Here is a 57,345-nt window from a genome sequence, read left to right on the forward strand (position 1 = left end):
CCGGATCGACGGCGGTCAGCGCGGTCTCGATCTTGTTGACCAGCTCCTGACCCTGCGCGCCCTGACCCTGCGCGCCTTGGCCCTGCGCTCCTTGGGCGGTCTCCTGCATCTGGATGCGGATCATCGCCACATGCTGATCGGCCCGGAAGCTTGGGTCGCGCACTTCGGAAATGATCACATCGCCCAGATCCAGCGGCTCAAGCGCGGACCGATACTCGCCCACGTCGATCGCGGTCGCGGACTCGGTGCGGATCGTCGTGCCACCCTTGAAGTCGATGCCGAAGTTCAGCCCGATGATGAACGGCAGCACCACCGAGGCGATCATCAGAGCGACAGCCGCGCCAAAGGTGGCGAACTGCCAGTGGAAGAAGTCGATATTGGTCTTTTCAGGAACCAGTTTCAGACGGAAAGCCATGGGTTCCTCCTCAGATGACAATGGACTTGGGACGACGCCAGCCATACCAGACGACGATCATCAGCCGCACCACCCAGATCGCCGTGAAGATCGAGGCGGTAATGCCGATCAGCGTGGTCACGGCAAAGCCGCGGACCGGTCCCGCACCCAGAACGAACAGGATCGCCGAGGACAGGAAAGAGGTCACGTTCGCGTCGATGATCGCCGACATTGCCTTGTCGAACCCAAGCTCGATCGCGCGCACGGGCGACTTGCCCGCGCGAATTTCCTCGCGCATGCGCTCGTAGATCAGCACGTTGGCATCGACCGAGGTGCCGATGGTCAGCACGATCCCGGCGATGCCGGGCAGTGTCATGGTGCCGCCAATCGCGCCCATCACCGCGAAGATGAAGGCGATGTTGATGAACAGTGCCACCGCCGAGAAGAAGCCGAACAGCCCGTAGGAGGCGATCATGTAGATCACCACGGCGGCGAAGCCGACAATCGAAGCGATCATCCCGGCCTTGACGCTGTCGGCGCCCAGTTCCGGCCCGATCGTGCGTTCCTCAAGGAAGGTCATGCCCGCGGGCAGAGCCCCCGCGCGCAAGAGCAGCGCCAGATCGGTCGCCTCCTGCACCGAGAACCGGCCGGTGATGATGCCCGAGCCGCCCGCGATATGCGCGCGGATCGAGGGCGCCGAGATCACCTTGCCATCCAGCACGATGGCGAAGGGCTCCCCGATGTGGTCGGCGGTGTAATCGCCAAAGGCCCGCGCACCGCTCACATTGAAGCGGAACGACACAGCCGGAGCGCCATTGTCATCCGTCGCCGGACGCGCATCGGTCAGATCGTCGCCGGTGACGACGGGAACCTCGTCAAGAACATAGTAAAGCCCCTTGCGCTCGGCATCGGGCAGCAGTTCGTTGCCCGAGGCGACCGGCGTATTGGGGTTCGAACTGGTGCCGACGACCGGGTTGAAGGTCAGCTTGGCAGTGGTGCCGATCAGATCCTTCAGCTCCTGCGCCGAGCCGATGCCGGGCACTTCGATCAGGATCCGGTCGGTGCCCTGCCGCATGATCGTCGGCTCGCGCGTACCCGCCGCATCGACGCGACGGCGCACGATTTCGAGCGACTGCTGCATGGTGCGGTCATCCGTTGCGGTCTTTTCCGCTTCGGACAGCCGGAACACCAGCGTGTCCCCCTCGCCCGTCACCTCGTAGTCGGACTGCCCGACGCCGGTCAGGCTGACGACCGGACGGGTCAGGGTCCGCGCGACCTCGACCGCTTTCGCGATCTGGTCCTTTTGACCGATCTGGATGCGCAGCTCGCCTTCGGGCGAGGGCACACGCCGAATAGAGCCTATGGTGGCGCGTTCCGCCGCCAGAACCTTGCGCGCCTCGGGCCAAAGCGAATCCATCCGGGCCTTGTAGACCTCGTTCAGATGCACCTCGGCCAGAAGATGCGCACCACCGCGCAGATCAAGCCCGAGATTGACCAGCGCCGACGGCGCCCAATCGGGCCAGGCGGCTTTCGCCGCCTCCTGCGCTTCGGTCAGGGCCCCGTTTTTCTCGAAGGCCGTGACGGCGTCATTGTGCCCTTCGACGCGGGCATAGAAAAGGTTGGGCGCCGCCGTGACCAATGCCGCAAGGCACAGACCCAGAATGACGAGACGCTTCCAAAGCGAAATCTGCAGCATGGCGGCGCGGCCCCGATGTCAGGTCAGTTGTTCGCGGCCGGTTCGGTCTTCGACAGAACCTGAACCACGGCGCTGCGGATCATCCGCACCTTGATATCCTTGGCGATCTCGACTTCGACTTCACCATCTTCGCGCAGATGCACGATCTTGCCGATGATGCCAGCCTGCGTCAGCACCATGTCACCGCGGCGCAGCGCATCGACCATCGACTTGTGTTCCTTGGCCTTCTTCTGCTGCGGACGGATCAACAGGAAATACATGATCACGAAGATCAGGATCAGCGGCACGAACTGGCCGAAGGCGGCCATGCCACCAGCGGCGGCAGAGGCATCCTGAGCATAGGCGGGAGTGACGAACATGGCATGGTCCTTTCGTTAGGGCCGTGAGGGCAAAGCCCCGGTTTTCGGCGCGCACCCTAGCCGCGCCCCCCCGCAATGGCAAGCGGGCGGGCGCTCACGTGGGTGTCAGAGAGGGCAAGCTGCCCCGGCTTCAACGGGCCGGAAGCGCGCGCTCGACCAATCGGGCGAAGAAGCTGGCCCCGATCGGCGCCGCCTCATCGTTGAAATCGAAGGCGGGATGGTGCAGCCCTGCCCCCGGCCCGGTGCCGAGGAACAGATAGGCCCCGGGACGCGCCTCGAGCATGTAGGAGAAATCCTCGGCGCCCATTTCGCGCCCGGCGTCATCCTTCACCGCCTCTGGCCCCGACACCTCGCGCGCCACATCGGCGGCAAAGCGGGCCTTGTCCCCATCGTTCACGGTCGGCGGATAGCCCTTGTCGTAGCGGATCTCGACATTGACGCCAAAGGCCGCGGCCGTGCCTTCGACGATCTCGTGGAAGCGACGCTCGACCATCGCCCGGACATCGGGCGTAAAGGAGCGGATCGTGGCGCAGAACCAGCCGGTTTCCGGGATGATGTTGTTCGCGGTGCCGACATGGATCTGCGTCACCGAGACGACCAGTTCGTCCATCGCGAAGAGGTTGCGGCTGACGATCGTCTGCAGCGATCCAACCATCGCGGTGATCGCCGGGATCGGGTCGATGCATTCATGCGGCGTCGCCCCATGCCCGCCGCGGCCGGTGACGGTGACCCAGGCGGTATCGACCGCCGCCATCAGCGCGCCCTGCGTGGTGTGGAAATGGCCAAAGGGCAGGTTCGGCGCATTGTGGATGCCGTAGACCTCGGTGATGTCGAAGCGCTCCATCACGCCCTCTTTCACCATGACCTCGCCGCCGCCGCCGTCTTCCTCGGCGGGCTGGAAGAGCAGCGCCACGGTCCCGGCAAAATTCCGCGTCTCGGCCAGATACTTGGCCGCACCGAGCAGCATCGCGGTATGGCCGTCATGGCCGCAGGCGTGCATCTTGCCCGCGTGCTCCGAGGCGTAATCCACCCCGGTGATCTCGTCGATCGGCAGCGCATCCATATCGGCGCGCAGACCGATCACCGGCCCGTCCTGCCGCCCCTTGATCAGCGCCACGATCCCCGAGGTGGCGATGCCTTCGTGGATCTCGTCGACCCCGATCTCGCGCAGCCGCTCGGCCACATAGGCGGCGGTCTTCGGCAGCTTGAATTCCAGTTCGGGGTGACGGTGCAGCCACTGCCGCCATTCCTTCATCTCGGGGGCAAGGGCGGCAATGCGGTTGATCACGGGCATGGTGGACTCTGGGTTTTGGAAAGCGATAGGGAAGTAGATGGACCTGCAGGGGGCACAAGGCAATGGCGAAACCGACCGATCCGGGGATCTTCGTGGACACCGACAGCGTGGGGGCCGAGACCGAGCGGCTGGCGGCGATCATGGCCTGTCTGCGCGATCCCGACACCGGCTGCCCCTGGGACATCGAGCAGGATTTCGCCACCATCGCCCCCTATACGATCGAGGAGGCGCATGAGGTCGCCGATGCGATCGAGCGGCAGGCCTGGGGTGAATTGTCGGGCGAATTGGGCGATCTGGCGCTGCAGGTCGTCTACCACGCGCAGATGGCGGCCGAGGCCGGGCATTTCGATTTGCTGACGGTGCTGCGCGGGATCAACGCCAAGATGATCGCGCGTCATCCGCATGTGTTCGGCGACGAAAGCCGTGTGAAGAGCGCCGCGCAACAGACGGAAGATTGGGAGAAAATCAAATCCGCCGAGCGCGCGGCGAAGGCCGAGGCGGGCGTTCTGGACGGCGTCGCGCTGGGGCTGCCCGCGCTGACACGGGCGCTGAAGCTGCAAAAGCGCGCGGCGCGGGTGGGGTTCGACTGGCCGTCGACCGCCGAGGTGGTGGCAAAGATCGTCGAGGAGGCCCACGAGCTGGTCGAGGCCCGCGATGAACTTGGGCCGGAGGAAATCGCCGAGGAATATGGCGATCTGATGTTCGTGATGGTGAACCTTGGGCGCCATCTCGGGCTCGATGCCGAAGCCTGTCTGCGGGCGGCGAATGGCAAGTTCACCCGGCGTTTCGCCTTCATCGAGGCGGAGCTGGCAAAGGCTGGCAAGCGGCCCGCGGACAGCGATCTGGCCGAGATGGATGCGCTTTGGGATGCGGCCAAGCGCACGGGATTGTGAGAGGTTTTCCGGGGCTCAGAGCAGGGCTTTGCGCAGCATGTTCAGCGCGACGAGCATCAGAAAGCCCGCGAAGATGCGTTTGAGCGGTTTCGGATCGAGCCGATGCGCCAGCGCCGCGCCCCAGGCGGCGGTGATGGCCGTGGTGGCGCCGATCACGACCAGCGCGGGCAGGTTGATCGAACCGACGGTGTAGGGGGGCGCCCCCTCGACCGGCGTCAGCAGGAAAGCCACCGTCGAGGGCACCGCCATGATCGCGCCGAACCCGGCCGAGGTGGCCACAGCGCGGTGGATCGGAATGCCGTGCAGCGTCTGCATCGGCGTCGAGATCGAGCCGCCGCCGATCCCGAGCAGCACAGACACAGCCCCCATCAGCGGCCCGAACCACAGGCGGAACCCCTGCCCCGGCATCCCCTCGGCGATCCGCCAGCTTTGCTTGCCAAAGGCCATGTACAGCGCGATCGCCATGACGAGCGTGCCGAAGATGATCGTCAGCGCATGGGTGTCGAGCCGCGACACCAGAAAGACGCCGAGCAGCGCACCGCCCGCGACATAGGGCGCCCAGTCGCGCAAAAGCTGCCATTCGACCGCTCCCTTGCGCGCATGCGCGGTGACCGAGCGGGTCGAGGTGATGATGATCGTCGCCATCGAGGTCGCGACGCAGACCCGCATCAACCCGTCGGAGCCATAGCCCAGACCGTTGAAAAGATAGAAGAAAGCAGGCACGAGAACGATGCCGCCGCCGACCCCAAGAAGCCCCGCCAGTACCCCGGCAAAGGCGCCGACGGCCAGCAGGATCGCCACGAGCGGCAGGATCGTCGTCAGATGCTCCAATCCTGGATCTCCCGCGTGACTTCGGCCAAGGCCTGATCGTAAAGCTTGAGCCCCGCACCCGGCCGCGTCGCGCCTTCCGACAGAACACGCCGCCAACCGCGGGCCCCGGGGCGACCATGAAAAAGGCCCAGCATGTGCCGGGTGATCTGATGCAGCCGCCCGCCCCCGGCCAGATGATCGGCGATATAGGGTTTCATCGCCTCGGCCACGTCCACGGCCGAAAGCGTCTCGCCCCGCCCCCAAAGCGCGACATCGGCGCCCGCGAGCACCTGCATCGGCTCCTGATAGGCGGCGCGACCGACCATCACCCCGTCCATCCCGGCCGCCAGATGTGCCTCGACCTGCGCCAGCGTGGTGACACCGCCGTTCAGGCTCAGATGCAGATGCGGAAATTCGCGCTTCATCGCATGGACAAGCGGGTAATCGAGCGGCGGGATCTCGCGGTTTTCCTTCGGGCTGAGGCCCTGCAACCAGGCCTTGCGGGCGTGCAGCGTGAAACGGGTCACCCCCGCCGCCGACACCCGGCGCAGAAAATCGGGCAGAACCTCCTCGGGGTTCTGGTCGTCGACGCCGATCCGGCATTTCACCGTGACCTCGACGGCGGCCGCGGCCTGCATCGCCTCCACACAGCGCGCGACCAGATCGGGCGTCTTCATCAGCACCGCCCCGAAGGCCCCCGACTGCACCCGATCCGAGGGGCAACCGACATTCAGATTGATCTCGTCATAGCCCCAGTCGCGCGCGATCCGCGTCGCCTCGGCCAATTCGGTCGGGTCCGAGCCACCAAGTTGCAGCGCGACCGGATGCTCGACCGCGCTGAAATCGAGCAACTGCGGCCGCTTGCCGTGGATCACCGCCGGGGCGGTGACCATCTCGGTGTAAAGCAGGGCGTTGCGCGACATCGTGCGATGAAAGACGCGACAATGACGGTCAGTCCAGTCGAGCATCGGCGCAACGGACAGGCGCGCCTGCAGGGCCACACCCTCAAGCGCTTGTTTTTCCTTCACAACACACGAAGGCAAAGGAGAGGGCTCTTGCTGCATTGACCTAGGTTTCCGCTTCTTCCGCATCCGACAGCCGAAACCGAGGATCGACCGAAAGGCCGGGGTTCCAACGGGCGGCTTCGCCAAGCGCCTGCCCGGGCGGGACAGGGGCGCTCGCGTCGGCGCTGTCATACTGAAGAATGGAAAAATCGTCCATCGCGATCAACGATGGCGCATGTCTTGCAGGCCGCGACGACCGACCCGTTTCGAAAGAACAGCGACCGGAGCGCCCCAGGATCCAGAGGGATCCTGAAACGCTCCTCCGCGTCGAGCCTCAGAACAATTCGACCCCGTTGCCCGCGGCCATGACCGGCGGCGTCTCGACCACCTTGGTCTCGCCCAGAAGCCGCTGCCGCGCCCGCCCGGTTCCCGGCCAGAACTCGACCCGTCGTGCCTGCGTGCCCCCAAGACTTTGGCCGGTGCATTCAATCCCTTCACGGCGCAGGAAATCGAGCACGAATTCCGCATTCTTCTGGCCGATGTCGGTCAGGCCCGCGATCATGCGACCGCCTCCGAAAACCTTTGCTTTCAGACGCTTGCGACTGGCACCATCCTTGATCAGCGCGTTGATCAGCAACTCCATCGCGTTGACACCGAACCGTGCCGAGTTCAGCGACGCCCCAGCCCCATCGGGCAGCAGAAAGTGGTTCATGCCGCCAACCTGACTGGCCTCGTCATAAAGACATGTCGCCACGCAGGAACCGAGGATCGTCGAGATCGACGCCTCTGCCCCCTTGGCCGTGATGAACTCGCCTTGCGCGATATGGAGGGTCTTGTGATGTCCTGCCATGATTATTCCCCCCGTGAAGATTTGAATTGCATCTGACTGCCGGAACACAGTTGCAAGACAGACTGTGCCATCTTTCCGATCGGAACCGGCTTTTCCGCCGCGCCGATTTCGAGTGCCGCCCGTGGCATCCCGAAAACGACGCAAGTCGCTTCATCTTGCGCCAGACAGCGCGCCCCGGCCTGTCGCAGGTGTTTCATCGCCTCCGCCCCGTCGCGCCCCATCCCGGTCAACATCACCGAAACGATCTTCTGCGCGATCGGCACCGCAGATTCGAAGAGGACTTCGACCGAGGGGCGATGGCCATTGCGTTTGTCCGTGGCCACAAGCTTGCAGCGCGGCTGATCGGTCGGGGTGAGCGCCAGATGGTAATCCCCGCCCGGCGCCAGATAGACCGTTCCGGGCAAGAGAGGGGCGCCGTCGCGCGCCAGTTCGACCGTCGGCACCATGCGGCCATCAAGGCGTCGGGCAAAACTCGCCAGAAATCCCTCGGGCATGTGCTGGGTGATGAGCGTCGGCGGACAATTGCGCGGATAACCCGACAGCAGAGTTTCCAGCGCATCCACCCCACCGGTCGAGGAGCCGATCAAGACAAATTTGCCGTTCCATTTGAAATCCTCGGCCGGCGCGATCTGCGCGCGCGGACCGGGGCTGCGCAGACGGGCGCTGGCCGCAGCGACCAGCAACTCGGCGAGGTTCAGGAACGTATCCGAGAGCCGATCAAAGCTCGGCTTCCCGACGCATTCGACCGCGCCAAGCGACAGGGCCTCCAGCGCCGCAGCGGAGCCCTTCTGCGTTTCGGTCGAGATCATGACGACCGGCATCGGGCGCAATCGCATCAGCTTCTCGAGGAATTCGAGCCCGTTCATCCGCGGCATCTCGACGTCAAGCGTCAGTACATCGGGCGACAAAGCCTTGATCTTTTCGCGCGCCTCAAAGGGATCGCTCGCCTCGCCGACAACGACGATGCGGGGATCCGCGGCCAGCTTGGTCCGAATCAGAGCCCGAATGGTCGGGGAATCATCGACGATCAGAACGCGTTTCGGTGTCATCTCATTATCCGGTTATTAAGACTTGGCGCCCACTTTCGGTCCAGGTTCAGAAATCGACCCATTCGCCCCCATCTTCGGAAATGGCCAATGAGCCGTTGTTTCGGGGGGTTGGTCGGGACACCGGCTTCGGTGTCGGTTTCGCCGCCAGCGCGGGAGGCGGCGCGGCAGCAGGCAGCTTCACGACTTCCGCTGTCGGGGCCGTGGCGCGGAACCGCGACGTGGTCGCCGTCAAGGCCTGCACCCCCCGGCTGAGAGCCTGTGCGGCCGCCGTGGTTTCCTCGAACATCGCGGCATTCTGCTGTGTCACCTGATCGAGTTGGATCATCGCGGCATTGATTTCCGACAGACCGCTCGATTGCTCGCGTGCCGAGGCCGCGATCCGCGACACACGTCCGGCAATGTCATTGACCGAAACAAGAATGCCATCCAGCGCCTGCCCGGTCTGTCCGACAAGGTCGACCCCGACTTGAACATGATCAGACGAGGCGGTGATCAGGGTCGAAATCTCTTGCGCGGCGGCCGACGAGCGCTGGGCAAGGGCCCGCACTTCGGAGGCGACGACGGCAAAGCCGCGACCGGCTTCGCCCGCGCGGGCGGCCTCGACCCCGGCATTGAGCGCCAGCAGGTTGGTCTGAAAGGCGATATCCTCGATCACGCCAATGATGCGTGAAATCTTTTGCGAGGAGTCCGCGATTTCCCCCATTGCGGATACCGCCTGTTGCACGACCCGCCCCGAGCCCTCTGCGCCGATGCGGGCACGTTCAACCACTTGGTCCGCCTCGGAAATACTCGCAGACGCCGCGCCGATCGACGAGGTCAGCTGATCGAGCGCGGTCACCGTTTCCGCAAGCGTCGCGGCTTGCCGCTCCGTGCGCTGGCTCAGATCCGACGCGGCATTGGTGATTTCATTCACTTCGCCATCGATGCTTTGCGCATTTTCGATCACCACCAGCATCGCCGCCGCAAGGGTGCTCGCCGCATTGTTGAAGTCGGTGCGCAGCTGTTCGTATTCGGTCGGGAAGGTCCTGTCGATCCGGATGCCAAGATCCCCCCGCGCCAACTCCTCGAGCCCGATCCGCAGCGCCTCGACCACCCCGAGCTGCTCGGCCAGCATGGTCTCGTTGCGTGCACGCGCGACATCCAGCGCCGATTGCGCCGCGGTGATATCATTGGCGATCAGAACAATCTTGAGCATGTTGCCCGCACGGTCGGGCACCGGGGTCACGCTGCCCTCGGCCATCACCCGCCCGCCATCGGCGCGGATCAACTCGAACCGGCCGATCACCGGATCGAGGCGCTCGAGCCGCGACCAGAACCCGGCCAAAGCGCCTTCGCCCTCGATCAGACCAGCGTGACTGCGCCCGATCAGACCCGCTTCGGTCTCGCCCAAGGCTTCCAGAAGATTGGCATTGCCGCGCGTCACCCGCCCCGCGGGCGAGAATTCAAGCATGAGCTGCGTGCTGTCGAGCGCATTCAAAAGCGCCCGGGTCATCCGCAATTCGGTCACATCCCGCCACTCGACGACAAAGCCGAGCTGGGCGCCATCGGGCATGCGGATTTCGGAAAAATCTACGCCATACCGACCTTCGCCCACCGCCACATCGCGGCGGAACGGCAGTTGCGACGGGTCTTTTAGACGCGCCTCGATCTCGGCCGTCAGCGGGTAGAGCGCGACAAGCGAACGCCCCACCAGATCCTCGGCCTGCAGATCGGGCTGGCGGATCCGGAAATCCTCCATTTTTGCGGCAACGAGTTTCACCAGCGCCGTATTGACGTAAGTGATCGTCAGATCGGCCGTCACCACCATCAGCGCGGCAGAGGAATTGCGAAACGCCGTGCCTTGCACCGTCGCGGCGTGGCGCGTCGCTTCGGAGGCGGCCAATTCGCCGCGCAGCGCGTCGATCGCCTGCGCGATCTCGCCGACTTCATCCTTCAATGCGGTTCCAGGAACGGTGATCGCATGATTGCCACGGCTGATCAGGTTCACGGCCCCCGCCAGGCGGTGCAACGGACGAGCAATCCCGAGTGCCATCCAGGTCGAGATCGCGGCCAGAACCGCCACCAGCCCCGCCGCATCAATGCCAAGCTTCCGGGCGAGCACACGCGCGGGCGCGAAGAGTTCACGGTCGGACTGTTCGACCACCAGCGCCATCGGACGGCCGAACAGCGTCAGCGGTGCATGGACCGCCAGAACCGAACCGCCGTCGATGCCGGCCTCTTCGATGCGACCGGTTTGTCCAGCCAAAGCCGCGGCAACGGCGGAATTGTCGACCTTGGCGCCGGGTTGCACGGCCACCTGACCAGCGGGCCCCGGCCGCAACGTCGATTGCAGCTGCCCCGACTCATCCACGAGATAGGTTTGCCCGCTGTCGCCCAGAGATTGCGGCGCGGCAATCATCTGCATCAGCGGATCAAGACGCACGGCAAAGGCCAGCACGCCCAGCGAAAGACCCTCGGTGCTGTGCACCGCCTGCGCAAGATAGACGACAGGCTCTCCCGCCGCGCCCACCGTCGTGAAGTCCGAAATCGCGGGCGCATCATCCTGTCGCCCGAGCGCCTGCGCGAAGACCTGGCCTAGCGGTGTTGCCTGCGCCGCCGGGTCGGTCAGATCGGCCGCGAATTCCGGCCCCTTGCCCATCGAATAAAGCACCCGCCCGCGCGGATCGATGAAGAACAGATCGGCCAGACCGCGCTCCTTGGACAGCGTCACGAAGCCCGGATGCGCGCGCCGGTGAATGATGCCGAAATCATTGATATCGCCCGCGAAGTCGAGCTTCCAGCGCTCCCCCTCGGGGTTCGGGTTGGTCTCGACCCAGGCGTGGCGCAGATTGTCGGCCGCCCCCTCGCCCAGCATTTTCCACGCGCCCGAGAAATCGCGCATCAGCCGGGCCGTGCCCTGGTTGACGGCCATCGCGCGCAACTCCGATTGCACCTGATCTGCCCAGCCCTTCGCCCTCTGCGCGCGCGTCTCCAGCGCATATTCCAGCCGCTGGCTGCCCTGTTCCAAAAGCAGCGACCGCGCTTCGCGATAGGAGGACACCCCCATCACCGCAAGCGCGCCGACCGCAACGGCCACGAGCATCAGAGGAAGCTTCAAGCGCAGCTTGAGGCTTTTTAGAAAGGGCATTCCGGATCTCCAGCTCAGCGCCCGGGCGGGCATGACGAGGCCGTGCCCCGGGGCACTCACTGGAACATGACCGGAACTTTTGAAGATTCACTTAAACGAAACGGGCCCTTGCGTTCTTTTCTTGCGCAAGATCACACCGCCAGCCGCGCCCGCAAGAGGCCGAGCCGACGCGCGAATTCCGAACTGCGCAAGGCCCCTTCGGCGATCCGCTCGGGTGCGGCCACCGCCCGCCGCAACACGCCCGCCGCCTGCCACCCGCTGAGCGCCGCGACGCGCGCGGCCGAGGGAGCCGAGCGCAACGCAGCCTGCGCGGCCATCAACCGCGCCTCGCCCTCGCGCGCCAGCGCGGCAAGCCGGGCGGGGTCGGCGTCTGCCAGCATCAGCCGCCCACGCGCTGTCAATTCTGGCAGCGCGATCAACCAGTTGGCCAAACCCGTCGCGGCCCCGTGCGCATGCAGCGCGGCCTCGAACCCGGCATCAAAACAAGCGCCAGCCGCAGCACAGATCGCGCCCGAGGTGGCATCCAGATAGTCCCACAGCCGCGCTTCATCGGCAAAAGCCTCGCCATGGCAGTCCGCCCGACGCGCCTCGGCCGCGGCGATCAGGCCGCGCAGCGCCTCTTCGGGCAAGGCCTGCAAAGCCGGACCGATCTCGTGCGGGACGGGCTTGCCCTGCTTGGACTGCACGGCAAGCGCATCGATCCACCATTGCACCCGCATCTCGGCCACCAAGGGCTCGGCACTGGCCCAAGGCGCCTGCGCAATCGCCAGATTGGCGGCGTAAAGCGCGAAAAGCGCGGGCCGATCCGCGGGCGGCGAGGCCATCACCGCAGCAAAACGGTCCGGGTCCCCGGCCGCGAGCCGCTCGGCACACAGCGAAAGCGCGTCCGTCATACCGGTTGCGCCCCGTCGCGAATGAGCTTCCAGATGATGGCGTCGAGCAACGCCTCGAACGACGCATCGACGATGTTCGGGCTGACCCCCACCGTCGACCAGCGCTGCCCCTGCGCATCCTCGCTGTCGATGATGACGCGGGTCACGGCCTCGGTGCCGCCCTGGGTGATGCGCACGCGGAAGTCGACCAGCTTCATCTCTTCGATGCAGCGCGTATAGGGGCCCAGATCCTTGACCAGCGCCTTGGAGAGCGCGTTCACCGGGCCGCGGTCATGCCCTTCGGCGTCCATGCTTTCCGAGACCGAGAGCATCTTCTGCCCGCCGATCTTCACCACGACAACCGCTTCCGAGACCGAAACCATCTGGTCATAGCGGTTCTTGCGCCGCTCGACGATCACCCGATAGCGTTTGATTTCAAAGAATTGCGGGCAAAGCCCCAGCACGCGCCGCGCCACCAGCTCAAAGCTCGCCTGCGCACCGTCATAGGCATAGCCGCGATCCTCGCGCGCCTTGATCTCGTCAAGGATCTGCACCAGCCGCGGGTCCTTCGGGTCGATCTCGATCCCCATCGCGGCGAGCCGCGCCCGCAGGTTCGACTGCCCGGCCTGATTGGACATCGGAATGAGCCGGCTGTTCCCGACCGTTTCCGGCGCGATATGCTCGTAGGTCGAGGGGTCTTTCAGGATCGCCGAGGCATGCAGACCCGCCTTGTGTGCAAAGGCCGAAGCGCCCACATAGGCGGCCGAGCGCAGCGGCACCCGGTTCAGAATATCATCCAGACGGCGCGAAAGCCGCGTGATGCCCGTCAACTTCACCTCGGAAACGCCTGTTTCAAAATGGCTTTTGTAAGGCTCTTTCAAAAGCAGCGTCGGGATCAGCGAGGTCAGGTTGGCATTGCCGCAGCGCTCGCCAAGCCCGTTCAGCGTGCCCTGCACCTGCCGCGCGCCCGCGTCGATCGCGGCCAGCGAATTCGCCACCGCCGTGCCGGTGTCGTCATGGCAATGGATGCCGAGATGATCGCCCGGCACCCCCGAGGCGATCACCGCGGCGGTGATCGTGCCCACTTCGGCGGGCAGCGTGCCGCCGTTCGTGTCGCACAAGATCACCCAACGCGCCCCGGCCTCGTAGGCGGTGCGGCAGCACAGCACCGCATAACCCGGGTTCGCCTTGTAGCCGTCGAAGAAATGCTCGGCGTCGAACATCGCCTCGCGCCCCTGCGCCACCATATGGGCGACGGAAGCGCGAATGTTTTCAAGGTTTTCCTCAAGCGTGATGCCAAGCGCGGCGGTCACATGGTAGTCATGCGTCTTGCCGACAAGACAGACGCCGGGCGTCCCCGCATTCATCACCGCCGCCAGCACGTCATCGTTGGCAGCCGAGCGACCGGCGCGTTTCGTCATGCCAAAGGCCGTGAAGGTCGCCCGCGTCTGCGGCCGGGCGGCAAAGAAATCGCTGTCGGTCGGGTTTGCCCCCGGCCAGCCGCCCTCGATGTAATCGACGCCGATATCGTCGAGCGCCTCGGCGATGGCGATCTTTTCCGCGACCGAGAATTGCACGCCCTGCGTCTGTTGCCCGTCGCGCAGCGTGGTGTCGTAGAGGTAGAGGCGTTCCTTGGCCATCACAGCGCCTCCAGCTTCGCCGCGTCAAAGCCCGCGCCGGGCAGAAGCTCGACGCCCGCTTTCGACATCCGCACCTCGACCCCCGCCGCCATCAGCGCGGATTTGAGCGCATCGACCGGGGCGAAGTCCTTGGTTTCCATCGCTTTCGCGCGCAGCTCGGCAAGCTTCGCGGCAAGCTCCGACAGGTCAACCTCGGGCGCCTTGGCCCAGTCGCCCATCTCGTCCAAGAGCAGACCCAGCATCTGCGCCGAGCCCTTGAGCAGCGCAGGCTCGCCCGTCAGACCATGCAGCACCGCAAGCGCGCCCGCGGTGTTCAGATCATCGGCCAGCGCCTCCAGCACGCCGGGCGCAACCTCATGCGAGGGCGCAACCCCCGCCGTCAGCGCCCGCCATTTGCGAAGCGTCGCCTCGGCCTGCGCGGCCTTCTCGGCGGTCCAGTCCATCGGCTTGCCGTAATGCGTCTGCAGGAAGACAAAGCGGATCACTTCGCCCGGGATGCCCTGATCGAGCAGATCCCGCACGGTGAAGAAATTGCCCAAAGACTTGGACATCTTCTTGCCCTCGACCTGCAGCATCTCGTTGTGCAGCCAGACATTCGCGAAGCCACCCTCGGGATGGGCGCAGCAGCTTTGCGCGATCTCGTTTTCATGGTGCGGGAATTGCAGGTCGATCCCGCCCGCGTGAATGTCGAAAGACGCGCCCAGCAGTTCGTAAGACATTGCCGAGCACTCGATATGCCAGCCCGGACGACCGCGACCCCAGGGGCTGTCCCAACCCGGCAGGTCCGCATCCGACGGCTTCCAGAGCACGAAATCCATCGGGTCTTCCTTGAAGGGCGCCACCTCGACGCGCGCGCCGGCGATCATGTCATCGACCGACCGGCCCGAAAGCGCGCCATACTCGGTGTAGCTGCGCACCCGGAACAGCACATGGCCGTCCTTGGCATAGGCGTGCCCCTTGGCGATCAGATCGGCAATCATCGCGATCATCGCGCCGATATAGTCGGTCGCCCGCGGCTCGTGATCGGGGCGCAGCGCCCCAAGCGCGTCCATGTCGGCGTGATACCAGCCGATGGTTTCCTCGGTCCGGGCGCGGATCAGCTCTTCCAGCGTGCCGGGGGCGCCCGCCTCTTTGCGCGAAAGGGCCGTCGCGTTGATCTTGTCGTCGACATCGGTGAAATTGCGCACATAAGTCACGTGACCCGTGCCATAGACATGGCGCAGAAGCCGGTAAAGCACATCGAACACCACGACCGGCCGCGCATTGCCCAGATGGGCGCGGTCATAGACGGTCGGACCGCAGAGATACATCCGCACATTCCTCGGATCGAGCGGGCGGAACGCTTCCTTGCGGCGGGTCTTGGTGTTGTGCAGACGGATCATCGGCTTCCTCGCAACTTTGTCGTTGCGGATTAGCGCAAATGCGGGCGCGAGGGAACAGCAGAACCGCTTAGGCGGCCGCGGCCTGACGCTGGGGGGCAAAGGGCTCGATCGTCAGCGAGGCGCCTTCGAAGATGCAAAACGACCCGGGCGGAACCGCGATCCAGTCGCCCTCGCCATCCTCGAGCGGCTCGGACACGACGGCCCGGCCGCGCCGGGTGTCGGACCAGCGGTGATAGAGTGTCGGCGCCAGTTCGTCCGACGCATAGCGCACCGCGTAAAGCCGTTTGCCATCGGAAAAGGCCGCGGTCAGGCGCATGTGCGGCCCCTGCCCGCGCTCGCGCGACAAGGCTTCAAGCCGCGCCGTCGCCCGTTCGAGCGCAGGCTTGGGATCGTCATCCAGCCCCTCGGACAGCGCGAGCAGAAACAACGCCTCGCTGTCGGTCGCGCCCTTGCGATGCGGGTAAAGGTGATCGGGGATCAGCATCTCGCCCGCGCGGCGAAAGGCGCTGTAGCCGCCGATCTGGCCGTTGTGCATGAAGCTCCAGCGGCCGACGACGAAAGGATGGCAGTTGTTGCGGCTGGTCGCGGTCCCGGTCGAGGCCCGCACATGGGCCAAAAAGAGCGGCGATTTCACCTGCGCAGTCAAGGACTTGAGGTTGGGGTCTGACCAGGCGGGCATGACATCGCGGTAAAGCCCGGGCTCGGGGCGCTCGCCATACCAGGCCAGACCGAAGCCATCGGCGTTGATCGACGTGTGACATTGCGTGGCGCAATGGCTCTGGTGGATCAGCGAATGCCCCGGCTTCGAGACGATATCCTCAAGAAAGATCGGTTCCCCGACATAGGCTGCCCAACGGCACATTTTCTTGCCCCAAACAGGCGGTTGGCTCCGCCCCGGTTGGCGTTGACATGATGCTGTTACAGTAACGCAATCCGGGACGGGGCGAAAGTCAGGCGTTCTCCTCGACGATCACGAGATCGCGTTCCGAGGCGCCTTTGGCATGCGCAAGCGCGGCCTGATAGGCGTCCGAATGGTAGCAGGCGACGGCGGCCTCAAGGCTCGGGAATCGCGCGACAACATTGCGCGCGCGATCATTGCCTTCGAGCTGCACATAGCGGGTGGCGCGGGCGAGGAAGACCCCGCCATGCGCCGCAATCGCCGGACCCGCGGCTGCGGCATATTTGCCGTAAGCCTCGGCGTCGAGCACCTTCACATGGGCAATCCAGAGCGCCGAGGGCATCACAGCGCCTCCAGCATGGCTTTGACCGCGGCTACGGCCTCGTCGGATTTGGCCGGATCAGCCCCGCCCGCCTGCGCCATGTCCGGGCGACCACCGCCACCCTTGCCCCCAAGCGCCGCCGCCGCGATCTTGACGATCTCGACCGCGGAAACGGTGCCGGTCTTGTCCGCCGTCACCCCCGCCGCACAGGCCGCCTTGCCGCCGGTATCGGCCACGACGAGCACCGCGCCCGAGCCGACCTTTTCCTTGAGACTGTCGACGAGCGCCGGAAGATCCTTGCCGGACACCCCCGAAACCACTTGAGCAATGAAGCGCAAGCCCTTGATTTCCAGAACTTCCGGGCCACCGGCTGCACCGCCGCCCATGGCCAGTTCGCGACGCAGCTGCGCCACTTCATTGGCCAGCGCCTTGCGTTCCTCGGCCAGCGCCTTGACCCGATCGGCCACTTCCGCGGGCGAGGTCTTCAGCATCGCCGCCACGTCCGACAGCCGCGCGTTCTGCGCCTTCAGCCAGTCGAGCGCCGCCTGACCGGTCAGCGCCTCGAAGCGCCGAACCCCCGCCGAAGACGCGCTTTCGCCAAGCGCCACGAAGGCGCCGATGTCGCCGGTGCGCTTCACATGCGTGCCGCCGCACAGCTCCAGCGAATAGGTCCGCCCGTCATGCCCCTTGCCCGAGCCAAGCTGCTCGCCCATCGAGACGACGCGGACTTCATCGCCATATTTCTCGCCAAAGAGCGCCTGCGCCCCAAGGCCGCGGGCATCGTCGGGCGTCATGATCCGGGTTTCGACCGGGGTGTTCTGCCGGATGAAGGCGTTCACCTCGGCCTCGACCGCCACCAGTTCCTCGGCCGTCATCGCCTTGCCGTGGCTGAAGTCGAAGCGCAGCCGGTCCTCGGCGTTCAGCGAGCCCTTCTGCGCGACGTGATCGCCAAGCGCGCGGCGCAGCGCCTCGTGCAGCAGGTGGGTGGCCGAGTGGTTCGCCCGAATGGCCGAGCGCCGCGCATGATCGACTTCCAGCTTCGCGGGCTGACCCTTGGCCACCTTGCCCTCGACGACCTCGCCGATGTGGATGAACACACCCGCGACCTTTTTCGTGTCGGTGATGCGGATCTCGGCGCTGTCGGTGCGGATGATGCCGTGATCGCCGACCTGACCACCGGATTCCGCGTAGAACGGCGTCTGGTTGACGACGATCTGCACCGTGCCCGTGGCCTCGGCGACCTCAGTGCCCTCGATCACCAACGCCTGGATCTGCCCCTCGGCGGTTTCGGTGTCATAGCCGAGGAATTCGGTGACGCCCGCGCGTTCCGCAATCTCGAACCAGACCTTGGCATCCTTGGCCTCGCCCGAGCCCGACCAGCTCGCCCGCGCTTTCGCCTTCTGTTCGTCCATCGCGGCATCGAAGCCCGCGGTGTCGACGGTCCGGCCCTTTTCGCGCAAAGCATCCTGCGTCAGATCGAGCGGGAAGCCATAGGTGTCGTAAAGCTTGAACGCAGCATTGCCCGGCAGCTCCGCCCCTTCGGGCAGCGCGGCGAGTTCGTCGTCCAAAAGCTTCAGACCGCGTTCCAGCGTGACCTTGAACCGGGTTTCCTCGAGCTTCAGCGTTTCCTCGATCAGCGCCTGAGCGCGGACGAGTTCGGGATAAGCCGCCCCCATCTGCCGCACCAGCGCCGGAACCAGCTTGTGCATCACCGGATCCTTCGCGCCGAGCATGTGCGCGTGACGCGCGGCCCGACGCAGGATGCGGCGCAGCACATAGCCGCGCCCGTCGTTCGAGGGCATCACGCCGTCGGCAATCAGGAATGAGGTCGAGCGCAGGTGGTCGGCGATGACGCGGTGATGCACCTTGCCCGCCCCGTCCGGATCGGCCGAGGTCGCATGCGCCGAAGCCTCGATCAGCGCCCGCATCAGATCGGTGTCGTAATTGTCGTGCTTGCCTTGCAGCAGCGCGCCGATCCGTTCCAGCCCCATGCCGGTGTCGATCGACTGCATCTCCAGTTCAACCATCGAGCCGTCTTCAAACTGCTCGTTCTGCATGAAGACGTTGTTCCAGATCTCGATGAACCGGTCGCCGTCCTCGTCCTTCGAGCCGGGCGGGCCACCCCAGATGTGATCGCCGTGATCAAAGAAAATCTCGGTGCAGGGGCCGCAAGGACCGGTCGGCCCCATCTGCCAGAAGTTGTCCTTGGTGGCGATGCGGATGATGCGCTCGTCGGTCAGGCCCGAGACCTTCTTCCAGATCGTCGCCGCCTCGTCATCGGTGTGATAGACGGTGACCAGCAGTTTGGATTTCGGAATGTCGAAATCCTTGGTCAGCAGCTCCCAGGCATAGGTGATCGCCTTTTCCTTGAAGTAATCGCCAAAGGAAAAGTTGCCGAGCATCTCGAAGAAGGTGTGGTGGCGCGCGGTATAGCCGACGTTGTCAAGGTCGTTGTGCTTGCCGCCCGCGCGGACGCATTTCTGCGCCGTCGTCGCGCGGACGTAATCGCGCTTTTCCACCCCGGTGAAGCAGTTCTTGAACTGCACCATGCCCGAGTTGGTGAACATCAGCGTCGGGTCGTTGCGGGGAACCAGCGGAGAGCTTTCCACCACGCGGTGACCGTTCTTTTCGAAGAAGGCAAGGAAGGTGGACCGGATGTCGTTCAGACTGGGCATGGGCAAGCCTTTTTTGCGGATTTCCCCCCGTTTAGCGGCCCGGCCCCGCCCTGTCCAGAAAGCAAAACGGCCGGGGATGACCCGGCCGTTCTCCTGCACCCTTCTGGTGCTGCTGCGCGCGGCAGCGGGCCTTGCGGCCTTATTCTTCGGTCAGGTCTTCCTCGCTCGGCGTGACGCCGAAATCGAGCCCGTGGCTTGCCCGGATCTTGTCTTCGATTTCATAAGCGATGTCGGGATTGTCGCGCAGGAATTGCTTGGCATTCTCGCGGCCCTGCCCGATGCGCTCGTCGCCATAGGAATACCAGGACCCCGATTTCGCCACGACCCCGGCTTTGACGCCCAGATCGACCAGCTCGCCAACCTTGGAAATGCCCTCGCCATACAGGATGTCGAATTCGACCTCGCGGAAGGGCGGCGCCACCTTGTTCTTCACCACCTTGACGCGGGTCTGGTTCCCGATCACCTCGTCGCGGTCCTTGATCGATCCGACGCGGCGAATGTCAAGACGCACGGAAGCATAGAATTTCAAGGCATTGCCGCCCGAAGTTGTCTCGGGCGAGCCGAACATCACGCCGATCTTCATGCGGATCTGGTTGATGAAGATCACCATGCAGTTCGAGCGCCCGATCGAGGCGGTCAGCTTGCGCATCGCCTGAGACATCAGACGCGCCTGCGCACCAACCGTCGCATCGCCCATGTCCCCCTCGATCTCGGCCTTCGGCGTCAGCGCCGCGACCGAGTCGACAACGACCAGACTCACCGCGCCCGAGCGCACCAGCGTGTCGACGATCTCCAGCGCCTGCTCGCCGGTGTCGGGCTGCGAGATCAGCAGCTCTTCGAGGTTCACGCCGAGTTTCTTCGCATAATAGGGGTCAAGCGCATGTTCCGCGTCGACAAAGGCGCAGACGCCCCCCTTTTTCTGCTCTTCCGCGATGCAATGCAGCGTCAGCGTGGTCTTGCCCGAGCTTTCCGGCCCGTAGATCTCGACGATGCGCCCCTTCGGCAGACCGCCGATGCCAAGCGCGATATCGAGGCCAAGCGACCCGGTCGAGGTCGCCTCGATCTCCGGCGGCGGGTTGTCGCCGCCCAGCTTCATGATCGAGCCCTTGCCGAACTGCCGTTCGATCTGCGCAAGGGCCGATTCCAGCGCCTTTTGCTTGTCTGCCTTGCCTTTGTCATTCATCTCGAACAAGCCCGTCGTTGCCATCTGTCGTCCCCTTATCCCATAGGGCGCGCGCCGCGGCAATCGACCGGGCACATCGCATTCGTTCCCCTCTTGTTCTCATGATATGAGTACATTTGAAGAACATTGCAATCAAATTCGCACCAATGAGCTTGCGCTAACATGGTTAAGAATTGGTTTAAGCGCGTTCCGAAACCAGATCCGGGCGGCTTTACCCAGACCTGTGCTTTCAGTAAGACGGGGCAAACCGTCGGGAGACTTTGGCAAATGCTGATTTTCTGGGAGCAAAGGCTGGTGTTTCTGGCAACACCGAAGGCGGGTTCGACAGCCGTCGAGGTGTCGCTCGAATCGCTCGCGAGCGTGTCGATGCAGCGCCCTGCCCCGATGAAGCACATGAGCGCCACCGAGTATCATCAAGTTCTGGCGCCCTGGCTTGCTGCCAAGGCGGGCGCGCCCTTTACCACCGTTGCGCTGATGCGCGAGCCGATCGGTTGGCTGCGCTCATGGTATCGGTTCCGCACCCGCGACGATATCGAGGACCCCGATCATCCGATGGCAGGCAAGAGCTTCGACGCCTTTGCGCAAGATTACATGGCGGCCAAACCGCCGCCGCATGCGGATATCGGCTCGCAATCTGCGCATCTCTGCGCGGCCGATGGCACGCCGCGGGTCGACCGCATCTTCCGCTACGAGGAAATTGGCTCCTTCGTGCATTTCCTCGAAGACCGACTCGATTGCGCCATCACGCTGTCGCGGGTGAACGTGCCTCCGGCCGCGGATGTCGAACTGCAGCCGGAAACCGAGGCGGCGCTGAAACGCGCCATGGCCGCAGATTTCCGGCTTTACGACAGCCTCGCCTGAACCGGGCCTCAGGAGGCCCGGGCCCGGCGGGCGATCTGGTTTTGCACCGTCGCCGTCAACTCGCTGAGCGAGAAGGGTTTCGGCAGGAAGATCGAGTTCGGGGTCGGCGGACGGCCGTCGCGGAACACGTCCTCGGCATAGCCCGAGACGAAGACGACGGCGGTCTCCGGGCGGCTTTTCAGCGCCTCGGCCACCCAGGTCGGGCCATCCATGCCGGGCATGATCACGTCAGTGACAAACACGTCGAACTGCAACTGGTCATCTTCGAGGATCCGCAGCGCCTCCTCGGCATTTTCGGCTTCGAAAACCGTGTAGCCACGCAGCTTCAACGCGCGCGAGGCGAAGGCCCGCACCGGGGCCTCGTCCTCGACCAGAAGCACCATCGCGGCGGAGTTCTCTTCGAGGCTCGGCAATTCCATCGTCGGCAGCGCCGGCTCCTGCTCGATCTCGGACGGGCGATCATGCGCTGGCAGGAACAGCGTGAAACAGGTCCCCGACCCCAGAACCGAGTCACAGAAGATGTAGCCGCCGGTCTGCTTCACGATCCCGTAGGCGGTCGAGAGGCCAAGCCCCGTGCCTTCGCCCGGTTTTTTCGTCGTGTAGAAGGGCTCGAAGATCTTGCCGAGCTTGTCGGCCGGGATCCCGACCCCTTCATCGGTGACCTTGACCACGACGTAATTGCCCTTCGGCACCGCGGCGCGGTCGCGTTTCAGATCCTCGATCAGATGCAGGTTTTCGGTCTCGATCCGGATCTCGCCGCCGCCCGGCATCGCGTCGCGCGCGTTGACGACGAGGTTCATGATCACCTGTTCCAGCTGCCGCTTGTCGGCCCGGATCGGTGCAAGGTTCGGGTCATGCGTCAGCGTCAGCACGACCTTTTCGCCGGTCAGGCGATTGAGAAGATGCGTCAGATCCGAAAGCGTATCGCGCAGATCGATGATCCGCGGCTTCAGCGTCTGCTTGCGCGAGAACGCCAGAAGCTGACCCACCAGCGAGGCCGCGCGATTCGCGTTCTGGCTGATCTGATCGAGATCGGTGTAATCCGGGTCGCCCTTGTCGTGGCGCAGCATCAGAAGATCGCAATGACCCGAGATCGCCGTGAGCAAGTTGTTGAAATCATGTGCAACCCCGCCGGCGAGCTGGCCAATGGCCTGCATCTTCTGGCTCTGCACGAACTGGCCTTCGAGCGTCTTCAGCTGCGTTGCATCCGACAGCACGGCAATCAGCCCCGGCCGCCCCTCTTCGACGACACGCGCCAGCGTCACTTGCAAGAACACCTCGCGATCGCCGCGACGGGCCCGCAGCACTTCGGGACGTCGATCGGTCCGACCGGCGACCGCATCGACGACCCAGTCATCGACCGGACGCCCCAGCCCCTCGAACAGCTCCGAGAGCTTGGTCGAGGCCGGGATCTGCCCCAGCAGCCCCCGCGCCGCGCGGTTCACCTCGATCACCCGGCCATCGACGGTCAGACGCATCAGCGCCACCGGCAAGGCCTCGAACGACACCGGATCGGTGCTCGGCGCACGGCCCGGCGCCACCGGCATCAGATAAATCTCGTCGCGCCCGCCCGCGCCGTCGATCTGCGCCACCATGCAGCGCAAGGGCCCCTCGATCGTCGCGATCTCCTGCTCCTCGCCCGAGCGGATCGGCAATTCGGTGAAGATGCGGTCGAGCGTGCGGACACGCTCGCCCACCAGTCGCCGCAAGGCTTCGTTCATGAACAGGATCGTGCCCGATTTCGAGGCCGTCAGCATCGGCAGCGAAATGCTTTCTGCACCGCGCCCGCCGACCGGACGTTCGGTCATGTCCTCGAGCCGCCACAGAAACCCGCCGCCCTCGATCTGATGCACCGAAAGCCGCACATGGCCCCGCCGCGTCACCAGATCCTCGCGCGCCGCGCCAAGCGCCGCCGCCTTCGACTGCAGCCGCGTCAGCATCCCGCCCGGATTGGCAAAAATCTCGCCCAGGGCGCGGGTCAGGGTCTGCCCCCCGCGCGAGCCGAAGCGCTCGATCGCGGCGCGGTTCTGATAGCCGATCTCGCCCTCGCTGTCGGTGGTGAAGGAGGGCGAGGCATCATGCACGATGAAGGCGGAAATCGCATTGGCGACCTGCGTGCGCCGCCGCGCCAGATAGCGCTGCGCGAGCTTCGCCAAGGCCGAAAGCAGCAGGAAACTGCCCGACATCGACAATAGCAGCGTCATCATCACGCGGTCCTGCACGAAATAGCCCGCCGCCCCGGCCGCAAGGCCAAGGATGAGCAACCACACCGCCCCGGGCGCGATCAGGGCCGCTGAACGGCCGAGGGGCTCCATGGGCTGATCGGGGTGTGCCACTGGCTTCTTCCTGCGCAGAATCGTCTCCTCGCATTGCGGGTCAATTCGGTTAAAGCCTGCTTAACAAGACTCAGCTTCAACCCAAAGGTGTATCACAAAGTTCTCGTTACGTTCACAGGCGTCGCAAGAGCGCCGCGAAGAAGCCATCGCCCCCCTCGCGCGGGCTCAGGCGACGCCGACTGAGCAGCGCGAAACCACCGCGCTCCAGAAAGGCATCTACCCTTGCGTCATTCTCGACCGCAAGCAGCGAGCAGGTCATGTACAAAAGCTGCCCGCCCGGGGCAACATGGCGTGCGGTCGCCGTCAGGATTTCGTCTTGCAGCGCCGTCAGCTCCGCAAGCCGCGCCGGGGTCAGCCGCCATTTCGCTTCCGGCGTCCGCCGCCAGGTGCCCGAGCCTGAACAGGGCGCATCGACCATCACCAGATCGAAGAGCCCCGAGACCTTGCCCGGATCGGCGAGCGTGATCCGCGCCCCGGCCCGCGCCGCCCGCGGAGCAATGTCCCTCATCCGCGCCGCATCCACATCATGCGCGGTGATCGCGGCACCCGGATGCGCCGCGGCCAGCGCCAGCGCCTTGCCGCCACCGCCCGCACAATAATCCAAAACCCGCGCCCGCTGCGGCAGGGATATCCCCTCCAGCACCGCCTGCGAGGCGACATCCTGCAGCTCGACAAGCCCGCGCATGTAGGCCTGCGAAGCCGACACCCGCCGTGCCCCCGAAAGCACCCGCAAGGCAGTCCTCGCCAGCGGATGCGGCTCCGCCGCGATCCCGTCATCCGCCAGCGCCGCAAGGGCCTGCGCGAGCGTTCCCTTGGTCAGGTTGACGCGCAGAAAGACTGGCGCGCGCACCTGCATCGCTGCCGACACCTCGGCGAAATCCGCGCCCAGATCGGCGCGAAGCTGCTCAAGAAGCCACTCGGGCCAGTCGCGCGCCACGAGATCCTCGGCCGCGGGCGCGGCGGACGCGAGAACGGCCAGTTCCTCGGCACCCAGCGGCGCGGGCGCATGGCCCTCGCCGGTGAAGACCGTCGCCGGATCGATCGCCTCTGCCCGGCACATGCCCAGCATCAGACCCCGCCCGCTCGCCCCGCCGCCAAGCGCCGCATAGCTGCCCCGACAGCGCAACGCATCATAGACATGGTCGCGCACGGCCGCCCGATCCCCCGATCCTGCGAAGCGGTTCGCCCGGCCCCAGTTCGTCAGCGCACGCTCGGCCGGCTCGCCCGCCGCAATGGCGTCAAGCAGCGAAATGGCAGCGGCAATCCGGGCAGCGGGGGTCATGGGCACTCCTTTGCTCAACACCTAACCGCCTTGACGCAAAACGAAAAGGCCCCGCCGCAGCAGAGCCTTTCGAAACGATTCAGGAAAACTCGAAGTTCCGATTTTCCTTGGCAAAATACGCACTCTCATACTTTTGGGGGGTGCGGGGGGCGCAGCCCCCCGCGGGTCGCCTCGGGCTGCGCCCGAGGCGAAACCTCAATGCGCCGACGCCCCTGCCGCGCCCAGCCCGGTTTCCGAACGCACGAATTGCGCATCATACCCGGCCTTGTCCTTCGCCGCCCGGGCCGAGCTGTCGGTGACCGAGAACAGCCAGATCGCGCCAAAGGTCGTCGCCATCGAAAAGAGCGCATATTGCGACCACGGGAAGATCGGCGTTTCGAACTTGAACACGTCGACCCAGACCGCCGGGCCAAGCACGACGAGCACGATCGAGGTGAGCAGCCCGATCAGCCCGCCCACAAAGGCGCCGCGCGTCGTCATGCCCCGCCAGAAGATCGACAGGAACAGGACCGGGAAGTTGACCGAGGCCGCCAGACCGAAGGCCAGACCCACCATGAAGGCGATGTTCTGGTTCTCGAAGAGCAGCCCCAGCACGATCGCGAGCACCCCAAGCACCAGCGTCGCGATGCGCGAGACCCGCATCTCCGCCTTGTCGGCCGCAGCGCCCTTCTTCACCACATTGGCGTAAAGGTCATGCGCAACGGCCGAGGCGCCCGAGAGCGCCAACCCCGACACGACCGCCAGAATGGTCGCAAACGCCACCGCCGAGATGAAGCCGAGGAACAGGTTCCCGCCCACCGCCTTGGCGAGGTGAATGGCCGCCATGTTGCCGCCGCCGATGATGCCCTTGGCGTCGAGGAACTCGGGGTTCTTGCCGACCAGCGTGATCGCAAGGAAACCGATCGTCGTCGTCAGGACGAAGAAATAGGCCACGAATCCGGTGGCATAGAAGACGGACTTGCGCGCCTCCTTGGCATCGGGAACGGTGAAGAAGCGCATCAGGATATGCGGCAGACCGGCCGGGCCGAACATCAGCGCCAGCGCCAGCGACACGCCCGACACCCAATCCGTCACCAAAGGCGTCGGCTCGAGGATCGCGGCCCCTTTCGCATGGTTCGCCAGCGCCTCGGCCATCAGCCGCTCGGGCGAAAAGCCGAATTGCGCGAGGCCAAGGATCACCAGCAGCGTCGCCCCCGAGAGTAGCATGACCGCCTTGACGATCTGCACCCAGGTCGTCGCCAGCATGCCGCCGAAGGTGACGTAAAGCACCATCAGCACGCCCACCATGACCACCGCATAGCTGTAGGGCAGCCCGAAGAGCAGCTGGATCAGCTTGCCCGCCCCCACCATCTGCGCGATCAGGTAGAACACGACGACCGTCAGCGCGCCAAGCGCCGACAGCGCCCGGATCCGGGTCTGTTCGAGGCGGAACGAGGTGATGTCGGCAAAGGTGAACTTGCCCAGATTGCGCAGCCGCTCGGCGATCAGGAACAGGATGAAGGGCCAGCCGACGGTGAAGCCGACCGTATAGATGGCACCATCGACGCCCTTGGCAAAGACCATGCCGGAAATGCCCAGAAAGGCCGCCGCCGACATGTAATCGCCCGCGATCGCAAGACCGTTCTGGAAGCCGGTGATGCCACCGCCCGCCGTGTAGAAATCGGCCGTCGATTTCGTCCGTTTCGCCGCCCAGCCGGTCAGCACGAGCGTCGCGAGCACGAAGAAGACGAACATGCCGATGGCGGTCCAGTTCGTCGGCGCCTTTTGCACCTCACCCTGGATGGCTTCGCCCACGGCCAGCGCGGGACTTGCAGCGGCCGCAAAAAGGGCAGCAAGAACAATGCGTTTCATCATCTACCTCAGTTGCGCAGAACGTCTTTGAGCATCCGGTCGAACTCGCCATTGGCGCGCCGCGAATAGATGCCGGTAAGAAGGAACGAGAGCGCCAGAACCCCGAAGCCCGCGATCAGCCCAAGGCTCCACGAGCCCAGAAGCGGCGCGGCAAAGGCCGCAGGTTGCAGGATCGCGAAAGCGATATAGGCCACATAGACCACGCAGATCAGCGCCGTCAGCGTCAGCGAAAATCGGTTCCGCCGAGCCACGAGCGCCTTGAACTCGGGCTTGGCGAGGATCTTCTGGTGAATGTCTGTCATCCCGTCCTCCTCTTAATGACGGGTCTCGGTAGCGCCGCGTTAACGATCCGCAAAGCGTCGCGGCAGCGCAGCGTAATATTCTTGCGCGACCGCCGCGGCGCCCCCGGCGAAATCCGGGGCAAATGTTGCAAAACCTTTCACAAAGTTAATCTCATGTTGCAGAGCCGCAAAGTTGCTGCCCAAATAACGCGCACTTCGAGGGTGTCGACGGCCGCAAACCCCCACCCATTCGCTGAGCGCGATTCGGCTATGCGCTTGCCGCATTGCAGAACCAGCCCGACCTTGGTCGCAGATTACTGCCGCAGCAGGCGCGCCTCGGCAGCGTCGGCCTTGGCCCAGCGTTGCACGCCCTCGGTGATCGCCTTCACCATCTGCGCGCGCCAGCTTTCGTCATGGAGCCGCGCCCGGTCGATGTCCGAGGACATGAACCCAAGCTCCAGCAGTGCCGAGGGAATGTCGGGCGAGCGCAGCACGGCGAAATCCGCCCCCTGCACCGGATGACGGTGCATGCGCAGCCCCTCGCCCTTGATCGCGCCCGCCAGCACCTGCCCGAAGCGCACCGCGCGCGGCTGGGTTTCCGTGCGCGCGAGATCCATCAGCACCCCTGCGACCGCATCATCATGCCCGGCCAGATCGACACCCGCCAAGAGATCGGCGCGGTCGTGCCGCTCGGCCAGTTTCTGCGCCGCGCTGTCCGAGGCCGTCTCGTCAAACAGATAGACGGTCGAGCCCATCGCCTCGCCCTCGGGCAGCGCATCGGCATGCAGCGACAGAAACAGATCGGCCCCGGTTTCATGTGCCAGCGTCAGACGGGTTTCGAGCGGCACGAAGACGTTTTCCTCGCGCGTCATCGTCACCTCGATGCCCGCGCGGGTCAGCGCTTCCTTCAGTTCGCGCGCGAAGGTCAGCACCAGCACCGCCTCGGAATAGCCGTCGTCCTCGGCACCGGGGTCGATGCCGCCATGCCCGGGATCAATCACCACCCGCAGGGGCGCCGAGCCGTCCTGCCGCCGATGCGGCGCGGCCACCGGCGCCGGCTGCGGCAGATCCCAGAGCGCCGATTGCGCGGCACCATCATGGGCGACGAAGTCTGTCGCCTCGACCCGTTCGAGCACCAGATGCAGGTTCGGCGTCTCGCCGGTGCGCTCCTCGGCCGAGACGAGCTTCACCGGACCGTTCAACTCGGCGACAAAGCGCGACCAGCCCGGCCGGAACGCCCCCCAGCGGATTTCGCCCAATAGCCCGCGCTGCGCGTAATCCTTTGGATTGGCGGCGGAAAAATCGACCTCGCGGAAGTCGACGACGAGCCGCGGCGGGTTGTCGAGCAGGAAGGCGCGGAACGGCACCGGCTGGCTCAGGCCCAGCGTCACCTCGGTCACGAAGGCCGAGGGTTGCGCAATCGCGGTGCGGGCGGGCTCAAGCCGCGCCAGCGCCGAAAGCTCCGGCCCCTGCGCCAGCGCAGGAGCCCCAAGCGCCAAAAGCGCCGCGAGGACGAGGGAAAGACGTGCCATGCCTGCTCCGTTTTTCGTCACTATAGCGCAAGCGGCCGGGCACGGGAATCCCCCGCTCAGCGCGACGCCATGAAACGGGTCAGGCGGTCGAGCCCTTCCTCGATATCGGCCGTCGCGCGGGCATAGGAAAAGCGCAGGGTGGTGGCGCCGCGTACCGGGTCGAAATCGAGCCCCGGCGTCACCGCAACCCCCGCCTTTTCAAGCACTTCCGCGGCAAAGGCGCGGCTGTCCGTGGTCAGGTCCGAGACATCGGCATAGATATAGAAGGCCCCATCCGGCGGCGCGATTTTCGTGAAGCCCGCCTTCGGCAGCCGATCCAGCATCAGCGCCCGGTTCGCCGCATAGACGGCCCGGTTCGCCTCCAGCTCCTCGGTCGCGTCAAGCGCGGCAAGGGCTGCGATTTGCGACGCATGCGGCGGGCAGATGAACAGGTTCTGCGCCAGCCGCTCGACGGTGCGGATATGGGCTTCGGGCACCACCATCCAGCCCAGCCGCCAGCCGGTCATGCTGAAGTATTTCGAAAACGAGTTGATCACATAGGCCTCGTCGCCGATTTCCAGCGCCGAAACCGCGCGGTCTTCGTAATGCAGACCGTGGTAGATCTCGTCGGACACGAAGGCCAGATCGCGCTCGGCCGCGGTGGTCATCAGCGCGGCAAGCTCGGCCCGGCCCAGCATCGTGCCGGACGGGTTGCCGGGCGAGGCGACGATCAGCCCCTGCACATCGGCCGGGATCTCGGAGGGCACCGGCTGATAACGGTTCTCGGCCCGGGTCAGGATATCGACCGGCGTCACCGACATCGCGCGCAGGATCTGCCGATAACTCGGATAGCCCGGCGCCCCGAGCGCCACCCTGTCGCCCGCATCAAAAAGCGCCGAGAAGGCCAGGATGAAGGCCCCCGACGAGCCGGGCGTCACCACGACGCGATCGGGGTTCAGATCGACGCCATACCAGCGCTGGTAAAGATCGGCGATGCCCCGGCGCAGCTCGGGCAGGCCAAGCGCGACCGTATAGCCAAGGCTGTCACGCTCCAGCGCCGCCGCCATCGCCTGACGCGCCAAGGCGGGCGCGGGCGTCGAGGGCTGGCCCACCTCCATGTGAATGATGTGGCGGCCCGCCGCCTCGGCCGCGCGGGCGGCTTCCATCACATCCATCACGATGAAGGGATCGACTTGTCCCCGGTTCGAAAATCGCATCGCTTCCTCCGTGGTTTGGCGGCGGCCATAGGCCCGGCGGCGGCGCGGGTCAATGGCGAAACCGTGCAACCCCGGTCTGCTTTTCCCTTGCACCCCGCGTCGGGTTTGGCCACTCTCGCGCCGACTTGATACGGCCCCGAAAGGACCCCGGATGAAACGCCTCTCGCTTGCAGCCCTCGCGCTTGCCGCCAGCTTCGGCACGCCCGCCGCAGCGCTTGATCTGTCCACCATGACGCCCGCGGAAAAGGCCGCTTTCGGCGAAGCGGTGAAAAGCTACCTGATGGAGAACCCCGAGGTTCTGGTCGAAGCGATCAACAAGCTCGAGGAACGTCAGCAGGCGGCGCAGGCCGACAATGACAAGGTTCTGGTGCAGACCAACGCCGACGACATCTTCCATTTCGCGGGCGACTGGGTTGGCGGCAATCCCGATGGCGACGTGACGATGGTCGAATTCATCGATTACAAATGCACCTATTGCAAGAAGGCCTATGAGGTCGTCGACGAGGTGCTGAAGAAGGACGGCAAGGTCCGCTTCGTGGTGAAGGAATTCCCGATCCTCTCCGATCAGTCGGTGCTGGCGGCCCGGTTCGCTCTCGCCACGCGGATGGTCGCGGGCGACGCGGCTTATGAAAAGGTGCACAACGCGCTGATGGTGTTTCGCGGCGACATCACGCTCGACAGTCTGAAACGGCTGGCGGCGGATGAAAAGATCGACGCCGAGGCGGTGATCACGAAGATGAACACCGAAGAGGTGACGGCGGTTCTGCGCGCGAATGCGCAACTTGCCGAGCGGATGGCGATTTCGGGCACGCCCGCCTTTGTCGTCGGCGGGCAACTGCTGCGCGGCTATGCGCCCGCCGAGGCGATGGCGCAGATCATCGCAGACGAGCGCGGCTGAGCGTCGCCACAAAGGTTTCGAAAGGGGGCTTCGGCCCCCTTTTCAGTTTGCGCTCCAGCGCACCAGCGCCTCGGCGGCGCTGAGGCGGCTCCGCGCCGATCCCGCCCCGATCGCGCCCGGCGTGCGCGAAAGCTTCGGCGCGGGCGCAGGTTGCGTCAGCCCCTCATGCGCAAGATAGGTGCCGCGGGCGCGGTTGTGCGGATGGGCGGCGGCCTCGGCGAGGCTCAGGACGGGGGTCGCACAGGCGTCGCTGCCGTCGAAGATCGCCTCCCACTCCGCCCGGGTGCGCTCGGCAAACCGTGCCGCCAGCGCCGCATGCAGTGCGGGCCAGTTGGCGCGATCGCCCCGGTCGGGCAGCTCGCCCGGGGCAAAGCCCGCAAGGCGCTGAAACTCGGCCCAGAATTTCTCCTCGAGCGGGCCAATGGCGAAATGCCCGCCGCAGGCGCAGCGATAGACGTTGTAATGGGGCGCGCCGCCATCGAGCAGATTGCCCCCGCGCGGCGCCTGCCAGAGCCCCTGCCCGGCCATGCCGGAAATCATCCCCATCAGATGCGCCACCCCATCGGTGATCGCCGCATCGACCACCTGCCCCTGCCCGGTCGCGCGGGCGCTCAGGATCGCGGCCAGCATCCCGAAGGCGAGATAAAGCCCGCCACCGCCGAAATCTCCGACCAGGTTCAGCGGCAGAACCGGCGTCTCGGTCGTGCCGATCGCGCCAAGCGCCCCCGAGAGCGCGACGTAATTGATGTCATGCCCCGCGGTTTGCGCCAGTGGCCCGCTTTGACCCCAACCGGTCATGCGGCCGTAAACGAGACGCGGATTTTCGGGAAAGTCATCCGGCCCAAGCCCCAGACGTTCCATCGCGCCCGGGCGCATCCCCTCGATCAGCGCATCGGCGCGCAGGATCAGGCTGCGCGCGACCGCCTTGCCCTCGGGGGTTTTCAAATCAACTTCCAACACATCGCGACCACGGTCGAGCGGATCGGTCGCCATGCCCAGCACATGCGCCGCAGCGCCCTGCGCCCCCGGACGGGCAAGCCGGATCACCTCGGCTCCCATGTCGGCCATCAGCTGTGCGGTGAAGGGCGTCGGGCCAAGGCCCGAAATCTCGACGATGCGCAATCCCGCCAAGGGGCCTTTGGTCATGCAATCCTCCGCCTGAAAAGGCCGGGGGCTTTGCGCCTCCGGATCCAGGCAGCGTATTGCCACCAAGGAAAAGCGGAAGCGTTACGCTGCGTCAGCAGGCGCGGCAGCAGCCGGGTCGGGGCGGTGATGCTCGTTGAAATATTCCCATTCGCCGACCTTGCGGCCATCGGGCAGCTTGCAGCTCGCATCGCCCCCCGGGGTCATCTCGTTGAGCAGAACCTCGCCACCCTGTTCGACGCAATAGGCCGAGGCCGGGTTCGCCATGCCGATCGGCTTGTCGGCAGAAGGGGCAGCTTCGGTGCAGGCGGCAAGCGCAAGAAGCAACAGCGGAAGATATTTCATCGTGACCTCAATGGAACAGCGGACGAGTCAACGCGAGCATCCCACAGAGATCCGCCCGGGGCCAGCGATGATTGCGCCCGCGCGATGGGTCACGAGGACGCCTTGTCCTCCAGTGTCAGCCATTCTTCCTCGGCCGCGGCCAGCGCCGCTTCACGCTCGACAAGCATCTCGGAGGCCTTGGCGAATTTCACCGGTTCGCGGGTGAACAGATCGGGGTCCGACAGCAGCTCGTGCAGCTTGCCGATCTCGCGCTCGAGCTTTTCGATGATCCCGGGCAGCGCCTCGAGCCGATGTTTCTCGGTGAAGGTCAGGCCCGCCTTCTTGACCACCTCTTTCGGGGCCTCGGCCGCCTTTTTCGGCGCGGCTTTCTCGGCCGCAGGCGGGGCCTCGGTCAGGGCCTTCTGCGTCTGATAGTCGGTCCAGCCGCCCGCATAGACCGTGGCCTTGCCGTCGCCCTCCATCGCGATCGTGGTCGTCGCCACGCGGTCGATGAAATCGCGATCGTGGCTGACCAGAAGCACGGTGCCGTCATACTCGCCCAGAATATCCTGAAGCAGATCAAGGGTTTCGACGTCGAGATCGTTCGTCGGCTCGTCGAGCACCAGCAGGTTCGAGGGCTTGGCCATGATCCGCGCCAGCAGCAGCCGCGCCCGCTCGCCGCCCGAGAGGGAGCCGATCGGCGCGCGGGCCTGTTGCTCGTCAAACAGGAAGTCCTTCAGGTAGGCCACGACATGCTTGGGCTGGCCGCGCACCATCACCTGATCGGCGCGCCCCGAGACCCGCATCTCGGGATCGTTCACCAGCCCGTCCCAGAGCGTCATCGAGAAATCGAGCGTCGAGCGGGTCTGATCGAAAACCGCCATGTCCAGATTGGTGCCCTGCGTGACCGTGCCCGCATCGGGGGCGAGTTCCCCGGTCAGCATCTTCAGAAGCGTCGTCTTGCCGACGCCATTCGGGCCGACAAAGGCGACCCGGTCGCCGCGCAGCACGCGCAGATCGAAATTCTTCACGATGGTCTTCGCGCCGAAGCTTTTCACCAGCCCCTTCGCTTCGATCACCCGCTTGCCCGAAACCGGACCGCTTTCGAGTTCCATCAAGGCCGTGCCCTGACGGCGGATCTGCCCGGCCCGCTCGGCCCGCAGCGCCTGCAGCGCGCGGACCCGGCCCATGTTGCGCTTCCTGCGCGCCGAAATCCCCTCGACCGCCCATTTCGCTTCCGCCTTGATCTTGCGGTCGAGCTTGTGGCGCGCGTCGTCTTCCTCGGCCCAGGTGGTTTCGCGCCATTCCTCGAAATGCTCGAAGCCCTTTTCCAGCCGCCGCACCTCGCCCCGGTCGATCCAGAGCACCGCCTGCGTCAGATGCCGCAGAAAGGCGCGGTCGTGCGAGATCAACACGTAAGCCGTGCGGGTGTCGCGCAGATACGCCTCAAGCCAGCCGATCGCCTGAATATCGAGGTGGTTGGTGGGTTCGTCGAGCAGCATCAGCTCGGGCGACTCAGCCAGAAGCTTGGCCAGCGCGGCGCGGCGGCGCTCGCCGCCCGAGGCAGTCGCAACCGGCGCGTCGGGGCGGAACTTCAGCCCCTCGGCCACCATCTCGATGCGATAGCGCTCGGCCTCGGCCAGCCCCGAGGCGGCGTAATCGCCCAAAGTGGCAAAGGCCGACAGATCCGGCTCCTGCTCCATGTAGCCGACGCGGGTGCCCGTCGGCACGACCCGGCTGCCCTGATCGGGTTCGACAAGACCGGCCATCACCTTCATCAGCGTCGACTTGCCCGAGCCATTGCGGCCCACAAGCGCGACGCGGTCGCCCTCCTGCACGGTCAGGTCGAGACCATCATAAAGGGGATTGCCGCCGAAAGTCAGCGAGATCGAGGAAAGCTGGAGAAGAGGTGCGCGTGCCATGCGCTTCCGCTAGCCGGGCGGCGCAAAAAGGTCAACGGTGACGAGGGCGCCGCCCGCCGCGACGGGCTGCTGCGCAAGTTTCCGCACATTCCGGAAATCCCGAATGTGCTTTCATCTTGCCCCAAATATCCCGGGGGTAAGGGGGCAGAGCCCCCTACCCGGCCACCAGCCGCAGCGCGCGGGCGCGCTCGGGCGGAATCGCGCCGATTTCAAGCCCGGTAAAGACATGCAGCGTGCCCAGATCCTCGTCGACGACGGCATGATCCGAGACCCAGCCTCCCATGCCCAGATAGCTGCGCAGCAAAGGCGGCATCTTCAGCATCGCCTGTTTCGGATCGCCCTTGCGGCCCAGCAACTTGCGCGCATAGCGGATCACCTTCGGCGCCTTCACCCGCACCCGCCAGCGTTTCGGCGCCAGATGGCGCTCGGCCAGCACCGCGAAAGCATCGGCGCAGCTGTCAAAATCGGTGGTCAGGAACGACGAGCAGCCAAACAGCATCTCGATTCCCTCGGCATCGACAAGCCGCGTCACCGCCCCCCAGGCGAGGCGCAGGATATCAGGGTCGCGGCAGTCGGGATCGACGCAGAACCGCCCCATCTCCAGCATCCGCCCGGAATAGGCCGAGAGCGGCGTCAGGTCGTAAAATTGCGCCGAATAGCTGCGGTAAAGTTCGCGCCCGCTCTCGATCGGCAACAGCCGGAAACAGCAGACGAGCCGCCCGCTTCCCGTCTCCTCGACCAGCACATGGCGGCAGGCATCGTCGAAGGCATCGGCATCCAGCGCCTCACCCACGTCCATGCCGCGTCCGCGCGCCGAAACGAAGGCCCGCCAGCGCAACGCCTGCGCTGCCTGCACATCCGCCTGCGATTGCGCGAGTCGTGCCGCATAGCGGCCTCTCGAGAGCGAAAACATGGGGCCCCCCAGGATCTGTCTCCCTGATCCTACGGCAAAGACCTGACAGCGAAAAGACACTCGGCTGCGACCGAGCGCCCCGTCCGCGATCATTTGTCGAGCAATTTGCCCGCCGACAGGCGCCCGAACGAGCCCAGAAGCTCGCGGATCAGGCCGATGCCCTTGATGTTGCTCTTCGTCACGCGACGCGACAGCACCACGACCTCGCCCCGCTCCAGACCGAAGCGCTCGACATTCTCGACGACGCCCTTGTCGTTGAAGGTGATCGCCACGACCTGCCGGTCGATTTCCTGCGGCGCCCGCGCACCGTAGTATTTCCAGCGCGAGCCGACATAGAACCAGCCCGACCCCTGCAGCACCCCCATCGAGGACGGGCGGCCGATCACATCCGTGACCTCCTCGCGCGAGCTCTTGCCGACTTCGATCTTTGCCAGATCGTCTTCGGTGGGCACATAGCCGTGGTTCTGGTAGATCGCAGTGCAGCCCGCCACGAAAAGCACCGCCGCAACGGTGACAAATCGCGCCATGCGGCGAATTCCGGACGTGCTGCTCAAGCCTACCCCCTCTTGCCTCGTGACCTCGGGCCTTCTATCCCGATTACAACAGGATGCGGCCGCCCTCAAGCGCCCTCGACCGTCCCTCACCCGCTTGCGATCCCGGAGACCGTGATGACCGACACCGAAACCCTGCCTTTCAGCCATATTCTGCGCCCGTCCGAACTGGCCGCGCGCAAGCCCACGCGCTTCGATATCACCCCCGATGCGGCGACCTGCACGGCGATTGCCGACTGGGCGGGGATCGAAGGGCTCGAAGCGCTGCGGCTGAAAGGAACGCTGACGCCGAGCGGGCGGTCGGACTGGACGCTCGACGCCGACTTCACCGCCCGCGTCGTGCAGTCTTGCGTGCTGACGCTGGCGCCGGTCACCACCGATCTGCGCGAAACCGTGACCCGGCGCTATCTGGCGCAGATGCCCGAGCCGACGGGCGACGAGATCGAGATCCCCGAGGATACCGACAGCGAACCGCTGCCCGATCGCTTCGATCTGGGCGCCGTCGCGCTCGAAACGCTTGAACTCGCGCTGCCGCTCTATCCGCATGCGCCGGGCGCGGCGCTTGGCGCACATGAGGCCACGCCCCCCGGGGCCGCGCCGATCCGCGACGAGGACACCCGCCCCTTTGCCAATCTGAAAAGCCTGCTCGGCGGCAAGGACGACACGGAAAGCGACAAGTCCTGAGCGCGGCTTTTCGGCCCGGTTTTGACGGCGCCGAAAAAAGCTGCAAAAAGGGCTTGCAACGGGGCGGAACTCCAGTATGTTCCCGGCCTCATTCGAACGCAGGGTTCGCACCCGGTCCGCCGCTGGCTGCCGTGACGAAACCCCAGGAAAAACAGGGCCTTGCGCCCCCAGAACCGAGGTTAGACACATGGCCGTCCCGCAGAACCGAGTCACGCGCTCCCGTCGTAACATGCGCCGCGCGCATGACGCCCTTGTGGCCGCCAACCCGGCTTCGTGCCCGAACTGTGGCGAACTGAAGCGCCCGCACCACGTCTGCGGCGCCTGCGGCCACTACGACGACCGCGAAGTGGTTGCGCAAGCGACCGAAGTCGATCTGGACGACGACGCGGCGTAAGCCGGTCCCTCCGCCATGGTCAAACTGTTCAAACAGGAGAAGACCACGGTGGGAGCAGAAGCTGACGTTACGTCAAGTCGCGGCCGCACTGCAGCCGCCCAAGCGCCGGACATGTCCGGCGCTTTGATTTCCGGCGTCCCGGTTTCCGCCCCGCTCGTGCTGTCGATCGATGCAATGGGGGGCGACCGGGGCCCCGCGGCCGTCCTTGACGGGATCGCCCTTGCGCGCCGGAAATATCCCGATCTGCACTTCCTCGTGCATGGCCCCGAGGCCGAGCTTGCGCCGCTGGTGAAGGCCCGCAAGCTGAAGTCCTGCGTGACGATCCGTCACGCGACCGGCGTGGTGACGATGCACGACAAGCCCGCGGCGGTGATGCGCGGCGGCAAGGACACCTCGATGTGGTCGACGATCGATGCGGTGCGCGATGGCGCGGCGCAGGTCGCGGTGTCTTGCGGCAATACGGGCGCCCTGATGGCGGTCTCGATGCTGCGACTGCGCAAGATCCCGGGCGTGAACCGCCCCGCCATCGCCTCGTTCTGGCCCTGCAAGAATCCCTCCGGCTTCAACGTCATGCTCGACATGGGCGCGGATGTGAAAGCCGAGGCCCGCGATCTGCTGACCTATGCGCTGATGGGCTCTTCCTATGCCCGCAACGCGCTTGGCCTTGACCGTCCGCGCGTCGGGCTGCTCAATGTCGGCACCGAAGAGCACAAGGGCCATGCCGAACTGAAGACCGCCGCCGAGATGATCGGCGCGATGCAGGAGCCCGGCGGCTATTATTTCGTCGGCTTCGTCGAGGGCACCGATCTGCCCGGATCGCGCGTCGATGTCATCGTCACCGACGGTTTCACCGGCAATATCGCGCTGAAGACCGGCGAGGGCACGGCGAAATTCGCGGGCGAATTGATGCGCGAGGCTTTCACCTCGAGTCTGCTCGCCAAGGTCGGGGCGCTGCTCGCCTCGGGTGCGCTCAAACGTCTCAAGGCGAAGATCGATCCGCGCCGGGTGAACGGCGGTGTTTTCCTTGGTCTGAACGGCACTGTGGTCAAGTCTCACGGGGGTGCGGACGGCACCGGCGTTGCCGCGGCCATCGACCTTGCGGCCCGTCTGGCGGGTCTGGGCTTCGCAGAACGTCTCGCGGCGCGGGTTGCCCTTGCGTCAGCAAACGGTCAGGATGCAGCCTCGGTGGAGGCAGGAGTCGAGAACTCGAAATGACGATCAGAGCGGTGGTCCGCGGTGTGGGGCATTATCTGCCCGCCCGCGTGGTGGAGAATGCCGAGTTCGAGGGCAAGCTCGACACGACGGACGAATGGATCCGGTCCCGGACCGGGATCGAGCGGCGCCATTTCGCCGCCGAGGGGGAAACCACCTCGCAACTGGCGATCAAGGCGGCCGAGGCGGCTCTGGCCGATGCGGGCCTGACGGCCGATCAGATCGACGCGATCGTGGTCGCGACCTCGACGCCGGATTACACCTTCCCCTCCGTCGCGACGATGGTGCAGGCGGGCCTCGGCAATACCAATGCCTTTGCCTATGACGTGCAGGCGGTCTGCGCCGGTTTCGTCTTCGCGCTGACCAATGCGAACGGGATGATCCTGTCGGGTCAGGCGAAGCGCGTGCTGGTGATCGGCGCCGAGACCTTCTCGCGGATCATGGACTGGGCCGACCGCGGCACCTGCGTGCTCTTTGGCGATGGCGCGGGCGCGCTGATCGTGGAGGCGACCGAAGGCGCGGGCACGGCAGAGGATCGCGGGATTCTCGCGACCGACCTGCATTCGGACGGCCGCTACCGCGAGCTGCTTTATGTCGATGGCGGCGTCTCGACGAATGGCCAGTCGGGCCATCTGCGCATGCAGGGCAATGCCGTCTTCAAGCATGCCGTCTCGAAATTGGCCGAAACCGCGCATACCGCGCTCGACAAGGCCGGGCTGAGCGCCGAAGACGTGACCTGGATCGTGCCGCATCAGGCCAACCTGCGCATCATCACCGCCACCGCGGAACGGATGCAGGTGCCGATGGAGCGCGTCGTGGTGACGGTGCAGGATCACGGCAACACTTCTGCCGCATCGATTCCCCTCGCGCTCTCGACGGCGCATGGGCGCGGCCAGATCAAGGCAGGCGATCTGATCGTGACCGAGGCAATCGGGGGCGGTCTGGCCTGGGGATCGGTCGTCCTGCGCTGGTAAACGCGCGATTACGGTGGAAAAACTCGTATCAACCTTGCCGTGCAAGTCATTGATATTGACTCGGGAAATACTTGCCCCCATCGTGATGAAAATCACTCCGGGGGGATTGAAATGTCAGAAAAAACCCTGACCCGCATGGATCTGAGCGAAGCCGTGTTCCGCGAAGTCGGGCTCAGCCGCAACGAATCCGCTCAGCTGGTCGAGACCGTGCTGCAGCACATGTCCGATGCGCTGGTGCGCGGCGAGACGGTGAAGATCTCGTCCTTCGGCACCTTCTCGGTGCGGGACAAGACCTCGCGCATGGGCCGCAACCCGAAGACGGGCGAGGAAGTTCCGATTTCGCCGCGTCGGGTGCTGTCGTTCCGGCCCTCGCATCTGATGAAAGACCGGGTTGCCGAAGGCAATTCGAAATAGGGCCGGTTCAACCGGTTCACGGGATAGGCCCGAGCAGGGGATGAACGCGCCGCGATGACGAAGTCAGCCGAGGCCTTCCGCACGATTACCGAGGTGGCCGAGCTTCTCGAAACCCCGACGCATGTCCTGCGGTTCTGGGAGAGCAAGTTTCCACAGATCAAGCCGGTGAAACGCGCCGGGGGTCGGCGCTATTATCGCCCGGCCGATGTGGCGCTGCTGGTGGGGATCAAGCACCTGCTGCAGGTCGAGGCCTTGCCGATCAAGGAGGCGCAGGCCCGGCTGAAGTCGCAAGGCACGAAGAAGGTCACGGCCCTTGGCGCCGAGATGCTGAGCGCCAACCTGCCGCGCGAACCGATGCCGGTGGCGGAAGACACGCTTGCCGATGGCCTCGCCCCCGAGATCGAGGACGCGACCGAGGCTCTTCTGACCGCGGCCGAGCCGTCGCTCGACGCGGTCGAGATCGTCTCGGAGCCGGACCCGAGTGCGGCGTTCGAAACCTCCCCGGTCGGGGAAGAGACCACGCCCGAGGTCCTTGAAGAGCAGCCTGAGCCCAGACACGACGCGGCTGTCGCGCTCGACACGGCCCCCGAAGAGCTCGCGCCCGAGGATCGGCTCGAGCTGATTCCCCCGGCACCGGTCGCGGCGGCGGAGATCGCCTTCGAGACCGCACTGGCCGAGGCAGACATCACCCCGCGCGAGACCGTCGATGCCCTCGCCCCGGAGACGCCGCCTGCGCCGCTGCTGGCCGAGATCGACGACACGCCGACGCCCGAGGCCGACGCGCCGGGCGAGACCATTGATCTTGCCGCGCCCGAGCCGATCTTCGACTCGGCCTTCGCGACAGAGGATATTGCGGTCGAAGCGGCGCTCGACGCTCTTGAAACCGAGACTGCCGACGCGCAGGAGATTGCTTTCGAGGCCCTGCCGGACGAAGAGGACCTCGCGCCTGAAGAGACGTTCGATCTCTCCGCTCCGGAGGCCAGTCCCGCCCCGGAGGCGGTGTTCGAGGCAGCCATTGCCGAGGACGAGGCCGCGGAGTCGCTCGACGCACCGGACCTCGGCTTCGAGCCGGTGCCCGATGCCGCGGACACCGCCCCGGAAGATATCGCGGCTTTCGTCGTCGCCGAAACCACCGTAACTTTTACCGTCGACACGTCTTTCGGTGCCGCGGACTGGTCCACGCCGGAGGCTCAGGAGGTCGCGACTGAAGCGGCGCCCGAGGATATCGCCGATTTTGTCGAGCCGGAGGCGGACGCCCCGCCCGCCACCGTCGCGCAGCTTGCCGAACCCGAGCTGACCGAGACCCTCGCCCCGGAACCGCAGGCGGAACCGGACGCCCCTGCCCCGCTCGATGAGATCGCGGCAGAGGCCGAAACCCAACCCGTCACGACCGAACCGGAGCCGAGCGCCGAAGAGCTCGAGCGGCTCGACGAAGCGCGGCGGGCCGAGCGCGCCCGCATCGAAGCCGAGCAGCGCGCGCTGGAAATAGCACAAGCGGCGGTCGAAGAAGCCCGGCGCGAGGCCGAGGCGGTGCGGGCCGAATTGCAGCGGCTGCGGCGCGAGGCCGAGCTGGCCCGGGCCGAAGCCGCCCGCGCCAAGGCCGAGGCCGAATTGGCCGCGCAGGTCGCCGCGGCGGCTCTCGCACAGGCCGCGGCCGAGGCCGAGGCGCTTGACCGTGGCTTGCCCTTTGCCGACGACCTGACCGAGCCTGCCCCGTTGCCGAACCCCGAGCCGGAACCGGAACCCGAGGGGATGGCGCTGCCCGAGCCGGAGCCCGAAGGTGCCTTCGCGCCCGAAGCTGAACCCGCGCCGGAGCCGGAACCGGAACCAGCACCGGAGGTTGAAGCGCGGCAGGAGCCGGAACCTTTCCCGACCTTCCGCTCGCGCCATGTGCCCGAAACTGCGCCCGAGCCCGCCACAGCGCCGGAGCCGGAGCCCGAAACCGTTCCCGAAACCGCCGAGGTGATCGAGGACGACGAGGGCTTTGCCGATCTCGCCTATCGCTTCATCGCGCCGCGGCCGATGTCGCGCCCCGCGCGGATCGAGGCAATCGTCGAGCCCGAGCCGGAACCGGAACCCGAGCCGGAACCGCAGCTGCCGATCCAGGGCTCGCTGTTCGATTACATTGCGCCGCCGCCGAAGGCGACGCCGGTCCCCGAACCTCTGCCCGAGCCGGAGCCGATCCTTGCCGCCGAGGCGCCGATCGAGGCCCTGAGCGACACGGAACCGGCGATCCTGCACGCGCCCGAACCGGAGCTTGCCGCGGCCCCCGCGCCCGCGCTGCAAGCTGAGCCGGAGCCGCAGCTGCCCAAGCCCGCCCGGTTCGTGCCGCAGGTCGAAGCCGAAACGATCCTCGTTTACGAGCCCGACGCGGTCGAGGAGCCCGAGGCCGAAATCCTGGCCGAACCGGTTTCGGAATTCGATCCGCTCGACCGGGTGGTCTCGCTGATCCTGAGCGGCACCGCGCCGCTGCAGGTCGAGCTTGCCACGGCCGGGCAGATCGATCCGACGGCGAATCCCCTGGGCGCGCTGCGCGAGGATCTGACGCAATTCGCCCCGGATGATCTTTCGCCGATCGAGCGGATGCGGCTTCTGTCGGCGCACGACCGTCTGGTGCGACTGCAAAGCCGCCTGGCGCAGCCGCCGCGGCCGGTTCCGGCGCGGCGCTGAGGATGGCCAGCGCGCTCGCTTGCAAGCCCGTGCAAAAAGATGCGTTTTGCCGCTTGCACCCGACCGCGCAATGGCCCTATATGCCCCTCGTCGGGCCGTGGCGCAGCCTGGTTAGCGCGTCCGTCTGGGGGGCGGAAGGTCGTGAGTTCGAATCTCACCGGCCCGACCATAAAGAAGCCGTCTGCTCCTTCCGGAGTGGGCGGCTTCTTCATTTGAACGAAACAGAATTGCCGGGGTCCCGATGATGCAAGGCGTTCTTCCCGACAGTGCCTTGCGCGCGATGATCGCCCGCGGCGAGATTGCCGCCGAGCGTCCGATCACCCCTGAACAGGTCCAGCCAGCAAGCCTTGATCTGCGCCTTGGCACCGTCGCCTATCGCATCCGCGCCTCGTTTCTGGCGGGCCGGGGCCAGCGGGTCGACACCAAGCTGGCCGAGCTCGAGATGCACCGGATGAGCCTTGCCGATGGCGCGGTGCTGGAAAAGGGCTGTGTCTATCTCGTGCCGCTGATGGAACATCTGGCCCTGCCGATGGGGCTGACGGCGGTCAGCAATGCGAAAAGCTCGACCGGGCGGCTGGATCTGCTGACCCGGGTGATCACCGATGACGGCACGGAATTCGACCGCATTCCAGAGGGTTACACCGGGCCGCTCTACGCCGAGATCTGCCCGCGCTCGTTTTCGGTGCTGGTGCGGCCGGGAATGCGGCTCAATCAGATCCGCTTTCGCGCGGGTCAGGCGGCGCTGAGCGATGCGGAACTGAAACTGTTGCATGCGGCCGAACCGCTCGTCAGCGGCGAGGCGGTGATCGACCATGGCTTGGGCTTCTCGGTCGATCTGCGCCCCGAGACGGGCGATCTGGTGGGCTACCGCGCGAAGCCGCATACCGGGGTGATCGACCTTGACCGGATCGCGCATTACCCCGCCAGCGCCTTCTGGGAAGAGGTGCGCACGCGCGAGGGGCGGATCATCCTCGACCCCGGCGCGTTTTACATTCTGGTGAGCCGCGAGGCGGTGGTGATCCCGCCCGATTTCGCCGCCGAGATGGCGCCCTATCTGGCCATGGTCGGGGAATTCCGCGTCCATTACGCGGGCTTCTTCGATCCGGGCTTCGGTCATGGCGCGGCGGGCGGTGAAGGCTCGAAAGGCGTTCTGGAAGTGCGCTGCCACGAGGCGCCTTTCGTGCTGGAGCACGGGCAGGTCGTGGGTCGGCTCGTCTACGAGCGCATGGCCGGGCGGCCGGAGCGGCTTTACGGCGCGGGGATCGCCTCGAACTATCAGGGGCAAGGCCTGAAGCTCGCCAAGCATTTCCGGGCCGGGTGAGCGGCGCCTGTCCGAGGCACCTGTCTCCCGCAAGGGGGAAATACGAAAGGCCGGGACGCTTGCCCCGGCCTTGCTCATGTCTGGTTCCCCGATCAGCCGATCCGGTAGTTCGGGCTTTCGCGGGTGATCTGCACGTCATGGACGTGGCTTTCCTTCAGACCCGCGCCGGTGATGCGCACGAACTCGCAGCCGCCGCGCATTTTCTCGACCGTGGCATGGCCGGTGTAGCCCATCGCCGCACGCAAGCCGCCCACCATCTGGTGCAGCACCGCCGCGACCGGACCCTTGTAGGGCACCTGCCCCTCGATCCCCTCGGGAACGAGCTTGTCCGAGGCCGCGTCCTTCTGGAAGTAGCGGTCGGCCGAGCCGCGCGCCATCGCGCCAAGCGAGCCCATGCCGCGGTAGGATTTGTAGGACCGGCCCTGATAGAGGATCACCTCGCCCGGGGATTCGTCGGTGCCCGCGATCGCAGAGCCCACCATCGCGCAGGACGCTCCCGCCGCGATCGCCTTGGCAAAATCGCCCGAGAACTTGATGCCGCCATCGGCGATGATCGGAATGTCGCCCGCGCCCGCGCAGGCGTCCATGATCGCCGTCAGTTGCGGCACGCCGACGCCGGCCACGATCCGCGTCGTGCAGATCGAGCCCGGACCGATGCCGACCTTGACCGCATCCGCGCCCGCCCCGATCAGCGCACGCGTCGCCTCGGCCGTCGCGACGTTGCCCGCGCAGACCTGAATGCCCGGCGCATAGACCTTGATCCGCTCGACGGCCTTCGCCACGCCCTCGGAATGGCCATGCGCGGTGTCGATGACGATCAGATCGCAGCCCGCCTCGATCAGCGCGACCGAGCGTTCATAGCCCGCATCGCCCACGGTCGAGGCGGCGGCGACGCGCAGACGGCCCTTGTCGTCCTTGCAGGCGAGCGGGTGCAGCACCGAATGCTCGCTGTCCTTCAGCGTCAGAAGACCGGTCAGCTTGCCCTCGGCATTTACCACCAGAAGCTTCTCGATCCGGCGCGCCTTCATCAGCTTCATCGCCTCGTCGCGATCGGCCGGTTCGCGCAGCATGGCAAGGTTTTCGCGCGTCATCATCGCCGAAACCGGGGTCGCATCGTCGGTGGCAAAGCGCATGTCGCGGTTCGTCACGATGCCGACGACCTTGCCCGTCCCATCGACGACCGGAAAGCCCGAGACGTTGTAACGTTCGCGCAGCACCTTGGCATCGGCCAGCGTCTGCTCGGCCGTCAGCGTGATCGGGTTGTAGACGATGCCCGATTCAAAGCGCTTCACCCGCCGCACTTCGGCCGCCTGCTGATCGATGTTCAGGTTGCGATGGATCACCCCCATGCCGCCCGCCTGCGCCATGGCGATCGCCATGTTCGCCTCGGTCACGGTGTCCATCGCCGAGGACAGGAGCGGGATGTTCAGACGGATCGAGCGCGTGACGCGCGTGGAAACGTCAGCCTCCGAGGGCAGCACGGACGAGGCTGCGGGAACCAGAAGGACATCATCGAAGGTGAGGGCCTCGCGAATCTGCATGGGGGTCTCCATCGGCAGGGAACGGTTGGCACGTCCCTGTTTCATGGCTTGGCCCCCGACGCAAGCCCTCAGGCGATGGCGGCCCCGGTTTTCAGCGCCAATTCGCCCTTCGCCCACATCTTGTAGATCCGCACCGCAATCGGCGGCACGATCAGCGTGGCCGCGATCAGCGCAACCCCGCCCGGCAAACGCAGCTCATCCCCCATCGTCAACCAGAGCGAGGCGGTCGCCACGAGCGGGAAGGTCAGCGCCCCCCAAAGCGGCGTGAAGCCCGCCGCCAGCAGCCAGCGCACCCGCACGACGAAGAAGAGCAGCAGCAGCCCCGCGCTCATCGCGAAGACGTAAGACATCGCGACCGCGCCCAGAAGCGACGCCGTGGTGCCGATCACGGCAACGGGCGCAAGGTGGATCGCCAGAAGCGGGCGCAGCGGCGCCGGAACCGTCTCGCGCGAGAACTGCTGCAAGGACACGACCCAGATCGCCACCGCCAGCGCCAGCGCGACCCAGAAAAGCCCGATCGCGATCATCGTCAGCCCGAGTTGCGCCGAGACGAGCGCCGCCACGATCCAGCCCGAGAACAGCAGATGCCAGGTCGGGTTGACCCGGCGCTGCTCGGCCGGGCCGGTGGCGAAGACGTAAAGCATCGCCACCGTGAGCATCACATGCAGCCCCGCCCCCGTCGCCAGAACCGCCAGCGCCGCCGCGGGCAGATAGGGGCCGATCGCCGCGGCCATCAGATAGAGCATCAGCATTGCCGCAGCGAGCCCGGCACGGCCCGGCAGGATGCGCAGATCCTCGAGCACGACCGAGGGGCGGCGCAGAACCTTGACGAGATAGGTCAGGAACACGAAGGCGCACAGCAGCGTCACCGCACCGCTCAGCGCCTCGCCCACCGCGGGGGGCAGATCGAAGACCTGTCCGGCCTTGCGCCACCCCAGCGCCAGAGCCGCAAGCCCAAGCGCGGGCGGAAAGATCGCGGGGGGAGTGCGCCGCCACAGCCCGGGCGGCGTCGGTTTCGGGGAAACGGGAGCCATCGTGTGTCCTGCCTCAACTTTGGGCTGCAAATTGGTTTGGTTCAACTTGCGTCATATTTGTTTAAAATCTTGCAGAAGAACTATGGCAAAGAAAGGGCAAAACCGCAGCGGACGGCTTGTCGCAGGATTTGGCGCGGCCAGCCCGGGCCGACCGTTGGCGAGGCCTGCCCGGGAAATGCAACGATACAAGGCTTTCGCCGCGCCTTGACCGCCGTTTGTTAAGAAACTGTTTACCATATTAGCCGCTAATGGTCCCAGGGAGGACCAAATGCGCAACAAACGGAAACAATACCCGCCCTCGCCAAAAGCCGCCGTTCTGGCCGTTTCGGCATCGTCAATGGCGCCAGCGCCGCAGCTTTGGCTATCAGTTCTGCTGCCCTTGCTCTGGCTTGGCGGCGTGGCGATTGCGGCGCTCCCGCACGCGCTGCCGTAAGGCCATCCGCCGCAAACGACTCAACCCTGAATTGCATGCCATGCATCGGTGTGGAGAAGCTGGCAAACCCGGCACGCCGGATCCGGTTTGGGTCGACCCAGCGTCCGACCGCGCTTTGTCGGGCAAAACCAAACCGTTGAGTTCACATGATTTCGTGGCAGTTCGGCAACATGACCTTACGGTAAGCTCACGCGGACGTGACGTAAGGCCGCAGCCCGAATTGATTCACCTTAACAGCGTGATAGGGTCAGCCTCGGGAGAAGAGTTCCACACACTCTAGGGATGAGAATCAACATGAAAAAAATACTGATGACGGCCAGCGCCCTCGCCCTTGGCGCCACTGCCGCCACCGCGGGGGGGATCGAACGGTCCAGCCAGTCGACGGCGATCCTGTTCGAGAAAGGCAACTATGCCGAGTTCAACGTCGGCGGCTTCCGGCCTGAGGTGTCGGGCTCGGTCGCGGGCGGTCTTGTCAACTCCGGCGACATGGCCGGCGACTACGGCACCTACAGCTTCGGCTACAAACGTGCGCTGAACGAGAAGATCGATTTCGCGCTCGTGTTCGAAAATGCAATCGGCGCCAACGTGGATTACGCGGCCGGGACGCTCTATCCGATTTCGGGCTCGACGGCGACGATCGACAACATGTCGCTGACCGCGATGATGCGCTACAAGCTGCCGCAGAATGTCTCGATGATCGGCGGGGTCCGGGCGCTGCGCACGAATGGCGTCGTCAGCCTGCCGGCCGTCGCCTCGTATCAGATGAGCTCCTCGACCGAGACGGACTTCGGCTATCTCGTCGGCGTGGCGTGGGAAAAACCCGAAATCGCCGCCCGGGTCGCGCTGACCTACAACTCGAAGATCACGCATGACTTCGACGCCAACGAAAACTTCGTGCATCCGCTGGCCGGACCGCTGTCCTTCGACACGACCTTCAGCACCACGATCCCCGAGTCGGTGAACCTCGAATTCCAGACCGGCGTCGCCAAGGACACGCTGGTGTTCGGCTCGGTGCGCTGGGTGCATTGGAAGCAGTTCGAGATTTCGCCCGAAATCTACACCAGTCCGGCCTTTCTCGATCAGGACCCGCTCGTCGCCTACAAGAGCAACACCACCACCTATTCGCTCGGCGTCGGGCGCAAGTTCAACGACAAGTGGTCGGGGGCCGTGGTGCTTGGCTACGAGGGCAGCAGCGGGCAAACGACCGGGAACCTCGGGCCGACCGACGGCTTCCGCTCGATCGCGATCGCGGGCACCTATCAGGCGAGCGACAACGTCAAGGTGACCTGCGGCGTGCGTTATGTCGATATCGGCGATGCGACCACCAACGCGCCGGTCAGCGGCAAGTTCTCGGACAACTCGGGCTGGGGCGCGGGCGTGCGCGTCGGCATCACCTTCTGATCCTTCGAGGTCTTCCGAAATCCTGCAAAGGCCCGCCTGCGTGCGGGCCTTTCGCATTGTGTTTGGCACAAGTTCCGGGTGGTCCGCCCGCCCTGCCCCGGCTAGGTTTGCGCCATGACCACCAGCCGCATCCCCCCGCTCGCCTGGGCGCTTCTGGCCGCCCTTGCCCTGATCTGGGGCACCTCGTTCCTGTCGAACCGCGCCGCGCTGACCGGCACCGGCTTCCTGACCACCGTCACCATCCGCGTCACCGGAGGCGCCGCTCTGCTATGGCTCTGGGTGGCCATCCGCCGCCTGCCGCTGCCGCAAGACCCGCGCTACATCCTGCGCTTCCTGATCATGGGGGCGCTGAACAATGCCATTCCCTTCTCGCTGATCGTCTGGGGCCAGCAGCATATCGACAGCGGTCTGGCCGCGATCCTCAACGCCTCGACCGCGCTGTTCGGCGTCCTTGTCGCCGCCGCGGTTTTCCCCGACGAACCGCTGACGCGGCGCCGCCTGGCGGGTGTGGGGCTCGGCTTTGTCGGCGTCGTCCTGGCCATCGGCCCCGAGGCGCTGACCGGCTTCACCCTCGCCTCGGCCGCGCAATGGGCGATCATCGGCGCCTCGATCACCTATGGCTTCGCGGGCGCCTATGCGCGAAAAGCGATCGTCGGCCTTGCCCCCGAGGTCGCGGCGGCCGGCATGCTGACAGGTGGCGTGGTCTGGCTCGCCCCGGCGATGCTGATCGTCGAGGGCGTACCGAGCTTTCACTACGCCCCGCAGGTCTGGGCCGGGCTGATCTGGCTCGCGCTTGGCTGCTCGGCGCTGGCCTATCTGATTTATTACCGGATCCTGAAACTTGCCGGAGCGGGCAATCTCTCGCTCGTCACCCTGCTGATCCCGCCCGTCGCCATCGTCGCCGGGGCGCTCGTTTATGACGAACGCCTCGGCCCGCATGCGCTTGTCGGTTTCGCCGTGCTGGCTGCGGGGCTTTGGCTCACCAATTCGCGGCCAAAACCGCGTGACGCCGTGCGCGCCCCGCGCTAAACCGAGGCCGAAACAGGGGGTAAGCATGATCTACGCAAACCGCGCCGAATGGCTGGCGGCCAGCCGCAAACGGGTGCTGTTCTTCGGCATGTCGGGGCTGGGCAAGACCTATCTCGCGAACATGCTGCGCGCCTCGCCCACGGGCTGGTTTCACTACTCGGTCGATTACCGCATCGGCACGCGCTACATGGGCGAATATATCGCCGACAACTTCAAGCGCGAGGCGATGAAGAACCCCTTCCTCGCCGAACTGCTCTTGTCGGATTCGGTCTATATCGCCTCGAACATCACCTTCGACAACCTTGCGCCGCTCTCCACCTATCTGGGCAAGCCGGGGTCCGAGGCGAAGGGTGGGCTGACCTTCGAAGAGTACATGATCCGCCAGAACCAGCACCGCGGCGCCGAACAGGCCGCGCTGATGGACACGACCTATTTCATCGAGCGCTCGCAGGCGATCTACGGGCTGCCGAATTTCGTCTGCGACTGCGGCGGCTCGATCTGCGAGGTGGTCGACCCCGAGAACTCCGCCGATCCGATCATGAAGGAACTCTCCGAGCATCTGCTGATGGTCTGGATCGAGGGCAGCGCCGAGCACACCGACGAGCTTGTCCGCCGCTTCGACCGCGCGCCGAAGCCGATGTATTACCAGCCCGCGTTTCTGGACAAGAAATGGCTGCAATACCGGGTCGAGCGTGGCCTGCGCGAAGACGAGGTCAACCCCGACGACTTCATCCGCTGGACCTATCGTCAGGCGCTCGATCACCGGCAGCCGCGCTACGCGGCGATGGCGCGCAACTGGGGGATCAAGGTGGCTGCGTCAGATGTCGCCCTTGTGCGTGACGAGAAAGACCTTACATCGTTGATTGCCTCGGCTCTTCCGGCCTGAGGCCCTGTTTCAACTTCGCCTGACAAGTATCGGAAAGACAATGCCCATCACGCTCCCTGCCACGCTGCCCGCCTTCGACATCCTGTCGCAGGAAGGCGTGATGGTGATGACGCCCGAGCGTGCGGCGCGGCAGGAAATCCGGCCGCTGCGGATCGGGTTGCTCAATCTGATGCCGAAGAAGATCCAGACCGAAAACCAGTTCGCCCGGCTGATCGGCGCGACGCCGATCCAGATCGATTTCCAGCTGATCCGGATGACCGAGCATCAGACGAAGAACACCGCCGCCGAGCACATGGCCGAATTCTATCGCCCCTTCGCCGAGATCGAGGCCACGGGCGAGAAATTCGACGGGCTGATCGTCACCGGCGCCCCGATCGAGCACCTCGCCTTCGAGGAGGTGACCTATTGGGACGAACTGCAGCGCGTCTTCGACTGGACGCAAAGCCATGTCTTTTCGACCTTCGGCGTGTGCTGGGGCGGCATGGCGATGGCCTATCACTTCCACGGCGTGGCGAAGCACATGCTCGACGCCAAGGCGTTCGGCTGTTTCCGTCACCGCAATCTCGCGCCGACCTCGCCCTATCTGCGGGGCTTTTCCGATGACGTTCTGGTGCCGGTGAGCCGCTGGACCGAGATGAAACAGGACGAGCTGGACCGGGCAGGCCTGCGCACGCTGATCGCGGGCGACGAGACCGGGCCTTGCCTCGTCGAGGACACCTGCCACCGCGCGCTTTATGTGTTCAACCACTTTGAATACGACAGCACGACGCTGAAGGACGAATATGATCGTGACGCGGCGGCCGGCAAACCGATCAACGTGCCCGCGAACTACTATCCCGACGACAATCCCTCCCAGACGCCGACGAACCGCTGGCGCAGCCACGCGCATCTGCTTTACGGCAACTGGGTGAATGCGATCTATCAGGACACGCCCTACGATCTGGCGCAGATCGGCCGCTGATCCGCCCCGGATAGCCCTTGCGGTTGAGGGGCTTCGCAGGCTAAGAGCACCGCACCGGGTGATTAGCTCAGTTGGTAGAGCGCCTCGTTTACACCGAGGATGTCGGGAGTTCGAGTCTCTCATCACCCACCATCGCAGCCCGTTGATTTCCATAAGGAATTGCCGATAAAGGCAAATCCGCGCCTCTACTGGTACATAGAGGTGGTACATATGGGAATCAAAATGCCAGCCCCGGTTCTGATCGGCTCGACCTACTATCTGCGCGTTCATGTGCCCACTGACGTGGCCCGGAAGGTGCGCGGCAAGAGCGTTTCGGTGCCGGTGGGCGGCACGTCCTGCGCAGTACGGATCAATGGCCCGGTGAAGGTGTCACTGCGCACCAAAGACCCCAAGGAAGCCAAGACCCGCTTCGCCGTCGCTCTCGCGGCTTTGGAAGCGCATTGGGAGACCGTGCGCAAGGGGCCGCAGCCGCTGACCCACAAGCAGAGCCTCGCCTTGGCCGGGGCGCTGCGGGCGGTCTGGGTCGACGCTTTCGATGAAGAACCGGGACGCCCGGAACGCTGGCAGAATGTGCAGGAGGTCAATGCAGCTGCCAAGGCGGGAAGAATGTCGATGCCGTTGATCGGCAAGGACGCGCAGCTTGAGGCCAGCCTGAACGCACGCTTCGGCCGGATCATGGACGCCTTTCTCGCGCACAAGGGCATCCTCCTTGCGCCCGAGTCACGGCTGCCCCTGCTTCGGCATATCGCCGATGCCATGGACGATGCTGCGAAGGTGAACGAAGCGAAAGCGCTTGGCGACTATTCCCAGCAGGGCAAGGCATCGCAATATCCCGCGCTGGAACTGCCGATCACCAAACCCGCGCCCGAACCGTCAAAGCAACCGCCCAAGCTGACCTTCTCGGGCGTCATCGACCTATGGGTTGCAGCCAAGGCGAAAGGCCGGAATGCGGCCCCGGTACGCCCAGACACCGAACGCAAGTACCGCCGGGAATGCGCCGAGTTCGTTGCCTTCCGTGGTTCAGATGACATGACCACGGTCACTGCACGCGAGGCCGAGGCTTGGCTGAATGCCATGCTGACTGAGGCGAAGCTGTCGAACAATTCCATCCGCCAGCGGTTGCAGAATGTCCGCTCGGTGGTCGAGCACGGGCGGCGCCAAAGCCTTGGCGAATTATTCCCGATGGGCAATCCGTTAGAGTTCGTGCAGTTGCCCGAGGCGGCCCCGGTGGCGAGCGATCTGCGCACCCTGACGCTGGCCGAGGCCGAGGCGATCCTGCGCGCCGCCCGTACCGAAACCCGGCCGGAACTGCGCTGGCTGCCGTGGCTGTGCGCGTATTCTGGCGCAAGGGTCAACGAGGTGGCGCAACTGACGCCCGGCGATTTCTTCAAGGTCGGCGAGGACTGGTTCTATCGGCTCACAACGATGGGCGGCAAAACGCTGAAGAACCGGCACAGCGAGCGCCGAGTGCCTGTTCACCCCGATCTGGTCACCGAGGGTCTGATCGTCTTCGTCGAGAGCCACAGGGAACACCCGGAGGAACGCCTGTTCCCGCGCCGGTCACAGGGGAACGTGGCCACATGGGTGCGCGAGAAGGTCGGCCTGACGCGCCCCGAACTCGCCCCGAGCCACGGCTGGCGCCACCTCTTCGAAGACAAGGCGCTGGTCGCCGGAATGCTGGACGCCGCCCGGCTCTATCTGACCGGCCGCTCTGGTGGCGGGTCTGCCGCTGGTTATGGAAAGAGCGAGGTCATGCTGCCGGGGCTGGCGGCCGAGATGAGGAAGGTGGGGCCTTTTGTTGGCTGAGCGGATGGAACGGATCTACAGAAAATAGGGGCTCGAGTTCTTACCAGTGGTATGATACGACATTCGAGCGGCAAATCGCTGTGCGGATCACATCCCCGCAGCACCCTCTAGGAAACGCGAAAGTTCGACGAAGGCTTCGGAAATGAAAGTTGCTGGCCTCTTTGCGGGAATTGGTGGGCTTGAGCTTGGCCTCGCGCGCGCGGGGCACCATTCCGTTCACCTGTGCGAAATATGGGAGCCAGCGCGCGCCGTTCTTCAGAAGCAGTTTCCGGGCGTGCCGCTTTCTCCAGACATCAGCAAGCTTGAGGATCTGCCTGAAGATACCGAGATTCTGGCGGCAGGTTTCCCCTGCCAGGACTTGAGCCAAGCAGGTCGGACGCATGGGATCGAGGGCTCGCGTTCTGGCCTTGTGTCCAACGTTTTTCGCCTCATCGACAAAAGGCGCGTGCCGGTAGTTGTCTTGGAGAACGTGTCCTTCATGCTCCAGCTCAATCGCGGACAAGCGATGACGCGACTTGTGGAGGCGTTTGAGGAACGAGGCTATCGCTGGGCCTATCGCGTCGTCAATTCGCTGGCATTCCTGCAACAGCGTCGGGAGCGGGTCTTCCTTGTCGCCACTCTGAATGACATTGATCCGCGCGATGTTCTGTTTGCGGATAACGCCGAGTGGCCCGAACAAACGACGTCGCTGGAGACCCACGCCCACGGGTTTTACTGGACTGAAGGCACCCGGGGCCTCGGCTGGGCGCCAAACGGGATTCCGACACTGAAAAACGGGTCGACAGTTGGTATTTCATCACCGCCCGCAATCCTGCTTCCGAATGGCAACATCATCAAGCCGGACATTCGAGACGCCGAGAGGCTTCAGGGCTTCGAACCTGGCTGGACGGCCGCCGCAGAGTCGGTTGACAGAAGCTCTTTCCGTTGGTCCCTGGTCGGAAATGCGGTGACGGTCCCAGTTGCCGAATGGCTGGGCAAGCGCTTGGCTGAGCCGGGGAAATGCGACAGAGAACGCGAGCGGCCCTTGGCAGATAACACCCGCTGGCCAAAGGCTGCCGCCGGATCCGACCTCGGACGGCTTGCGGTAGAAATTGGAAGCGCACCGCTCTATCGGGAACGCGCCGATCTGCACGAGTTTCTGAATTTCCCCGGCACACCACTCTCAAGCAGAGCGACACGGGGCTTTCTTAAGCGTGCAGAGAGCAGCTCGTTGCGGTTCGCCCCGGGCTTCTTGGATCGCGTTCGGGCTCATCTGGACACGATGGAGCCGCTGTCAATCGCCGCTCAGTGATGTACGAACCGGGTGGCGTAGAGTTGCGCAATCCGAAGGATCATTGAATCGTAATAGAGATTGTCGCCGGGCTGTGGAGCGGGCGGTGCAGTCACGAGTGAGACCGGATGGCCGTCATTTCTGCAATCGACAAGAACAGCCGCCAGCGCATCGAACCCCTCGCGACCTGTTGCCGAACGTCTCGGAAGCTCGCCAACCTTCTCAAGCACCCGCTCAGTGACGCCTGGTTGACGATGGATGTTGAATGGGCGTGCACCTGATGCGTCTGGAGCCTTGCCGGGACTGATGAAGCTGTCCGCAAAGTTCACGACCACCAAACCCACCGCGATTGCCTCATCCGTGGCACCATGAATCGTCAGATGCGAGGAATTGAGTTCGTCAAACAGCCTCGGCCGCGCTTTCACATGTTCAGTCATGCACGCCTTGGCTTCAAGCGCGACCAGAACGGATCCGACGGGCGCTTGTCTGAGTGACGGCAATTCGTTGAGCTGTGCCTGTTCTTCAGGGGTCAGCACGATGCCGTAGGGTTCAGCCAAGGCGTCAAATGTCGGAAGGCTGCTCTTAGGAGAAGCCGCGCCAACGCACAGAACGAGATCGAGATCCTTTTTCCGGTTTTGCTGAAAATCTCGCATCTCGTGATTGATGCCGAAATACACTTTCCCCTCGGACACGTGTTTGCGAAGCAGCGGACAGTTCAGGAGCAGGTCGAGCATGACCAGCCAGCACGCCTTTTTGGAATGGTCATCGCTGCGACTATGATATTGCCACATTGACCCGTCAGCTTTGCTCTTGACCGATGGGATACTCAAAGAACGGGCAAAAGCTTCGGGGCCAATCATGAAAATCTCTCGGCTTGTTCAGATTCAAGCACATACAACCAGAGATGGCCCGATTCCAAAAGCAGATTGCGCACAGTGGCCTGAGCTGTCGACTCGTGACCTGGTTCAACCGAGCGGCCGGGGTGTTGCTGCCCCGGCCGCCTCATGTGTGGCGATGAAAACGCCCAAATAGGTGTTCTTACTACATGGGCGTTTTCGTGCTCAGAACTGGGGTTCTGGGTCGTCGTCTTCCGCGCGAAGGGTCAGCGCTTCTTCACTCGCCTTGCGCAGCGCGGCCCAGTCATCTACGGCTTCCTCGCTGCCGAGAAGATAACCGAACATGTGCTTGATCGTGTTCTCGCCCAAGGCCACGCAGATCGCTTCCCAGATCGCCTGTTCTTCTCGCAGGATCAACCGATCCGGGTTCTTGCGGCGATCAAGCAGATCGCGCAGATCCCCCGCCAGTTTGTCGATTTCGGCATTGCGCTGGGCCTCGCTCAGCTGCCAGACCTCATCTTCCGCGCCGGGGACGCGCGTTCGCCTGTCCCATGCCCAAGAGCCGGTGATCTCGATGCCCTCCTCATGCATCACCTTGAACCGTGCCCGCATGTTGTCCACGGTGCTGCCCGCAACGTCTGCCCAGGCGGCGATCTCTCGGACCTTGTAGCGGGGCTTCTCCGGCTCGCGCACAAGCCGCCATGCGGCGTCCATTCGTTCCACCTGAGAGAGCCCCCGCGTCCGCTTCGAGTTCGCCTTGAGCGCCGCTCCGAGGGCCTCCCTGCGGCCCATGCCGATCAGAATAATGGCCGGGATCGGCTGCGACCACTGAACCGAACGATAGGCGGCCAGCCGGTGCGCACCGTCGAGCAGGATCAGCACGCCCTCGGCCCCGATCTCGTCGGCTTGCGTTTGCCAAAGGAGCACCGGATCGAGCGCGCCCCCGGTGTTGCGGATCGTGCTGGCAAGATCGGCCGCGTGAACCCCATCCGTGCCCCCGGAGCGGAAGCTGAATTCAGCGCTCTCGGTGATCTGGTCGAGGCTCACGCTCGTGGCGACGGAGCCCGGTTTCGCCGTGATCGGTTGCATCATCGTCATGCGGGCTCTCCTTTGATAAATTTCACGTTGCGCGTCTTTCGTTGCCCACGCGCTTTCACGGCAAGCCGGTGAGCCTCCTCCTGAAGCGGGCCGCCAGAATGCCCGCTCGCGTGCAGAAATGTGACATTCAGGCCGTTGCAAAGTTCGATGATCTCCTGCCACAGATCGACGTTTCCGATCTTCTCGCCTTTGCCGTTGCACCACCCCTTGGCAATCCATCCGGGCAGCCACTCGGTCATGCCCCTGACGATGATCTGTGCGCCGCAAACAATGAAGATCGGCAGCGCTTCGTCGAGCTTGATCTGTTTCAGCCCCTCAATCACCGCCACCATGTCCATGCGGTTGTTGGTAGTCTGGGCATCACCGCCGGTGCGGTCCATGCGTTTCGCAAGTTCGCCGTCGATGTAGCGGCACAGGATTGCGGCGTGACCGCCGACTTCGCTTTGGGTTTGGCAAGAACTGCCGGTGTAGATCACGATGCAGGTGGGCACGGGCGGCAGGGCCGCAGTCATTGCTTTGTTCAAAGGTTCGTCCTTCACTGGAGTTGAGAAATCGCGGTGGCGAGCCGCTGTTTCGCCTCGGTCGCGGCCTTGCTGTCGCGCGCGTCAAGATCTGCCAGACGCAGCCCGATGGCCCCGAAAGCGGTCATCAGCTTGCGCCCGAGAATGGCCGCCGCCTTGGGCGTCATCTCGCGGTAGATGCGGACCTGCTGGCCCGTCCGGTGATCGTAGCGCAGCCCGACATGGCGGCTCGACAAGGCCCGAACGCGCCGGGCGATCTGGACCCGCAAGGCGTCATCGGTGCGAAACCGCAACGGCCGGTCGTGCCACATCAGCACCATAGCCAGAACCGTCGCGATCACCGTGGCCGGTGAAACGTCCTGCGCAATGGACACGATCTCGTTTGCGGCGCTGCGCTCATAGCGGTTGCCGATGCGGCGGCTGGCGGTGGCCCCGGCCTCGGCGACGATGCTGGCCCAGATCTCCTCCATCAGGGGCCAGGTCTCGTTGGTGGGGTTTCTGGCGATCCGCGCTTCGATCCGCGCGAGATAAGGCGCCAGTTCGGTTTTGGTAACGCCGCTCTGATCGGGCGCACCGTGCCGCCGAAGCGTTCTCTTGTGGCGGCGGCAATGGGGGGAGAAGTCGGATGCGGCGGGGCTGCCGCAGTTCGGAACGGTGCAGATGCGCGCGGTCATGGCGTGACCTCGCGGCTGCCGGGTCGAGAGGGGGTGTTGTGGTTCAGGTGGATCTCCTTGGATTTGTAGCCACCCCCAGAGAGACAGGGACGGTTGGCTATGCGATTGCGTCTGGGTCATGGCGCCGATTTTCGTGCGGTGCCTCCAATGGCGAGGTGGAAATGTCGCGCCGGACGCTCGACGGGTGGTTTCGCCCCTGCCGGGGCATCATCAGCGGGGCGGCCTCAGCCCCGGACCTCGCTGAAACCGCTCTCACGGCTTGCCCTTCACGCATTGGATTGCGACCATCGGGCCAGAGGCATCCACCCCCGTCTATCTTGCGGTGGCCCCGTGACGTGGGTCAGACGCGCCAGCCATCCGGGCCGACCTCGGCCGCCGCGAAGTCGGAAAGAGCGGTGCCCGACGCGGAAAACCCGGCGGGCGATGGGGAGTTTGAAGCAGTGCCGAGGGCCGCAGCATCGCCCGGAAATCAGGCTATCTGCGGGAAGAGCCGCTGCGCGGTGGGCAGGGCTGGTTGCGGTTCGGTCGTTGCGGTCGGCCTGTTCCAGAAGGAAGGAGCCGTGGGGGTGCACCGGGCATAATGCGCCCGGGGAGCATGCTTATGACGCAGCACGCTCCAGCGCGCAAGAACTATTTTTCAACAAAATC

At 65.1% G+C, this 57,345-nt stretch carries 50 protein-coding genes and 2 tRNA genes (1 of these 52 cut by a window edge); 18 read left to right on the forward strand and 34 right to left on the reverse strand.

The window, feature by feature from the left end:
* The 4 genes from secF to C8J30_RS02425 form a co-directional block, all read right to left on the reverse strand.
* Nucleotides 1-415, reverse strand: the 5' portion of a protein-coding gene (gene secF / locus C8J30_RS02410) for a protein translocase subunit SecF (RefSeq protein ID WP_110804113.1). Its footprint begins 602 nt before the window's first position; the window shows 415 of its 1,017 coding nt (coding positions 1-415); its start codon is at nt 413-415; its stop codon lies off the left edge, out of view.
* 10 nt (nt 416-425) lie between these two features.
* Nucleotides 426-2,090, reverse strand: a complete 1,665-nt coding sequence (gene secD / locus C8J30_RS02415) for a protein translocase subunit SecD (RefSeq protein ID WP_110804114.1) — start codon at nt 2,088-2,090, stop codon at nt 426-428.
* Between the two features lie 23 nt (nt 2,091-2,113).
* Nucleotides 2,114-2,449 carry a preprotein translocase subunit YajC gene (gene yajC, locus C8J30_RS02420; RefSeq protein WP_110804115.1) on the reverse strand — a complete coding sequence of 112 codons (336 nt, stop codon included), beginning with the start codon at nt 2,447-2,449 and terminating at the stop codon, nt 2,114-2,116.
* Between the two features lie 130 nt (nt 2,450-2,579).
* Entirely contained in the window at nt 2,580-3,743 is a 1,164-nt protein-coding gene (locus tag C8J30_RS02425) for a M20 aminoacylase family protein (RefSeq protein WP_110804116.1), read from the reverse strand.
* Nucleotides 3,744-3,805: 62 nt separating this feature from the next.
* Here C8J30_RS02425 and mazG point away from each other — a divergent pair, with 62 nt between their 5' ends.
* Nucleotides 3,806-4,636 carry a nucleoside triphosphate pyrophosphohydrolase gene (gene mazG, locus C8J30_RS02430; protein ID WP_110804117.1) on the forward strand — a complete coding sequence of 277 codons (831 nt, stop codon included), beginning with the start codon at nt 3,806-3,808 and terminating at the stop codon, nt 4,634-4,636.
* A 15-nt stretch (nt 4,637-4,651) separates the two neighbouring features.
* Here mazG and C8J30_RS02435 read toward each other — a convergent pair whose 3' ends face one another.
* The 13 genes from C8J30_RS02435 to recA all read right to left on the reverse strand — a co-directional run bounded on the left by C8J30_RS02435 (nt 4,652) and on the right by recA (nt 20,472).
* A complete protein-coding gene (locus C8J30_RS02435; protein ID WP_110804118.1) occupies nt 4,652-5,467 on the reverse strand; it encodes a sulfite exporter TauE/SafE family protein in 816 nt (271 codons plus the stop codon).
* Nucleotides 5,455-6,510, reverse strand: a complete 1,056-nt coding sequence (gene dusA, locus C8J30_RS02440; RefSeq protein WP_110804119.1) for a tRNA dihydrouridine(20/20a) synthase DusA — start codon at nt 6,508-6,510, stop codon at nt 5,455-5,457. Before dusA ends, C8J30_RS02435 begins: the two co-directional genes overlap by 13 nt.
* A 4-nt stretch (nt 6,511-6,514) precedes the next feature.
* Complete coding sequence (locus C8J30_RS18830; RefSeq protein WP_220033688.1) at nt 6,515-6,667, reverse strand: hypothetical protein; 153 nt, start codon at nt 6,665-6,667, stop codon at nt 6,515-6,517.
* Nucleotides 6,668-6,784: 117 nt separating this feature from the next.
* A complete protein-coding gene (locus C8J30_RS02445; RefSeq protein WP_110804120.1) occupies nt 6,785-7,300 on the reverse strand; it encodes a chemotaxis protein CheD in 516 nt (171 codons plus the stop codon).
* A 2-nt stretch (nt 7,301-7,302) separates the two neighbouring features.
* Nucleotides 7,303-8,349 carry a protein-glutamate methylesterase/protein-glutamine glutaminase gene (locus C8J30_RS02450; RefSeq protein WP_110804121.1) on the reverse strand — a complete coding sequence of 349 codons (1,047 nt, stop codon included), beginning with the start codon at nt 8,347-8,349 and terminating at the stop codon, nt 7,303-7,305.
* A 46-nt stretch (nt 8,350-8,395) separates the two neighbouring features.
* Nucleotides 8,396-11,446, reverse strand: a complete 3,051-nt coding sequence (locus tag C8J30_RS02455; protein ID WP_220033689.1) for a methyl-accepting chemotaxis protein — start codon at nt 11,444-11,446, stop codon at nt 8,396-8,398.
* 161 nt (nt 11,447-11,607) lie between these two features.
* On the reverse strand, nt 11,608-12,369 hold the full coding sequence (locus C8J30_RS02460; RefSeq protein ID WP_110804123.1) for a squalene/phytoene synthase family protein: 762 nt from the start codon (nt 12,367-12,369) through the stop codon (nt 11,608-11,610).
* On the reverse strand, nt 12,366-13,988 hold the full coding sequence (gene cimA, locus C8J30_RS02465) for a citramalate synthase (RefSeq protein WP_110804124.1): 1,623 nt from the start codon (nt 13,986-13,988) through the stop codon (nt 12,366-12,368). The genes C8J30_RS02460 and cimA overlap by 4 nt, the downstream gene beginning before the upstream one ends.
* Nucleotides 13,988-15,370 (reverse strand): cysteine--tRNA ligase, encoded by a 1,383-nt coding sequence (cysS, locus tag C8J30_RS02470; RefSeq protein WP_110804125.1) that lies wholly within the window; start codon nt 15,368-15,370, stop codon nt 13,988-13,990. The genes cimA and cysS overlap by 1 nt, the downstream gene beginning before the upstream one ends.
* A gap of 67 nt (nt 15,371-15,437) precedes the next feature.
* On the reverse strand, nt 15,438-16,232 hold the full coding sequence (locus tag C8J30_RS02475; RefSeq protein WP_110804126.1) for a class II glutamine amidotransferase: 795 nt from the start codon (nt 16,230-16,232) through the stop codon (nt 15,438-15,440).
* An 88-nt stretch (nt 16,233-16,320) separates the two neighbouring features.
* Nucleotides 16,321-16,611, reverse strand: coding sequence for a DUF1330 domain-containing protein (locus tag C8J30_RS02480; protein WP_110804127.1), 291 nt, complete (start codon nt 16,609-16,611; stop codon nt 16,321-16,323).
* Nucleotides 16,611-19,265 (reverse strand): alanine--tRNA ligase, encoded by a 2,655-nt coding sequence (gene alaS, locus C8J30_RS02485; RefSeq protein WP_110804128.1) that lies wholly within the window; start codon nt 19,263-19,265, stop codon nt 16,611-16,613. The genes C8J30_RS02480 and alaS overlap by 1 nt, the downstream gene beginning before the upstream one ends.
* Before the next feature lie 139 nt (nt 19,266-19,404).
* Nucleotides 19,405-20,472: a recombinase RecA gene (recA, locus tag C8J30_RS02490; RefSeq protein WP_110804129.1), complete on the reverse strand. Its 1,068-nt coding sequence runs from the start codon at nt 20,470-20,472 to the stop codon at nt 19,405-19,407.
* A 243-nt stretch (nt 20,473-20,715) separates the two neighbouring features.
* On the opposite strand from recA, the gene C8J30_RS02495 reads away from it, so the two are divergent.
* Nucleotides 20,716-21,309 (forward strand): hypothetical protein, encoded by a 594-nt coding sequence (locus C8J30_RS02495; protein ID WP_110804130.1) that lies wholly within the window; start codon nt 20,716-20,718, stop codon nt 21,307-21,309.
* Between the two features lie 8 nt (nt 21,310-21,317).
* On the opposite strand, the gene C8J30_RS02500 is transcribed toward C8J30_RS02495, so the two are convergent.
* The 6 genes from C8J30_RS02500 to C8J30_RS02525 form a co-directional block, all read right to left on the reverse strand.
* On the reverse strand, nt 21,318-23,624 hold the full coding sequence (locus C8J30_RS02500) for an ATP-binding response regulator (protein WP_110804131.1): 2,307 nt from the start codon (nt 23,622-23,624) through the stop codon (nt 21,318-21,320).
* A 133-nt stretch (nt 23,625-23,757) separates the two neighbouring features.
* On the reverse strand, nt 23,758-24,927 hold the full coding sequence (locus tag C8J30_RS02505) for an RsmB/NOP family class I SAM-dependent RNA methyltransferase (RefSeq protein WP_110804132.1): 1,170 nt from the start codon (nt 24,925-24,927) through the stop codon (nt 23,758-23,760).
* A gap of 195 nt (nt 24,928-25,122) precedes the next feature.
* On the reverse strand, nt 25,123-26,778 hold the full coding sequence (locus tag C8J30_RS02510; RefSeq protein WP_110804293.1) for a cation acetate symporter: 1,656 nt from the start codon (nt 26,776-26,778) through the stop codon (nt 25,123-25,125).
* A gap of 8 nt (nt 26,779-26,786) precedes the next feature.
* Nucleotides 26,787-27,080 carry a DUF485 domain-containing protein gene (locus tag C8J30_RS02515; protein WP_110804133.1) on the reverse strand — a complete coding sequence of 98 codons (294 nt, stop codon included), beginning with the start codon at nt 27,078-27,080 and terminating at the stop codon, nt 26,787-26,789.
* 293 nt (nt 27,081-27,373) lie between these two features.
* Nucleotides 27,374-28,591 (reverse strand): N-acetylmuramoyl-L-alanine amidase, encoded by a 1,218-nt coding sequence (locus C8J30_RS02520; protein WP_110804134.1) that lies wholly within the window; start codon nt 28,589-28,591, stop codon nt 27,374-27,376.
* A 56-nt stretch (nt 28,592-28,647) separates the two neighbouring features.
* Nucleotides 28,648-29,787, reverse strand: a complete 1,140-nt coding sequence (locus C8J30_RS02525) for a pyridoxal phosphate-dependent aminotransferase (RefSeq protein WP_110804135.1) — start codon at nt 29,785-29,787, stop codon at nt 28,648-28,650.
* Between the two features lie 151 nt (nt 29,788-29,938).
* On the opposite strand from C8J30_RS02525, the gene C8J30_RS02530 reads away from it, so the two are divergent.
* A complete protein-coding gene (locus tag C8J30_RS02530) occupies nt 29,939-30,685 on the forward strand; it encodes a DsbA family protein (protein WP_110804136.1) in 747 nt (248 codons plus the stop codon).
* 42 nt (nt 30,686-30,727) lie between these two features.
* Here C8J30_RS02530 and C8J30_RS02535 read toward each other — a convergent pair whose 3' ends face one another.
* From C8J30_RS02535 to C8J30_RS02555, 5 genes are all read right to left on the reverse strand, one after another.
* On the reverse strand, nt 30,728-31,831 hold the full coding sequence (locus C8J30_RS02535) for a CaiB/BaiF CoA transferase family protein (RefSeq protein WP_110804137.1): 1,104 nt from the start codon (nt 31,829-31,831) through the stop codon (nt 30,728-30,730).
* 81 nt (nt 31,832-31,912) lie between these two features.
* Nucleotides 31,913-32,173 carry a putative hemolysin gene (locus tag C8J30_RS02540; RefSeq protein WP_110804138.1) on the reverse strand — a complete coding sequence of 87 codons (261 nt, stop codon included), beginning with the start codon at nt 32,171-32,173 and terminating at the stop codon, nt 31,913-31,915.
* An 89-nt stretch (nt 32,174-32,262) separates the two neighbouring features.
* Nucleotides 32,263-34,074 carry an ABC-F family ATP-binding cassette domain-containing protein gene (locus tag C8J30_RS02545; RefSeq protein ID WP_110804139.1) on the reverse strand — a complete coding sequence of 604 codons (1,812 nt, stop codon included), beginning with the start codon at nt 34,072-34,074 and terminating at the stop codon, nt 32,263-32,265.
* A gap of 154 nt (nt 34,075-34,228) precedes the next feature.
* Complete coding sequence (locus C8J30_RS02550; protein ID WP_110804140.1) at nt 34,229-34,987, reverse strand: GNAT family N-acetyltransferase; 759 nt, start codon at nt 34,985-34,987, stop codon at nt 34,229-34,231.
* Between the two features lie 89 nt (nt 34,988-35,076).
* The gene (locus C8J30_RS02555; protein ID WP_110804141.1) at nt 35,077-35,541 is read right to left on the reverse strand and encodes an outer membrane protein assembly factor BamE; all 465 of its coding nucleotides are present in this window, start codon (nt 35,539-35,541) and stop codon (nt 35,077-35,079) included.
* Nucleotides 35,542-35,655: 114 nt separating this feature from the next.
* On the opposite strand from C8J30_RS02555, the gene C8J30_RS02560 reads away from it, so the two are divergent.
* The 8 genes from C8J30_RS02560 to C8J30_RS02600 all read left to right on the forward strand — a co-directional run bounded on the left by C8J30_RS02560 (nt 35,656) and on the right by C8J30_RS02600 (nt 43,207).
* Complete coding sequence (locus C8J30_RS02560) at nt 35,656-36,222, forward strand: YceD family protein (RefSeq protein ID WP_110804142.1); 567 nt, start codon at nt 35,656-35,658, stop codon at nt 36,220-36,222.
* A gap of 187 nt (nt 36,223-36,409) precedes the next feature.
* Complete coding sequence (gene rpmF / locus C8J30_RS02565; RefSeq protein WP_023912988.1) at nt 36,410-36,616, forward strand: 50S ribosomal protein L32; 207 nt, start codon at nt 36,410-36,412, stop codon at nt 36,614-36,616.
* Between the two features lie 111 nt (nt 36,617-36,727).
* Nucleotides 36,728-37,831, forward strand: a complete 1,104-nt coding sequence (gene plsX, locus C8J30_RS02570; RefSeq protein ID WP_110804143.1) for a phosphate acyltransferase PlsX — start codon at nt 36,728-36,730, stop codon at nt 37,829-37,831.
* Nucleotides 37,828-38,802: a beta-ketoacyl-ACP synthase III gene (locus C8J30_RS02575; RefSeq protein ID WP_110804144.1), complete on the forward strand. Its 975-nt coding sequence runs from the start codon at nt 37,828-37,830 to the stop codon at nt 38,800-38,802. Before plsX ends, C8J30_RS02575 begins: the two co-directional genes overlap by 4 nt.
* A gap of 111 nt (nt 38,803-38,913) precedes the next feature.
* Entirely contained in the window at nt 38,914-39,216 is a 303-nt protein-coding gene (ihfA, locus tag C8J30_RS02580) for an integration host factor subunit alpha (protein WP_110804145.1), read from the forward strand.
* Nucleotides 39,217-39,270: 54 nt separating this feature from the next.
* Nucleotides 39,271-41,886, forward strand: a complete 2,616-nt coding sequence (locus C8J30_RS19000) for a MerR family transcriptional regulator (protein WP_245909686.1) — start codon at nt 39,271-39,273, stop codon at nt 41,884-41,886.
* A gap of 91 nt (nt 41,887-41,977) precedes the next feature.
* Nucleotides 41,978-42,055: transfer RNA gene (locus C8J30_RS02595), tRNA-Pro, on the forward strand.
* Between the two features lie 75 nt (nt 42,056-42,130).
* A complete protein-coding gene (locus tag C8J30_RS02600) occupies nt 42,131-43,207 on the forward strand; it encodes a 2'-deoxycytidine 5'-triphosphate deaminase (protein WP_110804294.1) in 1,077 nt (358 codons plus the stop codon).
* 92 nt (nt 43,208-43,299) lie between these two features.
* Here C8J30_RS02600 and guaB read toward each other — a convergent pair whose 3' ends face one another.
* Both guaB and C8J30_RS02610 read right to left on the reverse strand, forming a co-directional pair.
* Nucleotides 43,300-44,748, reverse strand: a complete 1,449-nt coding sequence (gene guaB / locus C8J30_RS02605; RefSeq protein ID WP_110804146.1) for an IMP dehydrogenase — start codon at nt 44,746-44,748, stop codon at nt 43,300-43,302.
* 68 nt (nt 44,749-44,816) lie between these two features.
* Entirely contained in the window at nt 44,817-45,782 is a 966-nt protein-coding gene (locus C8J30_RS02610; protein WP_110804147.1) for a TDT family transporter, read from the reverse strand.
* Between the two features lie 742 nt (nt 45,783-46,524).
* Here C8J30_RS02610 and C8J30_RS02615 point away from each other — a divergent pair.
* From C8J30_RS02615 to C8J30_RS02645, 7 genes are all read left to right on the forward strand, one after another.
* A complete protein-coding gene (locus C8J30_RS02615) occupies nt 46,525-47,616 on the forward strand; it encodes an OmpP1/FadL family transporter (protein ID WP_245909687.1) in 1,092 nt (363 codons plus the stop codon).
* A 114-nt stretch (nt 47,617-47,730) separates the two neighbouring features.
* Entirely contained in the window at nt 47,731-48,645 is a 915-nt protein-coding gene (locus C8J30_RS02620) for a DMT family transporter (RefSeq protein ID WP_110804148.1), read from the forward strand.
* Nucleotides 48,646-48,670: 25 nt separating this feature from the next.
* Nucleotides 48,671-49,531, forward strand: a complete 861-nt coding sequence (locus C8J30_RS02625; RefSeq protein WP_110804149.1) for an ATPase — start codon at nt 48,671-48,673, stop codon at nt 49,529-49,531.
* A gap of 40 nt (nt 49,532-49,571) precedes the next feature.
* A complete protein-coding gene (locus C8J30_RS02630) occupies nt 49,572-50,492 on the forward strand; it encodes a homoserine O-succinyltransferase (protein ID WP_110804150.1) in 921 nt (306 codons plus the stop codon).
* 56 nt (nt 50,493-50,548) lie between these two features.
* Nucleotides 50,549-50,624, forward strand: a tRNA-Val gene (locus C8J30_RS02635).
* Entirely contained in the window at nt 50,592-52,298 is a 1,707-nt protein-coding gene (locus C8J30_RS02640; RefSeq protein WP_146227850.1) for a DUF6538 domain-containing protein, read from the forward strand. The genes C8J30_RS02635 and C8J30_RS02640 overlap by 33 nt, the downstream gene beginning before the upstream one ends.
* Before the next feature lie 142 nt (nt 52,299-52,440).
* Nucleotides 52,441-53,589 (forward strand): DNA cytosine methyltransferase, encoded by a 1,149-nt coding sequence (locus tag C8J30_RS02645; protein WP_110804152.1) that lies wholly within the window; start codon nt 52,441-52,443, stop codon nt 53,587-53,589.
* Here C8J30_RS02645 and C8J30_RS02650 read toward each other — a convergent pair.
* The 4 genes from C8J30_RS02650 to C8J30_RS02665 all read right to left on the reverse strand — a co-directional run bounded on the left by C8J30_RS02650 (nt 53,583) and on the right by C8J30_RS02665 (nt 56,697).
* Nucleotides 53,583-54,428 carry a hypothetical protein gene (locus C8J30_RS02650; RefSeq protein ID WP_110804153.1) on the reverse strand — a complete coding sequence of 282 codons (846 nt, stop codon included), beginning with the start codon at nt 54,426-54,428 and terminating at the stop codon, nt 53,583-53,585. The two genes, C8J30_RS02645 and C8J30_RS02650, sit on opposite strands and share 7 nt — an antisense overlap.
* 201 nt (nt 54,429-54,629) lie before the next feature.
* Nucleotides 54,630-55,502 (reverse strand): hypothetical protein, encoded by an 873-nt coding sequence (locus C8J30_RS02655; protein WP_110804154.1) that lies wholly within the window; start codon nt 55,500-55,502, stop codon nt 54,630-54,632.
* Nucleotides 55,499-56,014: a ribonuclease H family protein gene (locus C8J30_RS02660; protein WP_146227851.1), complete on the reverse strand. Its 516-nt coding sequence runs from the start codon at nt 56,012-56,014 to the stop codon at nt 55,499-55,501. The genes C8J30_RS02655 and C8J30_RS02660 overlap by 4 nt, the downstream gene beginning before the upstream one ends.
* Before the next feature lie 23 nt (nt 56,015-56,037).
* Complete coding sequence (locus C8J30_RS02665; protein WP_110804156.1) at nt 56,038-56,697, reverse strand: hypothetical protein; 660 nt, start codon at nt 56,695-56,697, stop codon at nt 56,038-56,040.
* Nucleotides 56,698-57,345 lie beyond the last annotated feature (648 nt).

This window comes from Rhodobacter viridis (assembly GCF_003217355.1).
GTDB classification, from domain to species: Bacteria; Pseudomonadota; Alphaproteobacteria; order Rhodobacterales; family Rhodobacteraceae; genus Rhodobacter; species Rhodobacter viridis.

Bases quoted from the DNA above. Each gene is read 5' to 3' on its own strand.
- plsX (WP_110804143.1), top strand. From the start codon at position 36,728: ATGTCCGGCGCTTTGATTTCCGGCGTCCCGGTTTCCGCCCCGCTCGTG.
- C8J30_RS02495 (WP_110804130.1), top strand. From the start codon at position 20,716: ATGCTGATTTTCTGGGAGCAAAGGCTGGTGTTTCTGGCAACACCGAAG.
- C8J30_RS02615 (WP_245909687.1), top strand. From the start codon at position 46,525: ATGACGGCCAGCGCCCTCGCCCTTGGCGCCACTGCCGCCACCGCGGGG.
- C8J30_RS02600 (WP_110804294.1), top strand. From the start codon at position 42,131: ATGCAAGGCGTTCTTCCCGACAGTGCCTTGCGCGCGATGATCGCCCGC.
- C8J30_RS02460 (WP_110804123.1), bottom strand. From the start codon at position 12,369: ATGACGGACGCGCTTTCGCTGTGTGCCGAGCGGCTCGCGGCCGGGGAC.
- C8J30_RS02530 (WP_110804136.1), top strand. From the start codon at position 29,939: ATGAAACGCCTCTCGCTTGCAGCCCTCGCGCTTGCCGCCAGCTTCGGC.
- rpmF (WP_023912988.1), top strand. From the start codon at position 36,410: ATGGCCGTCCCGCAGAACCGAGTCACGCGCTCCCGTCGTAACATGCGC.
- C8J30_RS02560 (WP_110804142.1), top strand. From the start codon at position 35,656: ATGACCGACACCGAAACCCTGCCTTTCAGCCATATTCTGCGCCCGTCC.
- C8J30_RS02575 (WP_110804144.1), top strand. From the start codon at position 37,828: ATGACGATCAGAGCGGTGGTCCGCGGTGTGGGGCATTATCTGCCCGCC.
- C8J30_RS02505 (WP_110804132.1), bottom strand. From the start codon at position 24,927: ATGACCCCCGCTGCCCGGATTGCCGCTGCCATTTCGCTGCTTGACGCC.
- secD (WP_110804114.1), bottom strand. From the start codon at position 2,090: ATGCTGCAGATTTCGCTTTGGAAGCGTCTCGTCATTCTGGGTCTGTGC.
- C8J30_RS19000 (WP_245909686.1), top strand. From the start codon at position 39,271: ATGACGAAGTCAGCCGAGGCCTTCCGCACGATTACCGAGGTGGCCGAG.
- C8J30_RS02610 (WP_110804147.1), bottom strand. From the start codon at position 45,782: ATGGCTCCCGTTTCCCCGAAACCGACGCCGCCCGGGCTGTGGCGGCGC.
- C8J30_RS02525 (WP_110804135.1), bottom strand. From the start codon at position 29,787: ATGCGATTTTCGAACCGGGGACAAGTCGATCCCTTCATCGTGATGGAT.
- C8J30_RS02520 (WP_110804134.1), bottom strand. From the start codon at position 28,591: ATGGCACGTCTTTCCCTCGTCCTCGCGGCGCTTTTGGCGCTTGGGGCT.
- C8J30_RS02425 (WP_110804116.1), bottom strand. From the start codon at position 3,743: ATGCCCGTGATCAACCGCATTGCCGCCCTTGCCCCCGAGATGAAGGAA.
- guaB (WP_110804146.1), bottom strand. From the start codon at position 44,748: ATGCAGATTCGCGAGGCCCTCACCTTCGATGATGTCCTTCTGGTTCCC.
- C8J30_RS02450 (WP_110804121.1), bottom strand. From the start codon at position 8,349: ATGACACCGAAACGCGTTCTGATCGTCGATGATTCCCCGACCATTCGG.
- C8J30_RS02620 (WP_110804148.1), top strand. From the start codon at position 47,731: ATGACCACCAGCCGCATCCCCCCGCTCGCCTGGGCGCTTCTGGCCGCC.
- C8J30_RS02650 (WP_110804153.1), bottom strand. From the start codon at position 54,428: ATGATTGGCCCCGAAGCTTTTGCCCGTTCTTTGAGTATCCCATCGGTC.
- alaS (WP_110804128.1), bottom strand. From the start codon at position 19,265: ATGCCCAGTCTGAACGACATCCGGTCCACCTTCCTTGCCTTCTTCGAA.
- C8J30_RS02625 (WP_110804149.1), top strand. From the start codon at position 48,671: ATGATCTACGCAAACCGCGCCGAATGGCTGGCGGCCAGCCGCAAACGG.
- C8J30_RS02535 (WP_110804137.1), bottom strand. From the start codon at position 31,831: ATGACCAAAGGCCCCTTGGCGGGATTGCGCATCGTCGAGATTTCGGGC.
- C8J30_RS02540 (WP_110804138.1), bottom strand. From the start codon at position 32,173: ATGAAATATCTTCCGCTGTTGCTTCTTGCGCTTGCCGCCTGCACCGAA.
- C8J30_RS02630 (WP_110804150.1), top strand. From the start codon at position 49,572: ATGCCCATCACGCTCCCTGCCACGCTGCCCGCCTTCGACATCCTGTCG.
- yajC (WP_110804115.1), bottom strand. From the start codon at position 2,449: ATGTTCGTCACTCCCGCCTATGCTCAGGATGCCTCTGCCGCCGCTGGT.
- C8J30_RS02475 (WP_110804126.1), bottom strand. From the start codon at position 16,232: ATGTGCCGTTGGGCAGCCTATGTCGGGGAACCGATCTTTCTTGAGGAT.
- C8J30_RS02640 (WP_146227850.1), top strand. From the start codon at position 50,592: ATGTCGGGAGTTCGAGTCTCTCATCACCCACCATCGCAGCCCGTTGAT.
- C8J30_RS02550 (WP_110804140.1), bottom strand. From the start codon at position 34,987: ATGTTTTCGCTCTCGAGAGGCCGCTATGCGGCACGACTCGCGCAATCG.
- mazG (WP_110804117.1), top strand. From the start codon at position 3,806: ATGGCGAAACCGACCGATCCGGGGATCTTCGTGGACACCGACAGCGTG.
- C8J30_RS02510 (WP_110804293.1), bottom strand. From the start codon at position 26,778: ATGAAACGCATTGTTCTTGCTGCCCTTTTTGCGGCCGCTGCAAGTCCC.
- cysS (WP_110804125.1), bottom strand. From the start codon at position 15,370: ATGATCCGTCTGCACAACACCAAGACCCGCCGCAAGGAAGCGTTCCGC.
- cimA (WP_110804124.1), bottom strand. From the start codon at position 13,988: ATGGCCAAGGAACGCCTCTACCTCTACGACACCACGCTGCGCGACGGG.
- C8J30_RS02545 (WP_110804139.1), bottom strand. From the start codon at position 34,074: ATGGCACGCGCACCTCTTCTCCAGCTTTCCTCGATCTCGCTGACTTTC.
- C8J30_RS02445 (WP_110804120.1), bottom strand. From the start codon at position 7,300: ATGGCAGGACATCACAAGACCCTCCATATCGCGCAAGGCGAGTTCATC.
- C8J30_RS02500 (WP_110804131.1), bottom strand. From the start codon at position 23,624: ATGGAGCCCCTCGGCCGTTCAGCGGCCCTGATCGCGCCCGGGGCGGTG.
- C8J30_RS02515 (WP_110804133.1), bottom strand. From the start codon at position 27,080: ATGACAGACATTCACCAGAAGATCCTCGCCAAGCCCGAGTTCAAGGCG.
- C8J30_RS02655 (WP_110804154.1), bottom strand. From the start codon at position 55,502: ATGACGATGATGCAACCGATCACGGCGAAACCGGGCTCCGTCGCCACG.
- C8J30_RS18830 (WP_220033688.1), bottom strand. From the start codon at position 6,667: ATGGACGATTTTTCCATTCTTCAGTATGACAGCGCCGACGCGAGCGCC.
- dusA (WP_110804119.1), bottom strand. From the start codon at position 6,510: ATGCAGCAAGAGCCCTCTCCTTTGCCTTCGTGTGTTGTGAAGGAAAAA.
- C8J30_RS02645 (WP_110804152.1), top strand. From the start codon at position 52,441: ATGAAAGTTGCTGGCCTCTTTGCGGGAATTGGTGGGCTTGAGCTTGGC.
- C8J30_RS02480 (WP_110804127.1), bottom strand. From the start codon at position 16,611: ATGCCCTCGGCGCTCTGGATTGCCCATGTGAAGGTGCTCGACGCCGAG.
- C8J30_RS02660 (WP_146227851.1), bottom strand. From the start codon at position 56,014: ATGACTGCGGCCCTGCCGCCCGTGCCCACCTGCATCGTGATCTACACC.
- C8J30_RS02665 (WP_110804156.1), bottom strand. From the start codon at position 56,697: ATGACCGCGCGCATCTGCACCGTTCCGAACTGCGGCAGCCCCGCCGCA.
- recA (WP_110804129.1), bottom strand. From the start codon at position 20,472: ATGGCAACGACGGGCTTGTTCGAGATGAATGACAAAGGCAAGGCAGAC.
- ihfA (WP_110804145.1), top strand. From the start codon at position 38,914: ATGTCAGAAAAAACCCTGACCCGCATGGATCTGAGCGAAGCCGTGTTC.